The organism is Actinoallomurus liliacearum, from assembly GCF_039542035.1.
GTDB classification, from domain to species: Bacteria; Actinomycetota; Actinomycetes; order Streptosporangiales; family Streptosporangiaceae; genus Actinoallomurus; species Actinoallomurus liliacearum.
Genome location: NZ_BAABHJ010000002.1, coordinates 1 through 56,387, shown reverse-complemented (window position 1 = coordinate 56,387; position 56,387 = coordinate 1). Strand labels below are relative to the sequence as shown.

General features: G+C 70.2%; 55 protein-coding genes and 2 pseudogenes. 20 read left to right on the top strand and 37 right to left on the bottom strand.

The window, feature by feature from the left end; all coding sequences use genetic code 11:
- Positions 1 to 172: 172 nt before the first annotated feature.
- The 4 genes from ABD978_RS02700 to ABD978_RS02685 are packed head-to-tail and all read left to right on the top strand — an operon-like array spanning position 173 to position 2,312.
- Complete coding sequence (locus ABD978_RS02700) at positions 173 to 715, top strand: DUF2243 domain-containing protein (protein ID WP_345347665.1); 543 nt, start codon at positions 173 to 175, stop codon at positions 713 to 715.
- Positions 715 to 1,512, top strand: a complete 798-nt coding sequence (locus tag ABD978_RS02695; RefSeq protein ID WP_345347662.1) for a cytochrome c oxidase assembly protein — start codon at positions 715 to 717, stop codon at positions 1,510 to 1,512. Before ABD978_RS02700 ends, ABD978_RS02695 begins: the two co-directional genes overlap by 1 nt.
- 60 nt (positions 1,513 to 1,572) lie before the next feature.
- Entirely contained in the window at positions 1,573 to 1,941 is a 369-nt protein-coding gene (locus ABD978_RS02690; protein ID WP_345347659.1) for an antibiotic biosynthesis monooxygenase family protein, read from the top strand.
- Positions 1,929 to 2,312, top strand: a complete 384-nt coding sequence (locus ABD978_RS02685; protein WP_345347656.1) for an ACT domain-containing protein — start codon at positions 1,929 to 1,931, stop codon at positions 2,310 to 2,312. Before ABD978_RS02690 ends, ABD978_RS02685 begins: the two co-directional genes overlap by 13 nt.
- A gap of 86 nt (positions 2,313 to 2,398) precedes the next feature.
- On the opposite strand, the gene ABD978_RS02680 is transcribed toward ABD978_RS02685, so the two are convergent.
- Complete coding sequence (locus tag ABD978_RS02680) at positions 2,399 to 3,298, bottom strand: LysR family transcriptional regulator (protein ID WP_345347653.1); 900 nt, start codon at positions 3,296 to 3,298, stop codon at positions 2,399 to 2,401.
- A 91-nt stretch (positions 3,299 to 3,389) separates the two neighbouring features.
- Here ABD978_RS02680 and ABD978_RS02675 point away from each other — a divergent pair, with 91 nt between their 5' ends.
- On the top strand, positions 3,390 to 4,337 hold the full coding sequence (locus ABD978_RS02675; protein ID WP_345347650.1) for a DMT family transporter: 948 nt from the start codon (positions 3,390 to 3,392) through the stop codon (positions 4,335 to 4,337).
- On the opposite strand, the pseudogene ABD978_RS02670 reads toward ABD978_RS02675, so the two are convergent.
- From ABD978_RS02670 to ABD978_RS02660, 3 genes and pseudogenes are all read right to left on the bottom strand, one after another.
- A pseudogene (locus ABD978_RS02670) lies at positions 4,315 to 4,596 on the bottom strand (dihydroxy-acid dehydratase); the annotation flags it as partial. The gene ABD978_RS02675 and the pseudogene ABD978_RS02670 overlap by 23 nt on opposite strands.
- A gap of 100 nt (positions 4,597 to 4,696) precedes the next feature.
- Complete coding sequence (locus ABD978_RS02665; protein ID WP_345347645.1) at positions 4,697 to 5,386, bottom strand: GntR family transcriptional regulator; 690 nt, start codon at positions 5,384 to 5,386, stop codon at positions 4,697 to 4,699.
- Between the two features lie 139 nt (positions 5,387 to 5,525).
- A complete protein-coding gene (locus ABD978_RS02660; RefSeq protein ID WP_345347642.1) occupies positions 5,526 to 5,738 on the bottom strand; it encodes an EF-hand domain-containing protein in 213 nt (70 codons plus the stop codon).
- Positions 5,739 to 5,980: 242 nt separating this feature from the next.
- Here ABD978_RS02660 and ABD978_RS02655 point away from each other — a divergent pair, with 242 nt between their 5' ends.
- Positions 5,981 to 6,772, top strand: coding sequence for a glycerophosphodiester phosphodiesterase family protein (locus ABD978_RS02655; protein ID WP_345347639.1), 792 nt, complete (start codon positions 5,981 to 5,983; stop codon positions 6,770 to 6,772).
- A 34-nt stretch (positions 6,773 to 6,806) separates the two neighbouring features.
- Positions 6,807 to 8,168, top strand: a complete 1,362-nt coding sequence (locus tag ABD978_RS02650) for an MFS transporter (protein WP_345347636.1) — start codon at positions 6,807 to 6,809, stop codon at positions 8,166 to 8,168.
- A 21-nt stretch (positions 8,169 to 8,189) separates the two neighbouring features.
- Here ABD978_RS02650 and ABD978_RS02645 read toward each other — a convergent pair whose 3' ends face one another.
- From ABD978_RS02645 to ABD978_RS02635, 3 genes are all read right to left on the bottom strand, one after another.
- Positions 8,190 to 9,035 (bottom strand): alpha/beta fold hydrolase, encoded by an 846-nt coding sequence (locus tag ABD978_RS02645; protein WP_345347633.1) that lies wholly within the window; start codon positions 9,033 to 9,035, stop codon positions 8,190 to 8,192.
- Entirely contained in the window at positions 9,032 to 9,991 is a 960-nt protein-coding gene (locus ABD978_RS02640; RefSeq protein ID WP_345347630.1) for an alpha/beta hydrolase, read from the bottom strand. Before ABD978_RS02640 ends, ABD978_RS02645 begins: the two co-directional genes overlap by 4 nt.
- A gap of 104 nt (positions 9,992 to 10,095) precedes the next feature.
- Positions 10,096 to 10,728 carry a TetR/AcrR family transcriptional regulator gene (locus ABD978_RS02635; protein WP_345347627.1) on the bottom strand — a complete coding sequence of 211 codons (633 nt, stop codon included), beginning with the start codon at positions 10,726 to 10,728 and terminating at the stop codon, positions 10,096 to 10,098.
- Between the two features lie 195 nt (positions 10,729 to 10,923).
- Between ABD978_RS02635 and ABD978_RS02630 the strand changes: the two genes are divergently transcribed.
- The 5 genes from ABD978_RS02630 (at position 10,924) to ABD978_RS02610 (ending at position 14,743) form a co-directional block, all read left to right on the top strand.
- Positions 10,924 to 11,778, top strand: a complete 855-nt coding sequence (locus ABD978_RS02630) for an NAD(P)H-binding protein (protein WP_345347624.1) — start codon at positions 10,924 to 10,926, stop codon at positions 11,776 to 11,778.
- A gap of 31 nt (positions 11,779 to 11,809) precedes the next feature.
- On the top strand, positions 11,810 to 12,877 hold the full coding sequence (locus ABD978_RS02625; RefSeq protein WP_345347621.1) for a haloalkane dehalogenase: 1,068 nt from the start codon (positions 11,810 to 11,812) through the stop codon (positions 12,875 to 12,877).
- A gap of 213 nt (positions 12,878 to 13,090) precedes the next feature.
- Entirely contained in the window at positions 13,091 to 13,615 is a 525-nt protein-coding gene (locus ABD978_RS02620) for a dihydrofolate reductase family protein (RefSeq protein ID WP_345347618.1), read from the top strand.
- 31 nt (positions 13,616 to 13,646) lie between these two features.
- Positions 13,647 to 14,504: an alpha/beta hydrolase gene (locus ABD978_RS02615; RefSeq protein ID WP_345347615.1), complete on the top strand. Its 858-nt coding sequence runs from the start codon at positions 13,647 to 13,649 to the stop codon at positions 14,502 to 14,504.
- 29 nt (positions 14,505 to 14,533) lie between these two features.
- A complete protein-coding gene (locus tag ABD978_RS02610) occupies positions 14,534 to 14,743 on the top strand; it encodes a DUF4287 domain-containing protein (protein WP_345347612.1) in 210 nt (69 codons plus the stop codon).
- 140 nt (positions 14,744 to 14,883) lie between these two features.
- Here ABD978_RS02610 and ABD978_RS02605 read toward each other — a convergent pair whose 3' ends face one another.
- Both ABD978_RS02605 and ABD978_RS02600 read right to left on the bottom strand, forming a co-directional pair.
- Positions 14,884 to 15,765, bottom strand: coding sequence for an SMP-30/gluconolactonase/LRE family protein (locus ABD978_RS02605; RefSeq protein WP_345347609.1), 882 nt, complete (start codon positions 15,763 to 15,765; stop codon positions 14,884 to 14,886).
- A 22-nt stretch (positions 15,766 to 15,787) separates the two neighbouring features.
- Positions 15,788 to 16,285 (bottom strand): MarR family winged helix-turn-helix transcriptional regulator, encoded by a 498-nt coding sequence (locus ABD978_RS02600; protein ID WP_345347606.1) that lies wholly within the window; start codon positions 16,283 to 16,285, stop codon positions 15,788 to 15,790.
- Positions 16,286 to 16,547: 262 nt separating this feature from the next.
- On the opposite strand from ABD978_RS02600, the gene ABD978_RS02595 reads away from it, so the two are divergent.
- Positions 16,548 to 16,751, top strand: a complete 204-nt coding sequence (locus tag ABD978_RS02595; protein WP_345347603.1) for a hypothetical protein — start codon at positions 16,548 to 16,550, stop codon at positions 16,749 to 16,751.
- Positions 16,752 to 16,793: 42 nt separating this feature from the next.
- Here ABD978_RS02595 and ABD978_RS02590 read toward each other — a convergent pair whose 3' ends face one another.
- The 8 genes from ABD978_RS02590 to ABD978_RS02555 all read right to left on the bottom strand — a co-directional run bounded on the left by ABD978_RS02590 (position 16,794) and on the right by ABD978_RS02555 (position 24,660).
- Complete coding sequence (locus tag ABD978_RS02590; protein WP_345347600.1) at positions 16,794 to 17,870, bottom strand: winged helix DNA-binding domain-containing protein; 1,077 nt, start codon at positions 17,868 to 17,870, stop codon at positions 16,794 to 16,796.
- A gap of 28 nt (positions 17,871 to 17,898) precedes the next feature.
- On the bottom strand, positions 17,899 to 18,156 hold the full coding sequence (locus ABD978_RS02585) for an alpha/beta fold hydrolase (RefSeq protein ID WP_345347597.1): 258 nt from the start codon (positions 18,154 to 18,156) through the stop codon (positions 17,899 to 17,901).
- A gap of 127 nt (positions 18,157 to 18,283) precedes the next feature.
- On the bottom strand, positions 18,284 to 18,460 hold the full coding sequence (locus ABD978_RS02580; protein WP_345347594.1) for a hypothetical protein: 177 nt from the start codon (positions 18,458 to 18,460) through the stop codon (positions 18,284 to 18,286).
- 496 nt (positions 18,461 to 18,956) lie between these two features.
- Positions 18,957 to 20,708 (bottom strand): MFS transporter, encoded by a 1,752-nt coding sequence (locus ABD978_RS02575; RefSeq protein ID WP_345347591.1) that lies wholly within the window; start codon positions 20,706 to 20,708, stop codon positions 18,957 to 18,959.
- A 20-nt stretch (positions 20,709 to 20,728) separates the two neighbouring features.
- Positions 20,729 to 21,196 carry a MarR family winged helix-turn-helix transcriptional regulator gene (locus ABD978_RS02570; protein WP_345347588.1) on the bottom strand — a complete coding sequence of 156 codons (468 nt, stop codon included), beginning with the start codon at positions 21,194 to 21,196 and terminating at the stop codon, positions 20,729 to 20,731.
- Between the two features lie 1,186 nt (positions 21,197 to 22,382).
- Positions 22,383 to 23,303: a zinc-binding dehydrogenase gene (locus ABD978_RS02565; RefSeq protein ID WP_345347585.1), complete on the bottom strand. Its 921-nt coding sequence runs from the start codon at positions 23,301 to 23,303 to the stop codon at positions 22,383 to 22,385.
- On the bottom strand, positions 23,300 to 23,698 hold the full coding sequence (locus ABD978_RS02560) for a cupin domain-containing protein (RefSeq protein WP_345347582.1): 399 nt from the start codon (positions 23,696 to 23,698) through the stop codon (positions 23,300 to 23,302). Before ABD978_RS02560 ends, ABD978_RS02565 begins: the two co-directional genes overlap by 4 nt.
- On the bottom strand, positions 23,695 to 24,660 hold the full coding sequence (locus tag ABD978_RS02555; protein WP_345347579.1) for a branched-chain amino acid transaminase: 966 nt from the start codon (positions 24,658 to 24,660) through the stop codon (positions 23,695 to 23,697). Before ABD978_RS02555 ends, ABD978_RS02560 begins: the two co-directional genes overlap by 4 nt.
- Before the next feature lie 89 nt (positions 24,661 to 24,749).
- Between ABD978_RS02555 and ABD978_RS02550 the strand changes: the two genes are divergently transcribed.
- Together ABD978_RS02550 and ileS are read left to right on the top strand one after the other, a co-directional pair.
- Complete coding sequence (locus tag ABD978_RS02550) at positions 24,750 to 25,658, top strand: LysR family transcriptional regulator (protein WP_345347576.1); 909 nt, start codon at positions 24,750 to 24,752, stop codon at positions 25,656 to 25,658.
- A gap of 307 nt (positions 25,659 to 25,965) precedes the next feature.
- Positions 25,966 to 29,175, top strand: a complete 3,210-nt coding sequence (gene ileS / locus ABD978_RS02545; RefSeq protein ID WP_345347573.1) for an isoleucine--tRNA ligase — start codon at positions 25,966 to 25,968, stop codon at positions 29,173 to 29,175.
- A gap of 25 nt (positions 29,176 to 29,200) precedes the next feature.
- Here ileS and ABD978_RS02540 read toward each other — a convergent pair whose 3' ends face one another.
- The 18 genes from ABD978_RS02540 to ABD978_RS02455 form a co-directional block, all read right to left on the bottom strand.
- Entirely contained in the window at positions 29,201 to 31,084 is a 1,884-nt protein-coding gene (locus ABD978_RS02540; RefSeq protein WP_345347570.1) for a TolB family protein, read from the bottom strand.
- A gap of 192 nt (positions 31,085 to 31,276) precedes the next feature.
- A complete protein-coding gene (locus tag ABD978_RS02535; RefSeq protein ID WP_345347567.1) occupies positions 31,277 to 31,966 on the bottom strand; it encodes an MFS transporter in 690 nt (229 codons plus the stop codon).
- A 188-nt stretch (positions 31,967 to 32,154) separates the two neighbouring features.
- Positions 32,155 to 32,826, bottom strand: coding sequence for a GntR family transcriptional regulator (locus tag ABD978_RS02530; RefSeq protein WP_345347564.1), 672 nt, complete (start codon positions 32,824 to 32,826; stop codon positions 32,155 to 32,157).
- Positions 32,827 to 32,940: 114 nt separating this feature from the next.
- Positions 32,941 to 34,098: a lactonase family protein gene (locus ABD978_RS02525; RefSeq protein ID WP_345347561.1), complete on the bottom strand. Its 1,158-nt coding sequence runs from the start codon at positions 34,096 to 34,098 to the stop codon at positions 32,941 to 32,943.
- 98 nt (positions 34,099 to 34,196) lie between these two features.
- Positions 34,197 to 35,069 (bottom strand): ABC transporter permease, encoded by an 873-nt coding sequence (locus ABD978_RS02520; RefSeq protein WP_345347558.1) that lies wholly within the window; start codon positions 35,067 to 35,069, stop codon positions 34,197 to 34,199.
- A gap of 32 nt (positions 35,070 to 35,101) precedes the next feature.
- Positions 35,102 to 36,142, bottom strand: a complete 1,041-nt coding sequence (locus ABD978_RS02515; RefSeq protein ID WP_345347555.1) for an ABC transporter substrate-binding protein — start codon at positions 36,140 to 36,142, stop codon at positions 35,102 to 35,104.
- 16 nt (positions 36,143 to 36,158) lie between these two features.
- Entirely contained in the window at positions 36,159 to 37,745 is a 1,587-nt protein-coding gene (locus ABD978_RS02510) for a carboxylesterase/lipase family protein (protein ID WP_345347553.1), read from the bottom strand.
- Entirely contained in the window at positions 37,745 to 38,449 is a 705-nt protein-coding gene (locus ABD978_RS02505; RefSeq protein ID WP_345347550.1) for a GntR family transcriptional regulator, read from the bottom strand. The genes ABD978_RS02510 and ABD978_RS02505 overlap by 1 nt, the downstream gene beginning before the upstream one ends.
- 73 nt (positions 38,450 to 38,522) lie before the next feature.
- Positions 38,523 to 39,377, bottom strand: a complete 855-nt coding sequence (locus ABD978_RS02500) for an amidohydrolase family protein (RefSeq protein WP_345347547.1) — start codon at positions 39,375 to 39,377, stop codon at positions 38,523 to 38,525.
- Positions 39,378 to 39,394: 17 nt separating this feature from the next.
- A complete protein-coding gene (locus ABD978_RS02495) occupies positions 39,395 to 40,357 on the bottom strand; it encodes a substrate-binding domain-containing protein (protein WP_345347544.1) in 963 nt (320 codons plus the stop codon).
- A 20-nt stretch (positions 40,358 to 40,377) separates the two neighbouring features.
- Positions 40,378 to 41,244, bottom strand: a complete 867-nt coding sequence (locus ABD978_RS02490; RefSeq protein WP_345347541.1) for a hypothetical protein — start codon at positions 41,242 to 41,244, stop codon at positions 40,378 to 40,380.
- An 11-nt stretch (positions 41,245 to 41,255) separates the two neighbouring features.
- Positions 41,256 to 42,392, bottom strand: coding sequence for a DUF3500 domain-containing protein (locus tag ABD978_RS02485; protein ID WP_345347538.1), 1,137 nt, complete (start codon positions 42,390 to 42,392; stop codon positions 41,256 to 41,258).
- Positions 42,380 to 43,219, bottom strand: a complete 840-nt coding sequence (locus ABD978_RS02480; protein ID WP_345347535.1) for a substrate-binding domain-containing protein — start codon at positions 43,217 to 43,219, stop codon at positions 42,380 to 42,382. Before ABD978_RS02480 ends, ABD978_RS02485 begins: the two co-directional genes overlap by 13 nt.
- Entirely contained in the window at positions 43,219 to 44,859 is a 1,641-nt protein-coding gene (locus tag ABD978_RS02475; protein WP_345347532.1) for a thiamine pyrophosphate-binding protein, read from the bottom strand. Before ABD978_RS02475 ends, ABD978_RS02480 begins: the two co-directional genes overlap by 1 nt.
- On the bottom strand, positions 44,856 to 45,884 hold the full coding sequence (locus ABD978_RS02470) for an amidohydrolase family protein (protein WP_345347529.1): 1,029 nt from the start codon (positions 45,882 to 45,884) through the stop codon (positions 44,856 to 44,858). Before ABD978_RS02470 ends, ABD978_RS02475 begins: the two co-directional genes overlap by 4 nt.
- 13 nt (positions 45,885 to 45,897) lie before the next feature.
- Positions 45,898 to 46,752, bottom strand: a complete 855-nt coding sequence (locus tag ABD978_RS02465; RefSeq protein WP_345347526.1) for an HpcH/HpaI aldolase family protein — start codon at positions 46,750 to 46,752, stop codon at positions 45,898 to 45,900.
- Positions 46,749 to 47,342: an SRPBCC domain-containing protein gene (locus tag ABD978_RS02460; RefSeq protein WP_345347523.1), complete on the bottom strand. Its 594-nt coding sequence runs from the start codon at positions 47,340 to 47,342 to the stop codon at positions 46,749 to 46,751. Before ABD978_RS02460 ends, ABD978_RS02465 begins: the two co-directional genes overlap by 4 nt.
- A 16-nt stretch (positions 47,343 to 47,358) precedes the next feature.
- The gene (locus tag ABD978_RS02455) at positions 47,359 to 48,153 is read right to left on the bottom strand and encodes an ABC transporter ATP-binding protein (RefSeq protein ID WP_345347520.1); all 795 of its coding nucleotides are present in this window, start codon (positions 48,151 to 48,153) and stop codon (positions 47,359 to 47,361) included.
- Between the two features lie 368 nt (positions 48,154 to 48,521).
- On the opposite strand from ABD978_RS02455, the gene ABD978_RS02450 reads away from it, so the two are divergent.
- Complete coding sequence (locus ABD978_RS02450) at positions 48,522 to 48,917, top strand: hypothetical protein (RefSeq protein ID WP_345347517.1); 396 nt, start codon at positions 48,522 to 48,524, stop codon at positions 48,915 to 48,917.
- Between the two features lie 261 nt (positions 48,918 to 49,178).
- Here ABD978_RS02450 and ABD978_RS02445 read toward each other — a convergent pair whose 3' ends face one another.
- Entirely contained in the window at positions 49,179 to 49,499 is a 321-nt protein-coding gene (locus ABD978_RS02445; RefSeq protein WP_345347514.1) for a histone-like nucleoid-structuring protein Lsr2, read from the bottom strand.
- 427 nt (positions 49,500 to 49,926) lie between these two features.
- Positions 49,927 to 50,085: pseudogene (locus ABD978_RS02440) on the bottom strand (IS5/IS1182 family transposase); the annotation flags it as partial.
- Positions 50,086 to 50,336: 251 nt separating this feature from the next.
- Here ABD978_RS02440 and ABD978_RS02435 point away from each other — a divergent pair.
- From ABD978_RS02435 to ABD978_RS02420, 4 genes are all read left to right on the top strand, one after another.
- A complete protein-coding gene (locus ABD978_RS02435; protein ID WP_345347512.1) occupies positions 50,337 to 51,032 on the top strand; it encodes an HAD family hydrolase in 696 nt (231 codons plus the stop codon).
- A gap of 530 nt (positions 51,033 to 51,562) precedes the next feature.
- The gene (locus ABD978_RS02430; protein ID WP_345347510.1) at positions 51,563 to 52,615 is read left to right on the top strand and encodes a cellulose binding domain-containing protein; all 1,053 of its coding nucleotides are present in this window, start codon (positions 51,563 to 51,565) and stop codon (positions 52,613 to 52,615) included.
- A gap of 36 nt (positions 52,616 to 52,651) precedes the next feature.
- Positions 52,652 to 54,316 (top strand): glycoside hydrolase family 27 protein, encoded by a 1,665-nt coding sequence (locus tag ABD978_RS02425; RefSeq protein ID WP_345347507.1) that lies wholly within the window; start codon positions 52,652 to 52,654, stop codon positions 54,314 to 54,316.
- Between the two features lie 84 nt (positions 54,317 to 54,400).
- On the top strand, positions 54,401 to 56,110 hold the full coding sequence (locus tag ABD978_RS02420; protein ID WP_345347504.1) for an RICIN domain-containing protein: 1,710 nt from the start codon (positions 54,401 to 54,403) through the stop codon (positions 56,108 to 56,110).
- Positions 56,111 to 56,387 lie beyond the last annotated feature (277 nt).

Below are 56,387 nucleotides of genomic sequence, written 5' to 3'. Positions count from 1 at the left end.
CGCGGAGACTATGGAGCCTCAAGTCCCTTGAGACTCAACCCGGGCGGCCCGGCCCGGCGGCGGGGAGGAAGCGGGCGCCCGGGCCCGCCGGCGCGGGCCTGTGTGGCGGGTACGCGGCGGGGGAAGGACCTCGTCGCGTGGATCACGCGGGCGGGGGGGACGGAGGCCGACGATGGGTACGACCGGGCGCGAGGTCCACCCGCCGCCCCGGAGCATCCGGCTGCCCGGAATCCTGCTGGGAGTGGGCCTGGGCGGCTTCGTCGACGGCATCCTGCTCCACCAGCTCCTGCAGTGGCACCACATGCTCTCCAGCACGAACGGCGACCGCATCGGCGTGAGGTACTACGACCCGAACACCGTGTCCGGGCTGCGGATGAACACCGTGTGGGACGGGATCTTCCATGTCGTGTGCTGGCTGTCGGTGCTCACCGGGCTGGCCGTGCTGTACTCCCGCGTGACCCGCGACCGCCGCAGCGTGTGGACCTCCCGCTTCCTGTGGGGCTGGGTCCTCGTCGGCTGGGGCCTGTTCAACCTCGTCGAGGGGATCCTCGACCACCACATCCTCGCCATCCACCACGTCCGCGGCGGCCCGAACCGGCTGTGGTGGGACATCGGCTTCCTGGCGCTGGGCGCACTGCTGGTCGCCGCCGGCACACTGCTGCGGCGCGGCGCCCGGCCCGTCGGCCCGGCCCCGGCCGGGACGGTCTCCGCCTGATGGGCGGCCACCTCCACCATGCCGGGCACACGACGCCCGGCATGCTCATCGCCCTGGCCCCGGTCCTGGCGGCGGCCGCGTACCTGTGGCTCGTCGCGCGGGCCCGCGACCGGAGCCCCGGCGGGGGCCGGCACCACCTGCGGACGGCGAGTTTCCTCTGCGGATGCGCCCTGCTCACCGTCGCGCTGCTGCCACCCGTCGCCGCTCATGGCGACTTCCGCCACCACATGCTGCAGCACATGATCATCGGGATGTACGCGCCGCTCGCCCTCGTGCTCGGCGCTCCCCTGACGGCACTGCTGCGGGCGCTGCCCGGCGGCCACGCACGGCGGGTGACCCACCTGCTGCACGCCCGTCCGGCGCGCGTGCTCGCCCACCCGGTCACCGCCCTCATCCTCGGCACCGGCAGCCTGGGCGTGCTGTACTTCACGCCGCTGTACGACGCGATCGCCGCCCGACCCGCCGCGCACTGGCTGCTGCACGCCCACTTCCTGGCGTCGGGTTACCTGTTCGCCTGGGTGGTGGCCGGGCCCGATCCCGCGCCGGCCCGTCCGGGCGTACGCGCGCGGCTCGTGCTGCTCGGGGTGGCCGTGGCGGCGCACGCCACCGTCGCGCAGCTGCTGTACGGCGGGTTCCTCGTTCACGTCCACGCCCCGATCCCCCAGCTGCGGGACGCCGCGATGATCATGTACTACGGCGGGGACGTCGCCGAACTCCTCCTGGCCGCCGCGCTGGTGGCGACCTGGCGTCCCGAGCACTCCCGGCTGCGGGTCGTACGGCTCGGCGAGTCGCGGTAGGGCTCCGACGCTTCGACGGTGGCCCAACCGTCACCGGGATACGTTCACCCGGTGATAGCAATGATCTTCGAGTACCGGTTCGATCCCGGTGACGAGGCCGCCTACCGGGAGTACCTCGCGGAGTCGGCGCGGCTGCGTGAGCTGCTCCCGGACGTGGACGGCTTCCACGGGATCGAGCGGTTCACCAGCGACACCGATCCAGGGCGGTTCGTCGCGATCGGCTACTTCCGGGACGAGGAGGCGGTCGCCGCGTGGCGTAACACCCCGGCGCACCGGCGCGCGCAGGCGCTGGGCCGGCACCGGTTCTTCACCGACTACCGGCTGCGGATGGCCGAGGTGATCCGCGACTACGGGCCGCGCGACCGCGGAGAGGCCCCCGCCGACAGCCGCCGCGCCCACGACGAGGAGGAATCTCCATGCACGACCTGACCATCGACCTCGACGACGAGCCGGGCGCGCTGGCGGCCATGGGCGAGGCGCTCGGCGCCACGGGCGTCAGCGTGGAGGGCGGCGGCATGTTCGTCGTCGGCGGGCGGGCCGTCGCGCACTTCCTGTTCCACGACGGCGAGGCGGCGAGCGCGGCGCTGCGCGCGGCCGGTCTGCGGGTCACGGCCTGCCGGGAGGTCCTGGCCCGCCGCCTGGATCAGGACCGGCCGGGCCAACTGGGGGCGATCACCCGGGCCCTCGCCGATGCCGGCGTGAACATCGAGGTGCTCTACTCCGACCACGACCACCGGCTGATCCTCATCGTGGACGATCCGCGCGCCGGTGCGGCGGCGACGGCGGCCTGGGATCGTTGAGCAGGTCGAGGGTCGACCGCTGCCGGACCGGGTCGATGGCGTGACAACAAGCCCACCGCCTTTACGCAGTAAGGTCAGTGCATAGGTCAGTGCCCTCGCGGCTTCGCCGCCGCCTCGAGCGCCTCGAGCAACGTGCGCAGAGCGGCCTGGGCCAGCGCGGCCTCGCGTACCGCCGCGTGGATCGCCCTGATCGGCCGAGGACGCCGTACCCTGCGCATGACAACGCCGGGACGACGGCCGCCCAGCCCGAGCCCGGGGATCAGCGCGACCCCGAGGCCGGCCGCGACCAGGCCCTGTGCGGTGGCGTAGTCCTCGCTCATCGCGACGAAGTTCGGGCTGAAACCGGCCGCGGCGCAGGCGTCGAGCATGACGTCGAGACACGAGCCCGGCGGTTCGCTGCCGACCCACTGCTGGTCGGCCAGATCGGCCAGATCGAGCATCCGTCGTGCGGCGAGTGGATGGCCGGTGGGCAGCACGGCTTGGTACGCGTCGTCCAGGAGGTGGACGAGGCGGATCCCCCGGCGCTTCCCCTCCCCCGGCCGGACGACGAGCGCCAGGTCCGCGGCGCCCTTCTCCACCTCCGGCAGCGGATCTTCGGGGTCGGCCAGCTTGAGATCGATCTGCACGCCCGGATGCTCATGACGGAGCCGGGCCAGCGCAGGGGCTACCAGGGTCGGCCCCACCGACGTGAAATAGCGGACGGCCAGCCGGCCCGTTCGCCCGGATCGCAGGTCGGCCAGCGCGGTCTCCGCCTCCGCGACACTGCGGCCGATGACCGCGGCGTGTTCGGTGAGGAGCCGGCCCGCCGCCGTCGGCCGTACACCGCGCCCCACCCGCTCGAGCAGGGCGATCCCGGCCTCCTTCTCCAGCACCGCCACCTGCTGACTGACGGCGGACGGGGTGTATCCCAGATGCGCCGCGGCCGCCGTCACCGACCCGCTCGCGACCACCGCCCGCAGAATCTGCATCCGTCTCACATCGATCACGTAGCTCAGCTTAATGGTGATCCAGGAATCATCGATTGTCCTTAACGGTGGGTACGCGGCATCGTTCATGGGCGACGGAGGGAGAACGCGGATGGACGGTGCGGTGGGCAGGACTCTGGGGCTGGCCCGCATGGGCGTGCTCGCGCTGCTGTGGGGTTCGACGTTCCTGTGGATCAAACTGGCCCTGCACGCACTGTCGCCGGTCCAGGTCACCCTCGCTCGCTGCCTGCTGGGGACCGGCGCGCTGCTGGTCCTGTGCCTGACGGCACGGCAGCGTCTCCCCCGTGGCCGGGCCACCTGGGGTCACCTCTTCGTGGCGGCCTTCTTTTGCAACGCCCTGCCCTTCGCGATGTACAGCCTCGGCGAACAGACCGTCGACTCCGGGCTCGCCGGCGTGCTCAACGCGACGACTCCGCTGTGGTCCCTCCTGCTCGGCATCGCGATCGGCGCCGAACGCGGCATCCGCCCCGCACGCCTGGGCGGCCTGTTGCTCGGGTTCGGCGGAGTGACGTTGATCTTCGCTCCGTGGGAGGGACACGCGCAGGTCGGCTGGGGCGCGCTCGCCATCGTCGCCGCGGCGGCGAGCTACGCGGTCGGCTTCGCCTACATGGGACGTCACCTCGTCGGGCGGGGACACACGACCATCTCCCTCTCCACCGCCCAGCTCATGGCCGCCACCGCGCTGACCGCCCTCAGTTTCCCGGCCGGTGGACTGACACCGATCGGCCTCCATCCGACGGGCCTGATCGCGGTGGTGGTGCTGGGGATCTGCGCCACGGGGATCACCTTCCATCTCACCTACCGGATGATCGCCGATGAGGGCGCGACGAACGCCGCGACCGTCGGCTACCTGCTGCCGGTGGTCTCGGTGGGGCTGGGAGCCATCGTGCTCGACGAGCCCTTCAGCCTCCGGGTCGCCGCGGGCATGGCGGTCGTTCTCATCGGCGTCGGCATGACGCGCCGGGTGAAGGCGGCTTCGGCGACAGAGGCCGCCGCAGCCGGTGACGCGGTGACCGTCAGCTTTGTGCGTCGGCTGTGAGAACGCCGCGTACGGCCCCCTTGTCCGCGGACTGTGCCAGGGCGGCGTACGCGCGCAGCGCCGTGCTGAGCGGGCGCTCGCGGTGGCGAGGGCGGAAGTGCGAGGTCCGCGCGGCGAGGCCGGGGGCGTGCAGGTGGAGAGTACGGGCGGGGAGGTCGATGGTGACGAGGTCGCCGTCCTCGACCAGCGTGAGGGGGCCGCCGGCCGCCGTCTCCGGGGAGACGTGGCCGATCGCCAGGCCCGAGCTGCCGCCGGAGAAGGCGGCGCGCACAGCATCGACTTCTACACCGACGCGCGCATCGTGCACGTCGCGGTCGGTGGCTTCGACGCGCCGCGGTTCGGCGTGGGCTGAGCGGCGCTCAGTGCTCCGCCGGGGTCTCGCCCGAGGCTCCGGCGGACGCGCCGGAGCCGGAGTCGTTGCTCCAGGCGCGGAAGGCCTCGACCGTCTTCAGCTTGTGCTGCCGTGCGGCGGCCTCGATCTCGGCGGCCGGGGCCCCGCTCTCGATCAGGCGGACGAGCGCCCGGTGCTCCTCGATCGACTTCCAGCCTCGGTACGGGATCTGGGTGAAGACGGTCCGCCGGATCACGTCGAGCTTGCGCGTGGTGTCGCGCAGCGCCTCGACCAGCGCGGCGTTCGGGCAGCGGTTGTAGATGACCTGGTGGAACTCGTGGTTCAACCGGCCGAAGTTCAGCGAGTCGAGGGTGTCCATGCAGGCCACCATCCGGTCGTCGATCTCACCGAGGCGCTTGAGGTCGGCCGGGCGGATGTGCGGGGCGGCCAGGGCGGTGGCGTACCCCTCCAGCACCGCCAGGACGGTCAGCGCGTTCTCGTACTGGTCCGGGTCGGCCGGGGCCACGCGGGCGCCGGCGTTCGGCTGGTAGATGACCAGGCCTTCGGCCTCCAGACGCCGGATGGCCTCCCGGACCGGGAGGGGACTGACGCCCAGCTCCTCGGCGAGCGCGTCGATGACCAGGCGGTAGCCCGGACCGTACGTGCCGTTGAGGATCCGTTCGCCGATGATCTGGTAGGCCCGCTCCTGCTTGTTCACGATATACTATCGTATCAAATCTGCCGGGCTCGGCCGATGACCCTGTACAAACGAGCCGGCACCCCGCGTCTCCGACGCGCCGGCCTCCCGCAGGCTTCCGCGAACATCGCGGCCGGGCCCGCGGGGGCCCGGAGACCGGTCAGCCGTTGGACATGTAGGCGGCGAACTCCTCCAGCGAGATCTCGCCGTCGCCGTCGGAGTCCATCCGGCGGACGACCTCGGCCGCCGTCTCGTCGGTGACGTCCTCCCCGAGGGCCTTCATGAGCTGCTTGAGCTCGGGCGCGGAGACGCGCCCATCCTTGTTGATATCGACGATCTCGAACGTCGCCGCGTAGGCGCTGGTGTCCGGCACGATTTCCGGCCTTCCCGCTTGAGGGTCACGACGGCTCTCCCGAGCCACGACGCGAGACAACCTAGTGGAAGAGACGTCCGGCTTGGGATGGAATGCCGGTTGGTGGGCGTCGTGTCGGTGGGTTGGGGTTCCGTCACACCGGATAGACCGTTGGTTGATCGAGCCGCCGCCTTTACGTAGTAAGGTCACTACTGTGGAGAGCAGGAGCAGCTCCAGCCGCCCCTAGTACGACAGGTGCATCCGTGTACACATATCTCGACCATCCCGGCCCGATCCCCTTCGCGCACCGCGGCGGATCCCTCGACGGCCGCGAGAACTCCATGGCCGCCTTCGAACGCGCCATCGGGCTGGGCTACCGCTACCTGGAGACCGACGTGCGCGCCACCGCCGACGGCGTCCTGGTCGCCTTTCACGACGCGACCCTCGACCGGGTCACCGACCGCACCGGCCCGATCGCCCGGCTCGGTCACGCCGAGGTCGCCAAGGCACGCATCGCCGGCCGTGAGCCCATCCCCCGGCTGGAGGAGATCCTCGACGCCTGGCCCGGCGCGCGCCTCAACATCGACGTCAAGGCCGAGAACGCCATCGGCCCGCTCACCGAGGTCCTGCACCGGGCCCGCGCCTGGGACCGGGTGTGCGTCACCTCCTTCTCCGCCCGCCGCCTCCGGCACGTACGCGCCCGCATGCGCCTGCTGTCCGGCCGGGACGTGTGCACCGCGCTGAGCCCGCTGGGCGTCGCCACGCTGCGCGCCCGATCCGTCGGCGGCCCGCTCGGCCGGCTCGTGCGCCTGGCCGAACTCGGCGTGCCGTGCGCCCAGGTCCCCCGGCGCGTCGGCCGGACCCCGCTGGTCACCGAGGCGTTCCTGCGGACCGCGCACCGGCTCGGCCTGCAGGTGCACGTCTGGACGGTCAACGACCCGGTGGAGATGGAACGTCTCCTCGACCTCGGCGTCGATGGCATCATCACCGATGAGATCGAGGTGCTGCGCGACGTCATGACCGCCCGCGCGCAGTGGGCCGCCACGTCGGCCTGACGCCGGACATCCCCCGGGCGGCCGAGGAGGACGCGTGGGCCTGGCGCCCGTCGGCACCCCCGTCGAGACGACCTCCGGCGACCGCCGGCGCGAACAGCGCGGCTGGTACTTCTACGACTGGGCCAACTCCGCCTTCGACACCACCGTCGTGGCGGTGTTCCTGGGGCCCTACCTCAGCGACATCGCCAAGGCCGCGGCCGACGCCGACGGGTTCGTGCACCCGCTGGGCGCCGACCTCCGGGCCAAGGCGGTCTACCCTCTCGCCGTCACGCTGTCGGTGGTCCTGCAAGTGCTCGTCCTGCCCCTGGCGGGCGCGCTGGCCGACCACACCGGACGCAAGCGGGCGCTGCTCGGGGCGTTCGCCTACATCGGGGCGTTCGCCACCATGGGCCTGTACTTCGTCGGCGGCGGGCGGTACCTGCTCGGCGTCGTGCTGTTCGTGGTCGGCAACCTGGCGCTGGGCGCCTCCACCGTCGTCTACAACGCGTTCCTGCCCGACATCGCCGCTCCGGACGAACGCGACGCGGTGTCCTCGCGCGGCTGGGGCCTGGGCTATCTCGGCGGCGGGCTGCTGCTCGTGCTCAACCTCGCGCTGTTCCTGGCGCACGACGCCTTCGGGGTGACCAAGACCGAGGCGGTGCGGATCAGCCTGGCCTCGGCCGGCGTCTGGTGGGCGGCGTTCACCCTCATCCCCCTGCGCGCGCTGCGCGACCGGCGCCGCACGCCCGTCGCCGAACCGCTGCCCGCGGCCGTGCGCTCCGCGTTCGGCCGGCTGACCGACACCCTGCGGGACATGCGCGGCCGGCCGGTCGCGCTGCTTTTCCTTCTGGCGTTCCTGGTCTACAACGACGGCGTGCAGACGGTGATCACGATGTCGGCGACGTTCGCGACGGAGGAGCTGAAGCTCGGCCAGACGGACGTGATCGCGGCGGTGCTGCTGGTGCAGTTCGTCGCCTGCGGCGGGTCGCTGCTGCTGGGCCGGCTCGCCCGGCGGTACGGCGCCAAGCGGGTCGTGCTGACCTCCCTGGTCCTGTGGACGGCCGTCGTGCTGGCCGCGTACGGGTTGCGGCGCGGGTCGGCGGCGGAGTTCCTGGCGCTGGCCGCCGCCATCGGTGTGGTCCTGGGCGGCACGCAGGCGCTGTCGCGGTCGCTGTTCTCCCACCTGCTGCCGCGCGACCGCGAGGCGGAGTACTTCGGCTTCTACGTGATCAGCGACAAGGGGACCAGCTGGCTGGGGCCGCTGGTGTTCGCCGCGGCGTTGCAGTGGACCGACAGCTACCGCACCGCCCTGGTCTCGCTGGTGATCTTCTTCGTGGTCGGCTTCGCGCTGCTGGTCACCGTGGACGTTCCGCGCGGCGTACGGGAGTCGGGGAACCCGCTCCCCCGGCGACTCTGAGGGTCGCCGTCCGCGGATCGCTCATCCGGTGCGCGGCGCGTGCGTGAACTCCCGGATGAGCCGGGCCAGTCTCGTCGGCTGGTCGAGGGGGATGAGGGTGTAGGTGTCCGCCACCTCGGCCAGCCGTCCGCGGAGCAGGTCGGCGAGACGGCGGCCGTGCTCGGGCGGCATCACCCGGTCCGCGCTCGCCCAGACCACCAGGGCGGGGCGGTCGACGTCCGGCAGGCGTTCGGCCGCGGTGAGCAGGAACCCGGTGTCCGCCGCCGCCGCGCGCAGGACCCGTACGGTGTCGCGGCGGATGTCCGGCCGGGTCAGGAGGGGTCTCATCCAGCGGGCGGTGGCGGCGTCTCCTCGTTTGGTGAGCCACCCGAACGCGAGCGGGAGCCGCCGGATCGGGCGGAGCCGCATCTGCTGCATGAACAGCCCGAACAGTCGAGGCGGGAGCCGCCCGGCGAGCAGCAGCGTCCGGCCCGTCAGACCCGGCGGGAAGTTGTCGAACGCGTCGCATGAGGCGAGGACGACCCGTCCGACGCGCTCGGCTCCCTCCGCCATGAGGAGCTGGACGAGCGCACCGCCGGTGTCGTTGCCGACCAGGGTGACGTCGCGCAGGTCGAGACGGTCGAGGAACTCCCCGACCAGCCGGGCCAGCCCGTGCGGTGAGAGGTCGGCGTCGGGGCGCATCGCGCGACGGTGCGCCCCGAGTGGCAGTGTCGGCGCCACGCATCGGTGGTCCGGGGTCAGCTCCGCGACCGGTCCGTCCCACAGCGAGGCGTCCATCAGCAGCCCGTGCAGCAGCACGACGGTCGGACCGTCGCCGCCGGTGTCCTCGTACTCGATCGTTCCGGCGGACAGCTCGACGGTCCTCATGCCCGCCCCGTTCGGGGCGCCGCGGACTCCGCGGCGCGGTGTTCCGGCTCCGCGCGGTCGAGCAGATGCCGGCGGAGGAAGGAGAGCTCGGCGTCGAGGGCCTGCTCGTGCGCGTCCAGGAACGGGGCATAGTGCCCACCGGGCAGGCGGACGAGCTCGCCCCTGGGCGCTCGCCGCGCCGCGCGGATCGCGGGGCCGGGTGGAGCGGTCTGGTCCTGCTCGCACACCACGACCAGCAGCGGACAGCGCACGCGGGAGGCGTGCCGGCTGGGCCGGTACAGCGTGATGCGGAGCGCCGAGCGGGCGGCGATCACCTGCGGCCAGTCCGGATAGCGGTTACCCGGGTTGAGCGCCCGGTCTCCGTCCTGACCGTCCGGAGTGGTGAGCATCGAAATGGTCCCCGGCTCGCCGGCGAGCGATACCAGCAGCGGGGGGCGGCCGAAGAGACCGCCCACGGCGTCCAGGAGACCCCGGCCGGTGAACCGCAGCATCGCCGACGGCCTCTGGTGGCGCCCGGCCTTGGGCGTGGCGTTCAGGCCGTCGGCGAGCGGCATCTGCGCGATCGCCGCCGCCACCCGCGGCTCGCCGGCCGCGGCCCGGAAGATGTGACCGCCCGACAGCGAGAACCCCCATATGGCGATCCTTTCCGGGTCGACCTCGGGCAGTGTCGCGGCGAAGCGGATCGCGGCCCGCCAGTCGGCGAGCTGCTCCCCCATCCGCAGGACCTGGCGCGGCCGCCCTCCGCTCTCCCCGAGCCGGCGGTAGTCGAAGGCCAGCACACTGAACCCCGCCTCGTGGAAGGGGCCGGCGAACGGATCGGTGCCCGGCTCCTTGGTCACGGCACCGCCGGCCCCCATGACCACACAGGCGCCGTTGCGGCCCGGATAGTGCCATGCGACGCACTCGGTGCCGTCGCTGATGAAACGAACCTTCTCCCGCTGCGCGGAAACCCGCATCCCGACCCTCCGTCGAATGGACTGGATCAACGAGCCCAAGTGAACCACGCGGTTCACATGTCGTCCACGGCGGGTCCGCGGCCGGGACTCCGGCGGGGCGGGGGCTATCCGCCGGCGGCCTCTTCGCGCTCCAGCATGCGGATCAGCGCCTCGAACCCCGCGGCGACGCCGGGGGCGTCACCGGTGGTCAGACGCTCCAGCAGGAAGCCGCGCAGCGTGGCGAGGATCATCTCGGCGACCTCGCGCCGCCGCCGGTCGGACCAATGCGCCGGGCAGAGGGACTCCAGGACGGGCAGGTACTGCCGGGACGCCTCCCGGGCGAGGTCGGAATGGCGCTCGGGGTCGTACATGGCCAGGCCGATGGCCTGGTCGAGCACACGGCTCAGCCGGGATTCCTCGTTCAGGAGGGTGGGCCACACGGCACGGATCCGCGCCGCCAGTGTCTCGTGCCCCGACGCCTCGCGCGCGGCGGCCATCGCGTTGTCGATCCGCCTCGCGCGGAGCTTGAAGACCACTTGGCGGAGCAGGTCCTCGACGCCGTCGAAGTGATAGAGCAGCACCTTGTGCGTCGTACCGGCCGCCCGCGCCGCACGCCGCAACGAGAAGTCCACGAGCCCGTTCGCGGCGACGTCCTCGGTGACACACTCGAGCAGTTCCCGGCGCCTGGCCTCGCCACGTGGCGACCCCGCCGATCGCCGGTACCCCGCCTTCGGTGCCTCATCAGCCGCGAATCCCATGGCCACAGCTTCCACCGTCCGGGCGATCGCCGCACATCGGAGGCGCGACACGTCCACGGAAGTATGAGTTTCATATGATATGAAACTGATGTAAGTTCGCGAACGGAAGGTCGTCGAGCGGTATCCGGATCCCGGCGGACCGCGTGCGACGGCCTGACATCCGGGCCACGGCATCTCACACGGAAAGAACTGATCATGATTCTTGTGACCGGAGCGACCGGCACCATCGGACGCCCACTGATCGACCTGCTCGTTCGGGAGGGCGCCAAGGTCCGCGCCGTCACCCGCGACCCGGAGGCCGCCGGTCTGCCCTCGGGCGTCGAGGCCGTCGCGGGCGACCCCTCACGGCCCGGCACGGTCGTCCCGCACCTCGAGGGGGCCACCGCCGTGTTCCTGCACCCGCGGGCCGCCGGAGAGGCCGCCGCCGATCTGCTGGCGTTCGCCCGGGAGCGGGGCGTCGAGCGGGTCGTGGTGCTCTCGGCCATCAACGTGGACGACGATCCGGCGCAGCAGCCCTCCCGCTTCCAGGGCGACCGGAACAAGGAGGCCGAGGACGCCGCCATCGCGAGCGGCCTGGAGTGGGTGAGCCTGCGGGCCGCCTCCTTCGCCGTCAACACCCTCCGTACGTGGGCGCCCCAGGTCCGGGCCGGTGACGTGGTGCGAGGCCCGTACGCGGCCTTCGCCGAGCCTCTGATCGACGAGCGGGACGTCGCGGAGGTCGGCGCCCGCGCGCTGCTCGGCGCCGACCTGGCGGGCCGCCGGCTCCGGCTCACCGGCCCGCGGTCCCTCTCCCACACGGCGCTCGTCACCGTCATCGGCGAGGTGATCGGACGGCCGCTGCGCTATGCGGAGGTCCCTCCGGAGGCGTTCGCGCGAGGCCTGGTCGAGCGGGGTCTCCCGCGGCCCTTCGTCGAGGCCCTGATGGCCAGGTACGCCCGGGGTGCCGGACCGGCCGAGACCGTCACCGACGAGGTGGCGAGGATCCTCGGCCGCCCCGCCCGCACGTACGCCGAATGGGTCGCCGACCATGCCGCCGCGTTTCAAGGCTGACGGCGCCCCGACCAGGACCGAGGAGAACACCATGACCGGTACGGAAGCGTCCCCCGGCGCGGCCGCCCACACCTCGCACCCGGCCTCTGCCGGGGCCATGACCGAGCGGAGCGAGGGAATCGACGACACAGCCCCACGGGTCGACCCTCCGACGAAGGAGGACGCCATGACCGTGCTGCGCACCCCGGAGGAGCGGTTCGCGGATCTGCCCGGCCACCCCTTCGCGCCGCACTATGTCGAGATCGACGCCGGTGACGGCGCCGGCACCCGGCTACGGGTCCACTACGTCGACGAACGACCGAGCGATCCGGCCACGGCCTCCGGGGAGACGGTCCTGCTGCTGCACGGCGAACCGTCGTGGAGCTACCTGTACCGCCACGTCATTCCGCCGCTGGTCGCGGCCGGGCACCGCTGCGTGGCCCCCGACCTCGTCGGCTTCGGCAGGTCCGACAAGCCCGCCGACCGCTTCGCGTACACCTACCAGCGTCATGTCGACTGGCTCACGGAGACGGTGTTCGACCGCCTCGACCTGCGCGACCTGACGATGGTGTGCCACGACTGGGGCGGCCTGCTGGGACTGCGCCTGCTGGCCGCGAGCCCGGATCGATTCCGCCGCGTGGTCGCCACGAACACCCTCTTCCCGACGGGAGATGAGAGCCTCGGCGACGCGTACGCGACCTGGCTGCAACTCAGTCAGCGCGCGAACCCATTCGAGCCCGGCCAGGTCGTCGACCGGGGCACCGTGACCGAGCTCGACCCGGCGGTGCGCGCGGCGTACGACGCGCCGTTCCCCGATGAGTCGTACGTGCAGGGCGCCCGTCAGTTCCCGCTCCTCGTCCCCATCGCGCCCTTCGACGCCGCGGCACCGGCGAACCGCGCGGCATGGGCCGTCCTCGAAACGCTGCGGACGCCGTTCCTCTGCGCCTTCAGCGACAAGGACTACGGGGTCGGTGACAGCGAGCGGATGCTGCGGACGCGGATCCCCGGCGCGGCGGGACGAGCGCACCCCACCATCACGAACGCGGGCCATTTCGTCCAGGAGGACCGCGGGCCGGAGCTCGCCGCGGTCATCGACGGCTTCATCGGCTCGACGCGCTGACCGGCCCCGTCCAGCGGTCGCGGCGCTGAGGGAGACGGAGAGACGCCCACCGGTCCCCGAGTGTCGATGAGCGAAGGAGAGGACGCTCCGATCGCCTGTCACGAAGAGTCGCTTTGGGGGCGTCGCGTGTTCGCGAGGCCCGGACCGTCTACGAGCGGTTGCCGGTCCCGCCTGCCGAGGGGGTGGCCTGCAGGCCGGACGGCGCGGAAGATCGTGGCCGGGCTGTTCGTCTCGCTGGACGGGGTGGTGGAGGCGCCCGAGACGTGGCACTTCCCCTACCTGAGTGAGGAGATGGGGGCGGCGGTCGGCCAGATGTACACCGAGGCCGACACCCTGCTGTTGGGGCGGGTGACCTACGAGGCGTTCGCCGCCGTCTGGCCGCACCAGACCGGCGAGATGGCCGAGGCGATCAACGGCATCCGCAAACTGGTCGCCTCCACCACCCTCACCGAGGCCGGCTGGACCAACGCGGAACTCATCGGAGGCGACGCCGTCGCCGCGGTGAAGGAACTCAAACAGCGACCGGGCGGCACGACCGCAGTGGCGGGCAGCATCAGACTGGTCCGCGCCCTGCTCGAGGCCGGGCTCCTGGACGAGCTGCGCCTGCTGGTCCACCCCTTGGTGGTCGGCACCGGACAGCGCCTCTTCCCCGACGGCACCGCGCCCGTGCCCCTCGAACTCTCCCGCTCGAACGTCTTCACCACCGGCGTGCTCGACCTGACCTACCGGCCCGCCTGACCTGCCCACTGACCAAGAACGGAAGACATCGATGAACGACATCCGGACCGAGGCCGAGACCGGCGTTGAGACCGGGACGCTCCAGGTTCCCGGCGCACGCCTGCACTACGAGGTCCGGGGAACCGGGCCGCTGCTGCTGATGATCCCCGGCGCACCCGCCGACGCCGGAGCGCTGGCCGGGCCGGCGGCATGCCTGGCCGACCGCTACACCGTCGTCACCTACGACCAGCGCGGCCTGTCGCGCAGCGCCCTGACCGACCCGCCCGCCGACCAGCACGTCGCGGTCTTCGGCGACGACGCTCACCGCCTGCTGACCGCCCTGGGTGACGGGCCGGCCTACATACTGGGCAACAGCGGCGGCGCGCTCACCGCACTGGACCTGGCGGCACGCCACCCCGAACAGGTGCGCGCCCTGATCGTGCACGAGCCGCCCCTCCCCGAACTGCTGCCCGACCGCGACCACTGGCGGGCGGTGTTCCAGGACGTGTACGACACCTACCGCGACCAGGGCGCGGGCGCGGCGATGGGCAGGTTCATCGCCACCGTCGACGGCCCCGACGCCGCGCCCCCCGCGATGCCCGACCCCTCCCGGATGCCGCCCGAGGCGCTGGAGATGATGGGCCGCATCCAGGGCAACCTCGACCACTTCCTGGCCCACATCCTGCTGCCCGTGCTGCGCTTCACCCCCGACATCGCCGCACTGCGCTCCGGGCCCGCGCCAGTCACCGTCGGCATCGGAACGGCTTCGGGAGACGGTGTTCCCGCCCTGTCGGCGCGGGCGCTGGCCGAACGGCTCGGCGTCGAGCCGCTCGCCTTCCCCGGCGACCACCAGGGCCTGGCGATCGATGCCGCCGCCTGCGCCGAAATCATCCACGCGGCCCTCGCCTGACCCCCGCCGGCAGAACGGAGCTCCAGACCATGACGACGCCGCCCAAGGGCAACCCCGCCAGCTACTTTCCCGCGATCGAGGCCAAGTACGGGCGCCCCGTTCAGGACTGGATCGACCTCATCGACTCCTCGCCCCTGACCAGGCACATGGAACTCGTCGGCTGGCTCAAGACCGAGCATGGCCTCGGACATGGCCACGCCAACGCCCTGGTCGCCCACACCCTCGCCACCAGGAAGTAGGCCGGACGGACCCGTCCCGTGAGCACCGGCCCCCTTCCGGCTCTCACGGGACGAGGTCGAACGGACGGAGCCCGCCGGGCATCGCAGGAGGTCGAAGTATGTTCCTCGCACTCCGTCATCTCCTCACCGGCGGCAGGCCGTCAGGAAGGAAGCTTCGGCCTGGGCAGTACGGGCGCGCCTACTTTCACGGAGAGCCGGAGAAGGCTGGGTGCGTGCCGGGTCCCCAGGATGCCGAGGTTCGTCACGAGAATGCCCTCTTCGACAACGGCGACGGCCGTCGGCCCGTCGAGTCCGTCGTCGGCCGTCGCGAGAACGGTCACCACCCCGTCGGGTGCGATGCGCTGGACGGTGTTCTCTGGATGCACCGCGAGATATATGTTCCCGAAAGCGTCGAAGGCGAAGTCGTCCGCGGGTACACCTGAATGAATCTCAGTGGTCCTGGACGGCCGACCGGCCTGCGGTTCGATGCGGAGTATGGTGGCCTGCGCAGTATTCGTGACGTAGAGACTTCCGTCAACGAATTTAACGCCATTTACCCCTGTTCCCGAGACGGGGTCGTCGAACGACGTGGGCTTCAGGCGGTCATCGGCCAGCCAAAGCTGCAGATCGTCGTGGCCGCGAGGCAGGTAGAGGATCTCTCCGTTCACGGAATCCGCAGCGAAGAGAGTGCCCTCATCGTCGAACGTGATGCCGTTGAGCCCCGCACTCGCCTTGGCGGCGGCGAACCGAGCCCAGCACCCGGCGGTGTCACTCCTCCAGATCCCCGCTACGGCCTCGTCCTGACTGCGCACGGCCACATAGAGCCGATCGTCCGCGTCTGACGCGAGCCCGACCGCCATGGCGTCGTCGGACCGTCGGACGACCCGCTCCGCACCGGTCGTCGAACGCCAGACGGTTCCGGCCGCCAACAGCGTCGTGCAGATGGTGCCGTCCTTCAGCACGACGATGTTCTCCGGCGTTTCACGAGCACCGTAGTCGAACGACTTCACAGTGGTGACTTCTTCGACATCCGCGGATGACATGGCCCTCTATTCTCCCGGTGACTCAGTCGCCGGCCAGTTGCTCGGTCGCCTGTTGACCGGCGTCGGTGACGCGCCGCAGAAAGGCGGCGAGCGTCTGAAGTTCGTCGTCGGTGTAGTCCGCGCAGATGCGGTCCATCGAGGTATTCATCCCGGAGTAGAGCTCGAACAGCTCCGGGACGCGGTCGCGCAGGGGGTACACGGTCACGGCGCGGCGATCGGCGGCGTCCGGGTCGCGCCGGCGGACGGCCCAGCCGCCTCGTTGCAGCCGGTCGAGGATGCCGGTCATCGTGGCCGGGTGCAGACCGGCACGGCGGGCGAGGACGCTGGGGCTCATCGGCCCGTGCCGGTTGAGCAGGTCGAGACAGAAGAGGTCGGCGTCTTTGATATCGACGTGGTCGCAGATCTGATGGTTGAGCAGTGACAGCTGAATGCTCAACTCGCGCAGGGACTCTTTGATCGTGTTGGTCGTTCGCCGTCGATCTCGCGCCGAGCCGGCATCCTCGCCATTGGTGGACGCCATGGTCGACATCCTCCTAGCTCGATATGATATCCGCTACGTATTTGATGAGGATCTGACGATGTTAGCGCACCCGAAGGCCCTGCTCGCGGCGCGAGGGCCAGGGTGACGACGGCGACCGAAACGCAGTAGACCTTCTCGCCCTGCTGTAGGTGCTGTAGGTGCTGTCCCGCCAGGCGGGTTCGGCCGGCTCGGATCCGGGTTCCAGGGCGTCCTGCCGGGCGGCTGGTCGAGGTCGGCCGGATCCGGGAGTCCGGGCAGGCGCGTGCCGTACGGCGCCGGGGGCGTCTGCGGCACGAGCGCCGCCCGGTGGACTCCGCCGCCATGCGGCGGCGTCCAGGACATCGGGACGGTCTCGGAGCAGCATGGCCAGGGTGTCGCGCAGCGCGGCGGGCGAGCCGACGAAGGACTCGTGGTCGAGCAGGAGGCCCCGCCGACTCCGGTCAGTACGGCGCTGAAGAAGGAATGAGTCTGACCCAGGCCCGTTCCTTCGGATTGGGATGCGGTTCGGTTATGCGGTGGGCTGCAGGAAGCGAACAACGGACGCCTTCTCCAGGTCGATTCCCAGCTCGATCTGAGGCGGGACGGACCCGAACGCATTCACCTGGATACAGCGTGCGCCGGAGCCACGGGTCCAGGTGGCGATGGCCAGCCCGTCGGCAATGACGGTGGGCCGGATGATGCCGCCTCCCGGCCACACGCCGGCCTGGTGGAGAGCGGGGACTGATATGTCGCGGGTGCGGTAGCCGACCAGGTAGTTGTCGTAGGCGGGCAGCATGCGAACGTCTGGGGTGTCAGACGGGCCCGTGGGTTCCTCCACCCGCCCGGCGAGCATGGTCAACGCACCGTACTCGATGATCACGCCGGATTCCGCCAGCATCTTCCAGGCCCTGCGCGCCCACGTGACCGGCAGTCCGGACCAGGCGGCGAAGTCCTCCAAGGCGGCGGGGGCGTGCGCGGCCAGGTAGCGGCGGGCCAGCTCGGTGAGGGCGGCGTCTCCCTCCCGCCGGCCGCCCCCGGTGGTGGGCAGCCAGTCGTCGAGCAGCACATACGTGGCTTCACCAGCGCGTCGCGGGCCGTAACAAAGAGTGCCGGTGAGTGCGGCGTGGCGGATCAGGTGGAAAGGTGCCTGTCCGTCCGGCGGGATACCGAGGGCGGTGAGGTGCTCAGTCAGCTCGGGTCGAGTAAGCGGGCCGTGCGTGGTGAGGACGCGCCGAAGGAGATGGTCGGCGCGCTGTCGCAGATCGTCGTTCAGGCCCAGCTGCTGGTAGCGGTGGCCGGTCGCGGCGAGGATCCTGGGGGCGAGCAGTCGCAGGACCCAGCGGGCGTCGTCGCTGGGGATCGTGTGCAGGGTGCCGCGCATGTACCAGCCGCGGACGATGCTCCGCTCTTCCTCGTACGCTGCGCGGACGGCTCGGGGAGTGAGGTCCCGCCCGCGTACCCGGATGCCCAGGTCGGCGGCCGTGGCGTCCTGGGCCTGGATGGCGAAGACCCGTCGGACGGCGGCGTCGGCCGAGGCCTCCCGCGTACCGCCGGCCAGGGCCTGAGCATGGGCCCGCAGCCTGCGGACGCTTTCATGGTCGAGCATCGGCTGTCCATCTCATGGTCCGGCGCGGTCAGGAGACGGCTGTGCCGATCGGGGCAGCCGCATGGCTGTGGGCGACCAGCGCGACGTTCAGATCATTGCGCTCAACGAATCTGGTGATATCCGCGATGCGCGTATCCAGGTCCGCCTGCGGTTCGCCCTGGCCGGCGTGCTCGGCCAGGGCCGACAGCGACAGCGCAGTGTGGCCCTGCTCTCGCAGAGCGCGGACGGTGTCTTCCCAGGCCCACGTCCCGAGGCAGGCACCAGGAACGAGTACGAAGGTGGCCAAGTGATCTCCCAGAAGTGAGGTGCTGCGGGGAGCATAAAGTCAATACCGGACAGATCCCGCCCTCCTTTGCGCTGTGGGTCAGGGATAGGAGGCCGAGGCCCCGTCGGGCCGTAGCCTCGGCCGGCGGTCAGCTCTGGCCGGTCGGCGGGTGCGGGAACACCGACAACCGGTCGGCGCGGCCGTAGGTCTGCCCGGAACGGTTGATCGCGACGATGTACTGACCGATGACCTCGACGGTGTTGGCGATCTCCCAGAGCACCTTCTCCTGAACGGGGTTCATCTTGGCGGCGAACTGGTTGGCCACGTCGTGGATGGGGCTGGGGACCGTCTCCTCCTGCCGGACGCCGGCCCCGGCGCGTTGTAGCTGTTGCCGTCGACCCCGCTCTGTCCCCCGTGGACCTCCTTGACGGTCGCCTGCTGCCCGAAGACCGTCCTTGACGGACATCACCTTGCTACGGAGTGCCTCGTAGTCGCCGACCACGGTCCGCGCGGCCCCAGCATCCGTTGCTCCGCGCCGCGCATGGACCCCAGATCCACCCGGATCGGCCCGCAGGCGGGCACGTTCTGGTCGTCCTGCTGACCGCTTCCGCCGACGTTCCGGCGGGTCCTGGTTGAAAGAGGGCGGCGTGCAGGCGACCTGCGGGGTCGGCACCAGGTAGGCGACATCGGTGGTGGCGTTCGGATCCGTCTGCCCGTCATCGCCCGCGTTCGGATCGAACGCCGGACCGTACAGCGGTTGCTGTGGGTCGCTCACCGCGACTTCCATGTGGTGTGATCCTCGAACCGTGCCTGGACCTGGCTCAGGAGGAGCGCGCTTCGGACCTGGTCTGCTCCCCCTTCCGCGCGTCGGGCCCTGCGCTCGGGGCGGTGCGCCGGTGTCGGCCGCGCAGTGCGGAGGCGAGCGCGCCGACCAGGGCCAGGACCGTGGCCACGGTGAAGACGGTGACGAGACCGTGATGGAACGGACCGGTCACCAGGGTCGGGAAGAACCGGGTGCCGGTGAGGGTGTGGACGTCGCCGGCGGGCAGGGTGCGCAGGACTCCGCTCGGCGCGAGCAGATGGCCGATCGGGTTGTTGCCGAGGAAAGTGGCGAACAGGCTGCTGACCGGCGGCAGGTTCGCCGCCTGGGCCGCCGTGCCCGCAGGAACGCCGTGCGCCCGCAGGCCGCTGTCGAGCGCGCCGGGGAGCGAGCCCGCGAGACCGGTGATCATGAGTGAGAAGGACAGGCCGATCGACAGGGCGGTGCCGGAGTTCTGGAACGTCGAGCGCATCCCGGAGGCGACTCCGCGCTGGTCCGGCGGGACACTGCCCATGATCGCGGAGGTGTTGGGCGCCGCGAACATTCCCTGTCCGAGGCCGCTGAGCAACAGCATGGCCGCGAACACGGGATACGGGAAGTCGACCGGCAGGAGGAGAAGGCCGACGAAGGCCCCGGCCACCACGAGCAGCCCGGTCGTGGCGAACAGCCGCGCGCCGAAACGGTCGGACAGCCAGCCGGAGATCGGCCCGCCCAGGAGGAACCCGATCGTCAGCGGGAGCATGAAGATGCCGGCCCACAGCGGAGTGCGTTCGAAGTCGTAACCGCGCAGCGGCAACCACATGCCCTGCAGCCACATGATCAGCGTGAACTGCAGGCCGCCGCGGGCGATCGCGGTGAGCAGCGCCGCCAGATTGCCCGCGGCGAAGGCACGGATGCGGAACAGCCCGAGCTCGAACATCGGTTCCCTGATCCGAGTCTCCGTGACGCAGAAGGTGACGAGCAGCGCCAGGCCCCCGCCCAGCGCGCCGAGCACGTACGGGTTCGTCCACCCGGTCGAGTGGCCGCCGTACGGCTGAATGCCGTAGGTGATGCCGACGAGGAGGGCACCCGCGCCGGCGGTGAAGGTCAGGTTCCCGACCCAGTCGATGCGGCCGGGCCGGCGAGAGCCGATCTCCCGCAGACTGCGGTACGACCATGCCGTGCCGGCCACGCCGATCGGCACGCTCACCCAGAACACCGCCCGCCAGTCGATGGCCGCCAGCAGTCCTCCGGCGAGGAGGCCGATGAACTGGCCCGCGAGCGCGGTGATCTGGTTGATGCCGAGCGCCATGCCGCGCTGCCGGGCCGGGAAGGCGTCCGTGAGGATGGCGGCGGAGTTCGCGGTGAGCATCGAGCCGCCGACGGCCTGCACGATCCGGAAGCCGATGAGCCACAGGGCGCCGCCGCCGCCCTTGAACGGATCGAGGGAGAGGGCGATCGAGGCCGCGGCGAAGATCGCGAAGCCGGCGTTGTACATCCGGACACGGCCGAACATGTCGCCCAGCCGGCCCAGCGCGACCACCAGCACGGCGGAGACCAGCAGATAGCCGAGGATCATCCACAGCAGGTAGCCGATGTTGCCGGGTGCGAGCGGGTCCAGTCCGATGCCGCGGAAGATCGCGGGTAGGGAGATGATCACGATCGAGGAGTCGATGGTCGCGATGAGCACGCCCATCGTCGTGTTGGACAGTGCCACCCACTTGTAGCGCCCGTTCCCCTCGTGGGCGCGCTCGCGGTCGTCCACAGAACCCATCCGTCTGTTGTCTCCGTCCGTCACAGCCGTTCCGCCAGTCGGTCGAGCAGAGGAAGCACCGGAAGGAGCGCCCGCCGCTCGGTCGGCGTGAACTCCGCGTCGATGACGGCGGCCAGGCGCCGTATGGATTCCGAGCGCCGGTCGGCGACCAGTCCACGGCCCGCCTCGGTGATCGTCATCACCGCCCGGCGGCCGTCGCTCTCGTCCGGGCTCCGGTCGACGAGGCCGCGTTCTTCCAAGGCGGCCAGGGTGGCCGCCATGGCCTGGGGCCGTACGCCTTCGACGGCGGCGAGCGCGCTCGGTGAACTCGGACCTTCCCGGTCGAGCCTGGCCAGCGTCGATATCTCGGAGAGCGCCAGGCCGCCCACGGATCCCTTGGCCTGCCGCATCTTCCGGGCGATCCGCCCCACGCTCAGGCGCAGCGCCGCCGCGATCTCACTCGCGTCCACCTCGTCCGCGTCCGCAGCCGACGCGTCGATCTCCGGCATAGTTGCTTACGGTAACTTAATAAGTTGTTTTTAACTATGTGCCCGAGATGCCTGTCCTGTGCTGGCCAACGGGCCGGGGCCGGGCGACCCCGGCACCGGGTCGGTCGGGTCGCCTTCCGAAGCCCGCCGCGGATCCCGCGACGAATTGTCACCGCGGGCGGCCCGTCGGCCCGCTTGGCGGCCGACGGTTGAAAACGGCGTGAAAACTCACCGGCGAGTGCGCGCACGCGCCGCCCTGTCCGAGATCTCGAACAATTACCAGTGAGCGAATCGGCTGGTGAGGTCGGAGATCGGGTCCGCCGCCGACGCCGCACCGGAGTGATCGGCGACATATTCGCCTCTCGGCCGGCCCTCCGCCTTGACCGTTCCCGAATCCGGTTCTTACCGTCGCATCGATCCGATGGGGAGCGCAGAGAAATGCGCGACACAGCGGCACGACGTACCACGTGACCAACCTGAACGACTCGGGCAGCGGGTCGTTCCGCGACGCCGTCAGCGCGTCCCACCGCACGGTGGTCTTCGACGTCGCCGGCTACATCAAGCTGTCCTCCGCCGTCTCCGTCAAGAGCGACATCACGATCGACGGCACGACCGCCCCGGACAGGGCGTCGGCTTCATGGCCCGGGAGGTGTCGTTCGCGAACTCCTCCAACGACATCGTCCGCAATGTGCGCTTCCGTGAGGGCACCCTCGACCCGGACAGCGACAAAGCGAGCCCTGCCCGACGGTGAACCCCAGTCCGTCGACGACGAGCCGGTCTCCGTACCGCTTGGTGAGTCCCTCGATCGTGATCGCCCGCACCGGATAATAGATAACGGTTAGCTATAAAGCCGTCAAGGCGCGAGGAGGAGCTTTCGGTTCCCGCTGCCCTGCGCGCGCTTTCGCACGGATACTCGCTGGACCTGATCATCTGCGCCTGCGCCGCCTTGGCGGCCGCTTTCACCACCGCACTGTGGCTGCGTGAATCCACCGACCGCCAAGCGGCCCCGACCCCGTCGCCACCCCGGCCTGACAGTTCGGGTCTCGTTCTGTCCGGGCCCGAAAAGGTTGAACGCCGCTTTCCATTCACTCTTGACGGCGTATTCGGCCCGATCATCTGCTGCGCGACGCTGGGCGCGTTGGCGGTGCCGGCCTCGGCCGCGCCGCCGGCCGAGGGTGACCTCCGGTCTGTTCCGGCGGGTTGGACGTCATGCCGATACCCGTAGCACGGTCTTGCCCGGCAGCCGGCGTGCGCACAGGTCCCTCAACGCCGTCTCCGCCTCCCGCCAGTCGACGACGGTGGCGATCCCGGCCCGCAGCGTACCGAGGGCGTATCGGGCGACCAGGTCGCTGAGATCGTCTGAGGGAGGATCTTCGGCGAGGTCATCGAGCACGAAGTATCCGCGGAGAATCGCCTGTTTGGGGTAGAAGTCGCTGACCGAGAACCGCGTTGTCGCCCGTGCGGAGTTGCCGAAGGACACGATCATTCCGCCGGGGGCGACAAGCGTGAACGCCTGGGCGAGCGAGTCGCCTCCGGCCGACTCGAGGATCAGGTCGAATCCGGGAGTGACGCCGCTCATGCCGACGTAGACGTCGTCGGCGCCCAGCGCGTCGAGCCCGTACGCGCGGTCGGGCCGCCCGACGATGCCGGTGACCTTCGCACCGGCCGCCCGCGCCAGCTGAACGGCGAACCGCCCGACTCCACCGGCCGCGCCCGTCACCAGTACGGTGCGACCGTAAAGGTCGCCGGCGAGCCGGAGCATTCGCAGCGCCGTCAGCGCCGCGGTCGGCAGGGCCGCCGCCTGTTCCCAGGAGACGCCGTTCGGGATGACCGCGAGCTGCCGCACGGGAACCGCGAGGTGTTCGGCCCAGCTCTGCCCGTGTGCGATGCCGAACACGCGGGTGCCGGCGCGCGGTCCGGAACCCGGGGCCGCCTCTTCCCCGATCACGCCGGCGAAGTCCCAGCCCGGCCGCCATCCGGGAACGGCGCCCAGGATCCGGTGCAGTTCGCCGCGGTTGACCGAGACCGCCCGCACATCGACCAGCACCTCGTCCTGGCCCGCGGTGGGCATGGGGACATGGGCGAAGCCGACGAGGTCGGCGTCGCCGGTCGCGACGAGCGCTCTCATGCTTCGGCCGGCCATCGTGGCGATGCCTCCGGCGCGGGCTCAATGGCGTTCCAGTCGTCCCGGACCGGGGAGAATACCTCGATGACGACCGCGCCGTCGGGTCCGGTCTCGACCTCATGCGGGACGTCGGCGAGGATGCGCCAGGTCCCGCCCGGGCCGATGTCGCGTTTCTCGTCGCCCACCCGGAATGTCAGCGATCCGGTGACGCAGATTCCGATCTGCTCGTTCTCGTGCCGGTGCTCGGGCACGACGCCTCCGGGGGGCAGCTCGACCACGGACAGGGTGATGCGGGCGCCCTGGACCACGCGGGCGACCACGCCCGGCCAGATGGGCAACGGCGGGATCGAACCCAGGTCTTTCAGCGCGCTCGTGATTCGCTCGCTCCGCTCGCTCATGTCAACTCCTCGTAGACGGGTGTCGTCCATTCGTGGTGGCGGTGGTCCTCGCGGCGGGCGATCGCCTGAAGGCCGCGCTGCAGCGCCACGGTCGTCTCACCGGGACCGCCGGTGCCGACCGGACGGCCGTCCACCTCGACGACCGGGACGACCACGGCCGCGGTGCCGCAGAGCAGCGCCTCGTCGCAGGCGTACAGCTCCGAGCGTTGGATCCGGCGTTCGGTGACCACGATTCCGAACCGCTCGCCGAGCAGGTCCATGATCTGACGGCGGGTGATGCCCTCAAGGATGTCGTCGGTGACCGGCGGGGTGGCCCACTCGGTTCCGGTGCGGATGAGGATGTTCGAAGTCGTCGCCTCGGCGACGTACCCGTCGCCGGTCAGCAGGATCGCCTCGTCGAAGCCGTTCCTGAGCGCCTCGGACTTCGCGAGAGCCGGGCCGACGTAGCTCCCGATCACCTTGGCGCGGTTCGGCACGGCGACGTCCGAAGCGCGCCGCCAGCTGCTGACCATGCAGCGGACCCCGCGCGGATCGATGTAGTCCCCGGGTACGGGGGTCGCCGCGACGCAGAATCGCGTCCCGGAGTCGTGCATCCGGACCGCGAGTTGCTCACCGGCGAGGAACAGCAGCGGCCGCACGTACGCGTCGCCTCGCACGCCGTTGCGGCGCAGCAGTTCCACCGTGGCCGGCACCGGGTCGGCGACGGCCAGGTCCAGTCCCAGGATGCGGGCGGATCGCCGCATCCGCTCGTAGTGCGCCGCGGCCTCCAGCAGGTACAGCTCCTGGTGTGCCGCGTTCCAGTAGGCGCGGATCCCGTCGAAGGTTCCGGTGCCGTAGGAGACCACGTTCGCGAGCACACTGAGCCGGGCCTCCTCCGCCGGCACGAATGCGCCGTCGACGAAGACCCAGGGGTACGGCGTCCCGAACGCCATGCCTTCCGGTTCCACCAGCTGTTGACTCATGCGTTCCGACCTCCTGCCGCCGGAATCTAGGTCGGGTCGAGAGTTGAGCACAATCGAAGGTTGCTTAAGGAAGGCTTTAGCATTGCCGTATGCTCGACGTCGCGCGGCTCCGGGTGCTCCGTGAGGTGGCCCGGCACGGCTCGCTGACCGGTGCCGCGGCGGCCATGTCGTTCACCGTCTCCGCGGTCTCCCAGCAGATCACCGTGCTGGAGCGGGAGGCGGGCACCCGGCTCCTCGAAAGGCATGCCCGCGGCGTACGGCTCACCGAGGCCGGGTGGGCCCTGATTCGTCACACGGACGTGATCCTCGCCGAACTGCGCGCGGCCGAGACATCGCTGGCCGCGATCGCGCACGGTGTCGGAGGCCGGTTGCGGCTCGGGTCCTTCACGACGGCCAACGCGACGCTGATGCCGCGGGCCGTGCGCGCGTTCCAGCGGCAGTACCCGCAGGTGGAGCTCGAGCTGGTCGAGATCGATACCGACGAGGCGACGGCGGCGGTCGCCGCGCACGAACTGGATCTCGCCCTCGTGTACGAGTTCCCGGTGGTGTCCTCGCGGATCCCGCCGAGCGTCGAGCTCAGTCCGCTGCTCGTGGATCCGCTGCACGTCGCCCTTCCGGCCGACCATCGGCTGGCGTACCGCGAGCACCTCCGTCTCACGGATCTGGCGGAAGACCGGTGGATCCAGGGCGTGCACCACGGTTCGACGATCGACGTCCTGCCGCGTGCCTGCCGGAAGGCCGGGTTCGAACCGCGGATCGCGTTCCGCACCGACGACCAGATGACCGTACGGGGGCTGGTCGCCGCCGGCCTCGGGGTCGCCCTGGCACCGTCTCTCACCCTGCCGGCGATCCCGTCCGACCTCGTCATACGTCCACTGAGCGACCCCGCGCTGACTCGTACGGTCTCGGCGGCCACGCCTGCGGGCCCGTATCGGCTGCCGTCGGCGATGGCCATGATCGACCACCTGCGCCGGGTCGCCGAAGACCTCGGGCTCTGATCGGTTCCCGTGGGGTGGACAGCCGTGCCGCGTATCGGCTATCACTGACTCAGTCAGATATTTAGTTGATTTAGTCAAATATGCATCGATTCGGCGACGAGCTCACGGCCGGCGTCCGCGCGCTCGGCTGGATCTACCGGTCGTTAATGACCGACCTGCGGCTGGCCCTGGACGGCGGCGCGTACTCGGTGACGGAGACCCGGGTGGTCTCCGAACTGGCGCGTCAGGACGCGATCGGCGCGGCGGATCATCGACGCGATGAAGGCGATCCGCGAAGCGATGGAGCACGCACAGAACGGAGGCAGGCATGCCCTTTGAGGCGGTGGAACAGCGACCCGACCTACCTCGTGTCGAGGAACGAGTCCTCGCCCGATGGCAGGAACGCCAGGTGTTCCGCCGCACCCTCGAGCGCACTGTCGGCGGTCCGGTCTTCGTCTGCTACGACGGCCCACCCACGGGCGGCGGGCGACCCGGCATCCACCATGTCGAGGCGCGCGTGTTCAAAGACGTCTTCCCGCGCCATCGCACGATGAAGGGCGCGTTCGTGCCTCGCATGGCGGGCTGGGACTGTCACGGGATCCCGGTCGAGCTGGAGGTCGAAAAGCAGCTCGGGATCGACCAGAAGAGCCAGATCGAGGAGTACGGGGTCGCGGAGTTCAACGCCCGCTGCCGTCAGACCGTCACTCGATACGTCGGTGAGTTCGACCGCCTGACCCGGCGGATCGGCTACTGGGTCGATACCGATGATCCGTACCAGACGATGTCCACCGAGTACATCGAGAGCATCTGGTGGTCGCTCAAGACCCTGTACGACCAGGGACTGATCTACCAGGCGGACCGGGTCGCGCCCTACTGCCCACGCTGCGGCACCGCGCTGTCCGATCACGAGGTCGCCCAGGGATACGCCGAGACCGACGACCCGAGCATTCTCGTGCGCTTCCCCGTGCTCACCGGGCCGCTCGTCGGCGAGGACGCCGACCTTCTGGTCTGGACGACGATGCCGTGGACGCTCGTCCCCGCCACCCTCGCCGTCATCGGCGCGGACTTCCGCTATGTCCTGGCCGCCGGGGGCAGGGCCGGCGACCGGCCGGTGGTCGTGGCCGCCGACCGTGCCGCGACGGTACTCGGCGAGGACGCGCGGGTGATCCGCGACGTGAGCCTCGACGAGCTGGTCGGAGCCCGCTACCGGGCGCCGTTCGACTTCGTCGGCCCCGGCTCGGCCGACGACCCGGACGGCGACCCCGCCTCCTGGCGGTACGTCGTCACCGCCGACTTCGTCAAGGGGGACGAGGGCACCGGCATCGTGCACACCGGGGCCGCTTTCGGCGAGGACGACATGCGCGTCGCCCGCGAGCACGGCGTGCCGGTCGTCAGGCCGGTCGGCCGCGACGGCCGCTTCGACGGTCGGGTGGGCCCGTACGCCGGGATGTTCGTCCGCGATGCCGACGCGCGGATCATCGAGGATCTGCGCGAGGCCGGCCTGCTCCTGCACGCCGGCACGCATCGGCACACCTACCCGTTCTGCCGGCGGTGCGGCACGCCACTGCTGTACTACGCCAAGCCGTCGTGGTACCTCGCCACCAGCCGGATCCGGGATCGGCTGCTGGCCGACAACGCCACGATCGACTGGCGGCCCGCGCACATCCGCGACGGCCGGTACGGCGAATGGCCGGCGGGCAATGTCGACTGGGCGCTCTCCCGCGAGCGTTTCTGGGGTACGCCGCTGCCGCTGTGGCGGTGTGACGAGTGCGCCCACACGATCGCACTGGGCTCGCTCGCAGAACTCGGCGAGCGCGCGGGCAAGGATCTGGCCTGGCTCGATCCGCACCGGCCGTACGTCGATGCGATCACCTTCCCCTGCGAGGCGTGCGTCGACGGCACCATGTGCCGGGTCCCCGAAGTCATCGACGCCTGGTACGACTCCGGGGCGATGCCGTTCGCCCGGTTCGGCTACCCGCACGTGCCCGGCAGCGAAGACCGGTTCGTCCAGTCGTTCCCGGCCGACTTCGTGTGCGAGGCGATCGACCGGCCACGCGGCTGGTTCTCCTCGCTGCAGACGGTCACCACGCTGCTCTTCGACCGCGGCGGCTACCGTCGCGCGCTGAGCCTGGGGCACATCGTGGGCTCCGACGGCCGCGAAATGTCCAAGTCTCTGGGGAACGTCGTCGACCCGTGGGAGCTCATCGACACCTACGGCGCGGATGCCCTCCGCTGGCTGCTGCTCATGGACGGCAACCCGTGGCAGCCGCGGCGAGTCGGCCCGGAGCGGCTGCGCGAGGTCGCCAATCGCGTGCTCCGCACGCTCTGGAACACCTACTACTTCTTCGTCACGTACGCGAACCTCGCGGAATGGACTCCGCAGGAGAGCGGTCCGCCGGTGGCCCGGCGTCCGGTCATGGACCGGTGGATCCTTGCCCGGCTCGCCGAAGTGACCGCGCATGCCGACGCGGCGCTCGCCGACTTCGACGCGACCCGTGCCGGCCGCGGGCTCGCCGTCTTCATCGACGACCTGTCGAACTGGTACGTCCGCTGCGGCCGGACCCGGTTCTCGCGCACCGGCGACCGAACGGACACCGCCGCCGCGTTCGCGACCCTGTACACCTGCCTGACCACCCTCGCGCGGCTGCTCGCGCCGATCACACCCTTCCTGGCCGACGAGCTGCACGAAAACCTGGTCCGCGCCGTTCGCCTCGACGCGCCCGACTCGGTGCACCTGACCGACTACCCGGCACCCGACGAGGGCGCGCGCGACGACGTTCTCTGCGCGGCCATGGCCCTCGCTCGACGTCTCGTCGGCCTGGGCCGCGACGCCCGTGCCAAAGCCGGCGTCCAGGTCCGCCGGCCGCTCCGCCGCGTCCTCGTCACCCTGCCCGACGAGGCACGGGCGCTGCTCCCGCCCGTAGGCGAGGTGATCGCCGCCGAACTCAACGTCAAGGCCGTGGAACTCGGCGACGCTACGGCGGTGGTCCGTTCGCTCAAGCCCGACTTCCGCGCTCTCGGTCCCGCCTTCGGTGGACGCACCGCCGCCGTCGCCACCGCCATCACCGGTGCCGACGCGGGCGAAGCCATCGCCGGCCTGCGCGAACGGGGCCGCTTCACCATCGAGGTGGACGGGGAGGTCCTCACCGTGCAGAGCGAGCACGTCCGGATCGTCGAGGAGGCCCCGAAGGGCTGGCAGATCTCCGCCGACGGGTCGTACGGCATCGCGCTGGACCTGGAAGCCGACCGCGACCTGCACCTCGAAGGTCTCGCCAGGGAGTTCGTCCGGCTGGTCAACGACCTGCGCAAACGCCGGGGGCTTCGGCTCGATGACCGGATCGTGCTGAACGTCTCACCCACCGACGATCCGGCCGCCGATCTCATCGCCATGCTCGACGCGCACCGGGTCACGATCGCTCGTGACGTGCTCGCCGACGCCATCACCACCCACACCGCGGCGCCATCCGCGGACCAGGTCCTCACCATCGGCAATGTGTCGGCCCTGATCACCCTGCGGCGCAGCCGCAGGGTGATCTGAAGGAGAACCGGGCGGCCGTCCGGCGTCACTGAGAGAGCACACTCTGCGGGAGGTAGAGCGGCATCGAGTCCTCCCACTGGCTGTCGGTCAGCAGCTTCTTGTCGGAGCCGTCCGCCCTCATGCTGAAGATCTGGCCGTACGGCTGGAAGGTGTCGTCGTACAGCGCCGCCTCCGCGCGGAAGCCGTACATACCACTGTTGTAGAGGATGCGTCCGTCGTGGTTCCAGACAGCGTGGCCGTCGTTCGCTCCGCTGCTGGTCAGGACCCGCAGGTCACTTCCGTCGGGACGGATGGTGCACACGTCGAAATTGGTCGCGCTCGTCTTGCGGGTGAAGAGGATGAGCCTGCCGTCCGGGGACCAGTCGGGCAGATTGTCGAACTCGTCGGTGAGTACGCGCGTCGCTCCGGTCGTGAGGTTGAGGATGCGCAGGCCCTTGTTCTCCTGGCCCCACACGCGATAGACGATCTCGTTGCCGTCGGCCGAATAACTCGGGAAGCCGGCGTTGGCCGTGCCGTCCGTCAGCGTCTCCCAGGCCGAGCCGTCACTGCGTACCCGCGCCACCACGGCCGTGCTCACCGCTCGTTCCTGGAACCAGCCGCCGAGGCCGAAGGCGATCCATTCACCGTCCGGCGACCAGGCGGGCCGGAAGGCGCCGGCCAGTCCCTTCGCGACGAGTGTCGGGTCGAGGCCCTTGCCGTCGGTGTCGAAGACGACGCGCCGATCCGTACCGTCCGGGCGCAGGGTGACGATCGAGGAATTGCCGAGCTGCTTGTCGGTGATCGCGAGACGACCCTGCCGCGACAGGACGGGGAACACGTCGCAGAAGCGATATTCCCAGTCCGGATCCCAGGTGTAGAGCGAGGTGTCGAGTGGACGCGTCGCGAAGCCGACCTTCTGGTAGATCACCGACTTCCCATCTGGCGTCCAGACCGGCGAGCGCAGCGACCGCTTGACGGATGGCAGAGTGCCCGAGGTGTAGGCCAGGCCCTCGTCGGCGCCGCCCTTGATGAGGTAGCCGATCTCGGTGGCGCTCAGGAACTGCGGCGCGACCTTGAGGTTGGGGCCGGAGGTATGCTCGATGCGCTCGCCGGTCGCCACATCGACCGAGACGATCTGGGATTCGACCTTTCCGATGCCCTCCGGACGATGGGCGAGCCAGGTGCCCTCGGTCGTGATCTCGTAGCAGACGATCCGGCGGCCGTCCGGTGACCACTTCGGCGAGCCGAGGCAGTATCCCTCCCTGGAGGCGACCTGGCGGAACCCGGTGCCGTCGGGCCGGATGATGTAGACGCTGAGCTCCTGTGTGTGCTCCCAGCCGCGGCCGTCGTCATGCCCTCGCCAGACCGTGTTGCGGTCACTGGAGAAGGCGATCCACTGGCCGTCGGGAGACCAGGAGGGCCGGAAGTGACCGTCGGGACCGCTGGGGTCGCCGGCGACGGCGGCGCCGTTGGTCAGGCAGCGCAGCGCGCTGGTGCGCAGGTCGAGCACCCAGATCTGGGCCTTGTGGTCCCCGCGCGTGGAGACGAAGGCCAGTTTGGAACCGTCCGGCGACAGCGCGCCGCAGTCGTCCATCGCCGGACCGGCCACCAGGGGCGTGATGCCCGTTCCGTCGATGCGAGCCCGGTAGAGGCTTGAATTCCCGTCGCCCGTCCGTTCCGACGTGAAGACCAGTGACCTGCCGTCGGCGGCGATTCCGGCGTGATAGTCGAGCCCCGCGCTCGCCAGCAGCTTGCGCTCGTTCGAACCGTCGACGTCGGAGATGTAGAGATCCGATGATGAGGGTCCGATCCGGTTCATCAGCATCACGCCCTTCCGGCCGGTGGCGGCGGCCGCCACGGCGAAGGGCTTGGGCAGCAGGGTGGCGCCGACGGCGGCCGCGCCGGCCGCCAGAAACGTCCGGCGCCTCATACCGGTCTCCATCGCCCCACCGTCTCCTTCCGCTTGAACCACTGAGCTTCCGTTGGCGTACATGACAGGAGGATTGTCCAACAAACAGTGTGGTGAACGTAACAGCGACTCCCATCGATCACAAGAGTTACCACCGAAAAGTTCCCATTCGCCCCAATCGAGCCCGCTGAATTGTTAAACAAAGTAACTGGATCACTGGGCCCGGGTCAGGGCCTTCGGGTCGACCCACACCGGCCCCCATCGCCGCTCGATACGCCCGGCCGTCAGCCGGGAGACGGCGAGCGTCAGGCCGCTGGCCACGAAGAACAGACCGGAGTCGCCGATGCCGCGCCCGAGGGCGTAGGCGGCCATGAAGGTGTTGATCCCGGCGGTACCGAGCATCAGCAGGAACATCACCGACGCCGGCCGCCAGGCGTCCTGGTCGACGATACGGGTCCACAGCGGCCGGGCACTTCGCTCCGCCCGAGCGGCATCCCGGGCACCGCCCCACGGGGCGGCCGTCACCTTCCGGGCATCCACCCTGACGGCAGCGGAGCGCAGCGGGATGCGGAGGAGCACGTTGACGAGGCCGCAGGCGAACGCGACGGCGAACGCCCACCGGTACCCGCAGACGCCGCGCAGTTCCAGCGCCGGCCACGGCCCGAGGAGCTGGGCCGCCGTCTGCTCCACACCCAGGTAGCCGATGCCCTCCGACATCCGGCTTTCCGGGATGAGATCGGTGGTCAGCGTCATCACGGCGGTACCGTTGAGCGCGAACCCGACCCCCTGCAACGCCCGGGCGCCCAGCAGCGCCCAGAGTGGCGGCGTGAGGACGTACAGGCGCGGGAACGTGAAGATGCGTTCCCGCCTCCCGCCCGCCAGAGCCGCCACCCCTGTGTCCACCGCCGTCTCCGCTCCCCTCGCTCACCGGCCCGGCAGGTCCCGTGGCAGGCTGACGCCCTCCGGATAAGTCCGTGTCCGCTCTTCCGCTTGGTGGTGCCGGTCTGATCTCACGGCTCCATCACCGCGCTCGTGCTGCGGGCAGCCCGAAGGAGGACACCGCCGGTGGTGTCGCGGCGGCGGCCGCCCGCCTAGTCCAGCAGCAGTTGCTGCCGCGCCGAACTCACGTGATGGCGCATCGCCGCGACCGCGGCATCCGGATTACGCGTGACGATCGTGAGGAAGATGGCCTGGTGTTCTTCCAGCGAACCGGCGCGCGGGTGCGGGGCGGACATGTTGCGGTACTGACGCATCACCAGGGGGTACAACAGGCCGTCGTACGCGGCGGCCAGCGTCTTCTGGTGAGCCGCCTCCTTCACCTGCTGGTGGAACTCGCGGTTGCCCCGTGAATACGCGACCTGGTCGCCGCGTTCCTGGGCCTCCCGCATCGCCTCCAGCGTGCGGCGCAATCCGGCGATGTCCTCCTCGGTCGCCCGCTCCGCGGCCTTGCCCGCGAGGGCGGCTTCCAGGGTCTCGCGTGCTTCGAGGATGTCCGCCGCCTCCTCGGGCGAGAAGCTCCTCGTCCGCACTCCGCGATTGACCTCGCTGGTGACGTAGCCCTCCTGGACGAGGCGGACCAGCACCGACCGCATCGTGCCGCGAGAGACGTTGAACATGCTGGTCAGATCCGCCTCGGTCAGCCGCGTGTTCGGTTCGATGCTTCCCGACAGCAGCAGCGAGCGCAGCCCCTCATAGGCCTGGCTGTAGCGGGTGGCCGGCGCGCCGGCCTGCTCCTTGACGCCGTTGTCGCTGCCTTGATCCACCTTGCTCGCCTCAGTGCCTCGGTAAATGGACGACCGCGCCGGGCGGTTCGGCCACCTGCATTTTCCTATGGCGGAGAAGCACCCGGATCGCAGGGAATCGCTCCGGCACCGACACTAGCCGTTCCGTCGCCCGAAGGTGAGACAGGCGGGCGCGGGAAAGGAGACCGGGGCGCCGGTGGCGGTGAGGGTGCCCGACCTGCGGTCCACGGCGAAGACCGTGACGGTGTCGCTGGCCTGGTTGGCGGCGAGGAGCCAGTCGCCGCTGCGGTGCAGGGTGAAGGTCCAGGGTTTCAGGCCGCCGCTGGGAACGCGCTGGACGACCGTCAGGAGGCCGGTCCTCGCGTCGACGGCGGACACCACCAAGGTGTTCTCACCCCGGCTGGAGGCGTACACGAAGCGGGCGTCGTGGCTCAGGGCGAGCTCGGCGCCGCTCTTGGTGCCGGTGTAGGCGTCGGTGTCGAGCGCGATGCGCTGGCGCGGGGTCAGAGTGCCGTCGTGCCAGTCGAGGGTCTCCAGGTCGCCCGACAGCTCGTTCAGGAGGTACACCGTCCGGGCGCCGGGGTGGAACAGGACGCGGCGCGGGCCGGAGCCGGGGGCGGTCGCGTACGACCTGGTGCCCGGGGTGATGACGCCCGTCGAGCGGTCGAAGCCGTGGATGAGGACGCGGTCGGCGCCGAAGTCGGCGACCAGGGCGTGGCGACCGCTCGGGTCGATCGTCACGTCGTGGACGTGGGGGCCGTTCTGGCGGGGGTTCGGGCCGCTGCCGGTGTCCCTCACCACCGAGACCGGCCGTCCCGGAACGCCCTTCGACAGCGGCAGCGAGGCGGCCAGGCCCGCCTCGAAGTTGGCGACCAGCAGCGTGTGCGACCGCTCGTCCACGGCGAGGTAGGAGATGCCGCCGCCGGCCGTGCCGCCCTCGTCGGTGTGGATGGGGGCGCCGGTCCGGGTCAGGGCGCCGGTCGCCCGGTCGATGGCGTAGGTGTAGACGATGCCGCCGTCCTCGCTGCTGCCGACGTACAGCACGGGCTTCACCGGGTGCGGCGCGGTCCAGTTGGACGGGGCGTCGCCGACCGGGCCGAGCGAGGTCAGAGTGCCGGTGCCCGCGTCGAAGCGGGCGCCGTGGATCTGGGTGCCCTTCCACGGGCTGACGAAGAGGAGGTCGCCCCGGGGAGTGGCGGCCCGGGCGGCCGGGACACCGGCCAGCAGCGGCGCCGCGGTGGTCGCCGCCATCGCGCCCAGGACGTTCCGGCGGGACAGGTATGAGTCGGACATGACGAGACTCCCAGCTGCGGCCTGCCGGCCGCGAGATACGACAGTGGTGGTCCTTGTGAGCGGGCCGATCGGGGCGGCCCGCTCACAGGCCCGCGTGCTCAAGGCGTGTCCGTCCCCCTGGCCCTTCCGTTCGCGCGACGGGCGAGGCCGAGCTTCTTCAGGGCGAATCTGTCCAGCCAGGTCAGGATGCCGTTGAGGATGAGCGTCATCACGACGAGGACGATCAGGCCGGCGAACTCGGCCGGCGCGTCGAGGTTGTTGGCGGACATGAACAGCTCGTGGCCGACCCCGTTCGCCGACGCGATGAACTCGGCGCCGATGACGCCGAGGATGGCGAGCGGCCCGCTGGTCTTCAGCGCCGCGAAGAACGGCGCCGCCAGCGTGGGAATCGTCACGTAGCTGAGCACATGATGCCTGCGGCCGCCCATCACCTGGACGATCTCGACGAGCTCGCGCTCCCGCAATCGCAGGCCGAGGTAGACGTTGTAGAACACCACGAACGCCACCCCGGCCACCGCGATGGCGATCTTGGACCAGATACCGATGCCGAAGAACAGCAGGAAGAGCGGGGCGAGAGCGATCTTGGGAATGCCGTTGATCGCGGCGATCAGCGGCTCCAGGACCTGCCCGGCGATACGGAAGGAGCCGAGCACCAGGCCCGTCACCGTCCCCAGTGCCACCCCGATGCCGAAGCCGCCCAGGACCTCGATGGACGTCGTCTTGATGTCGGTCCAGCCCTGCGCGGATCCCAGCAGCTTCACCAGGGCGTGGACCACGTCCGTCGGCTTGCTGATCGCGTACTCCGGAAGGACCGGCCCGCTCAGCAGCTGCCAGAGGATGACGGCAACGATGATCACCGCGACCCGCAGCAGCACGACCGTGGCCCTGCCTCGCCACCGTTCGCCCTGCCGCCGGGGCTGCGTCGCCGCCTCGGTCGTGCGCTCCGCCGCGCTGCTGGTCGCAGTCACCATGGTCTACTCCTCCTCTTCCGTGTCGGGCAGCGTCACTTCAGGTACTTGTCGGTCCAGTTGTCCGGCGAGATCTCAACGCCGCCCGGGATGGTGCCGAGCGAGTTGAGGAACGCCACCGTGTGGTTCCAGTCGGAGTCGTTCATCGCGCCGGTGGCGGGCCAGTCGACCAGTTCGAGACTGCTCTTGATGACGTCCGCGGGCACGCCCGACAGCGTCTGCTGCGCGACGCGCACGGTCGTCGCGTCACCGGGATGGGTGTTCATGTAGTTGGTCGCGTCCTGGACGGCGGCGACGAACTTCTTGACGGTGTCGGCGTTCCGCCCGGCGTAGTCCTTCTTCACCGTGGTGAACAGGCCGTATCCGGCCGCCTTCGCCGACCACTGCGGGACCTTCACGGGGTCGGCCACGACGATGCCGTCACCGGCCGCCTGGATCTGGAGGGGCAGCGGTTCGGACGTGATGAACCAGTCGATCTGGCCGTTGTTGAGCGCGGCCTTGTCGGCGGCCGGGCTCGGCAGCGAGACCCAGGGCAGCTTGCCGGGGTCGACGCCGTACGCCTTGAGGAAGATGCCCGCCTCCGCCTTGGTGTTGGGCGAGCTGAAGCCCGGTTTGGACCCGGCGAGCGCCTTGGCGACCTGGTCGGCCGGCGTCTGCGCGGTGAGCCCCTTCGCCTTGGCGAACTTCGTGCTGACGACCAGGCCCAGCGGGTTGCCGAGGCCGACCGCGGAGACCGCCTCCACCGGCAGCTTCTTGTTCAGTGCGGAGAACAGGTCGTTCGGACTGGTGATGAGGAACTGCACCGATCCGGACTGGAGTGCCGAGATGCCGGTCGCCGAGGTCAGCTGCACGTATTTGACCTTGATGCCGCGCTTGGTGAAGTAGCCCTGCGCGTCGGCCAGCTTCACCGGGGTGTCGAAGATGTTGCCGCCGACCCCGACGGTGACGGTGTTCCCGGAGCCCGACGCCGAGCCGCCGCACGCGGTGAGCGGCGAGGCCCCGAGCGCGACCGCGGCGGTCAGTGCGAGGAATCCGCGCCGGCGCGCGGTGGGCGGGACGGAGGTGGTGTTCTTCATCGGGGGTCGTCTCCTGTCACCATGCTTGCTGGGTCTGGAAGAAGCGCTTCCAGAACGCGAGTCGGGGCTGTTCGGCGACCGGGATGAGGCCGAATCCGGCGCCGACCTCCATCACCGCCGCCGAGTCCGGCGCGTAGGCCGGCCAGTGCGGCACTTCGGGGCCGTTCGGGTCGCCGGAGGCGACGAAGTTGGCCCAGTAGGTGGACATGGTCTCCGCGATCTCACGGTCCTCGGCGGTCCACGCGGCCGCCTCCGGATCGAGGTTGCCGAAGACGAAGTCGATCTCGGAGCCGTGCGAGGCGCGCCGGAGGTTCTGGCCGTGCGCGGGCGACCGGTGCGTCCAGAAGTAGGTGTGGACGGGACGGGTCGTACGCCGAGTCCAGTCCGCCGCCCACAGGGAAGTGGAGATACGCGCGTTGTCGCGGACCGCCGCGTTGCTCGCCCGCGCGGCCTCGTCGTCGGTCGTGGCCGGGTACAGGGCGAGGAACTCCTCCGCCAGCGGGCCGAACTTCTCGCGCGCCGCCGCGACGAAGTCGTCCAGGGTCACGTGCACCGGCGGCATGCCCGGCCGCCGGCCCTTCCGGCCCGCCGAGCGGTACGCCGCGAACGCCTCTTCGGGGACGGCGCCGCTCTCGTCGAGGTTGTTGCCGGCGAGGTAGTGGACGTCGTTCTGCAGCCCCTCGGCGTACGTCTCGTCGTAGCCGGCGGGGATCACCCAGCCGTCCACGACCGGGCGGAACAACGGCGGCTTGCCGGAACTGCCGGTGTGCACGGCGGTGTCCACGACGTCGCCGCCCATGAGCTTCTGCCACGGCAGCTCGCGCAGCCTGGCGAGGTCCCTGGTGCCGCGCTCCGCCACGTAGGCGGCACCCGCCCGCTCGGCGTCCCGCAGCGTCCGGTAGGAGGTCGCGAGGTAGCGCAACTCGGGGTCGCGGGAGGAGCGGGCGTGGCTCTGCGCGATCGCACGGTGGAACAGGCCATTGGCCAGCGGCGACATCGCCAGGAAGTTGACCGATCCGGCGCCCGCCGACTGCCCGGCGATCGTCACGCGGTCCGGGTCGCCGCCGAACGCCGCGATGTTGCGCTGAACCCACTCGAGTACGGCGATGCCGTCGAGCAGCCCGTAGTTGCCGGATGCACCGTGCCCGGACTCCTCGCTGAGTTCGGGGGTGGCGAGGAAACCGAACGCGCCGAGCCGGTAGTTGAAGGTGACGACGACCAGGCCCTTGCGCGCCAGGTTCTCGCCGTCGTAGCGGGGGCTCGCGCCGGTGCCGAGCCGGAAGCCGCCGCCATAGATCCACACCAGCACCGGCCGTTTCTCGGGGGGGGACGTGGCCCCGGTCCACACGTTGAGGCTGAGGCAGTCCTCGCTCATCGGCAGGTCGAGGCCGACCAGTTCGCCGCTGGGAGGCTGCGGGCAGACCGGGCCGAAGGCGTGCGCCTCGCGGACGCCCTCCCACGGCTCGGCCGGCCGCGGCGGCCGCCAGCGCAGGTCCCCGACGGGGGGAGCCGCGTAGGGGATACCGCGGAAGACTGTCACCGACCGGTCCCGGCCCTGGATTCCCGCCACCAGGCCCGAGTCGGTCGCCACCGGATTTCGCATCACGTCACTTTCGGGTCGTCGGTCGATTCACGGGTCTGGAGCAGCAGCGCGCGCCGGGCCGAGGCGACGTGGTGGCGCATCGCGGCGACGGCCGCGTCCGGGTTACGGGTGACGATCGCCATGAGGATCGCCTGGTGCTCCTCGAGCGACCCGCCGCGCGGGTGCCGCGCGGACAGGTTGCGGTACTGCCGCATCACGAGCGGGTAGAGCAGGGTGTCGTACGCCCTGGCCAGCGTCTGCGCGTGGGCGGCCTCCTTCACCTGCTGGTGGAATCGGCGGTTGCACTGCGAGTAGGCCGCCTGGTCACCGCGGGCCTTGCAGTCCGCCATCTCCTCGAGGGTGCGGCGCAGCGCGCCGACCTCCTCGTCGGTGGCCCGCTCGGCGGCCTTGCCGGCCAGGGCGGACTCCAGCGTCTCGCGCGCTTCGAGGATGTCGAGGGCCTCCTCGGCGGAGAAGCTGCGCGTGCGCACGCCCCGGTTGACCTCGCTGGTGACGAAGCCCTCCTGCGCCAGCCGGACCAGGACCGCCCGCATCGTGCTGCGCGAGACGTTGAACATCCGGGTCAGGTCGGCCTCGGTCAGCCGCGTGCCCGGCGCGACGCTGCCGGAGAGCAGGAGCGAACGCAGGCCCTCGTAGGCGTGGTCCTGCCGGGTCTGCGAGTTCCGGCCCGGATCGGCCCCGTCGTCGTATGCGCTGGAATCCATCGTGATCATCCATCTGTCTCGGCGAGCCGGCCACCGCCGGCTCAGTACCGCCGGAGAGGCCCCTACGGCGGAGTCAGGCCTTCGCGAGTCCCGGGTACAGGCGGCGCGCCGTGCCGGCGAAGATCTCCGCGCGATCGTGCTCGGGCAGGGCCGCGAGGACGTCCTCGGCGAGTTTCAGCAGCTCCGGCAGCGACTGCTCGGCGGCCGGGCAGTTCGACCCCCACGCGATCCGGCCCGCGCCGAAGGCGCCGATGACCGGCTGGAGGAAGTCGGCGGCCCGCTCCCCCACGTCCCGCAGGCGCTCCAGGTTGCGGTGCGTCAGCTTCAGGTGGAGGCGCTCGTGCCGGGCCAGCGCCGCGACCTCCTCCCCCGCCTTGGCGGGCGAGGCGGCGATGTCGGGGTAGCCGATGTGGTCGAGCAGGACCCGGACGCCGGGGAACCGGTCCAGGACCTCCTCCGCCTGCGCGGTCGCCGGACCGAGCCGCATCTGGAGGCAGACGGGGACGTCCAGCTCCTGTGCCCGCTCCCAGAAGGCGTACGACTCGGGGGCGGCGAACCACTCCCCCTGGGTCTGCATCGTGCTGCCGGTCGTGAACAGCCGCACGCCGGAGAGCCCACCGGCGCCGACGGCCTCGGCCAGCGCCGCGGCGGCGCCGGGCCGCAGCGGGTCGAACGTGCCGACCGCGACGAACCGCCCCGGTTCCTTTCGCGTGCTGTCCAGGACGTAGGAGTTGTCGTAGCCGTAGGCCGTGGTGGCCTGTACGAGGACGGACTGGGCGATGCCGGTCTCGTCCATGCGGGCCGCCATGCCCTCGGCGTCCACCGGCCGGGTCGCGGCCCAGGTGGACTGCTTCCCGCCGAGCGGCGCCCGGGGGTAGGCGTCCAGGTCGGCGGAGATGATGTGGCAGTGCGCGTCGACGACGTCCACGTTCGTGTCCTTTCGGGTCAGGCGTCCGGGTAGTCGCCGGCGGCGAAGAGCGCCTTCGGGTCGGCGGGGAAGTCGGCGTCGAGCAGGCCCTGCTCGCGGGAGTAGCGGACGAGCGCGGCAAGGGTCGGCTCGTTGCGGGCGATGCCGTACGGAACCGGGTCGCCGCCGACCTGGGCCGCCTGCTTCGCGAAGCGCTTCTGCGCCGACCAGTCCGGGTCGGCGGCGACCTGCCGCCGCTTGGCGTCGGCCAGCGCCGCGTACAGCTTCGTGGGCAGCTCCGGGTCGCGCTCGACGAGTTCGGTGCGCAGCGCCACGACCGAGTGCAGGGGGTAGATCCCGGTGCGGAGGTAGTGGTCGACGCCCAGGACCTCGGCGTCGGGGAACAGCGGGTAGGGGCCGTCGTCGCCGGCGGCGGGCTCGGCGGCGGTCCAGCCCGCACGGGGAGTGCCCGCCCGGCCCGTCCCGGCGTTGCCGGTGAACGCGGCGTCGAGTTCGCCGGTCCGCAGCAGTTCGCCGAGCGAGCGGCCGTCGGTGACCCGCTGCACGTTGGCGGGGGCGCGGCCCTCGATGTGGTCCTCGTCGTCGACCACCCAGGTGATCGCTCCGACGTTGACGCCGTACTCCTCGGCGAGGATGCCGCGCACCCACACGCCCGTGCTCACCGTGTACGCCCGGACGCCGACGCGGCGGCCCTCCAGGTCGCGCGGCACGCGGATGCCGCTGCGCACGGCGCACTGCACGTCGCCGTGGTGGAACCGCCGGTTGAGGAACACCGGGACGGCGGTGAGCGGCACGCCGGCCTGCACCGCCATGAGGTACGACACCGGGGCCAGCTCGCACACGTCGAACTCCAGGTCACGGATCATCCGCCGGTAGGCGCCGATGATCGGGCGGACCTCGACCGGCTCGACCTGGTAGCCCGCCACGTCGAGACCGTTCGCGTGCGGGTAGTCGCCGAAGGCGACCGTCAGCTTGTCCATCGGAATCCTCTCTGAGAAGGTCAGCCGCCGAGCCGGGCCGCAGGCACGCCGAGGGCCGCGCAGGACGCCGCCACCAGCTCGTCGAACTCCACCGGCCGGGGCAGCACGCCCTGATCCAGCGCGTACGCCGCCGCCCGAGAGATCGGGCCGCGCAGTGCCGCGAAACCGACCGGGTTCAGGTCCACCGGCCCGGTGTCCCGCGGGCCGGACTCGACGACCTCGCGCATCGCGTCGTACGCCGCGCAGACGGCGGCGGAGTGCTCCCGCGCCGCCTGCTCGGTCACACCCAGCACGTGGTTGACCGGGGCGAAGCCGTTGGCCCGCGACCACTCGGCGGCGACCTCGTGCGCGTCGGCGATCGCGGTGCGGATCCGGTCGTCGGCGGGGAGCTCGTTGCCCATGATCCCGAAGTCGAGACGTCGCTCCAGGAAGTCGGCCTGCAGCTTCGCCCCCTCCGGGGCCCGCGTCACGAAGTCGGGGTCCCGCGCGCCTTCGACGTGGGCGCCCTCGTAGGTCACCCAGCGGACCTCGCGCAGGTCCACGCCGTACTGCTCGGTCAGGAAGCCGCGCATCCACACGCCGGTGGTCTGGCTCCACGACCGGACGCCGACGCTGTGGCCTTCGACGTCGCCCGCCGTCAGCCCACCGATCGTCACCAGCGTCTGGTGCTGGAACCGGCCCAGCGTGGTGACCGGCAACAGCACGACCGGCCTGCCGTACGCGACCGCCTGGAGCAACGTCACGATCGCCAGCTCGGCCAGGTCCACCGCCTGGTCGTTGACGAAGTCCTTCGACGCCTTATGGACCGGCTTCACGTTGAGCCGCTCGGCGCCGGTGGCCTCGACAGCGGCTCGTGCCAGGTCGTCACGTCCGATGACGAGTTTCAATGCGATGCCTCTCAATGCCGGTGGAACCGCTCGTGGTGCTGCCGCAGCAGGTCGGCGCCGTAGTCGTTGCCGTTCGGGGTGCGCACGACGGTGTGGATGTGGCGCCGTGTCGGCTCGTCGTTGTCGAACATCACGCCCCACTGATGCTCGAACTCGACGAGGAGCACGGGGCTGTGCAGCCGGTAGTAGAAGACGTCCTCGGGGTCACCGGCCCACGCGAAGAAGGTCTGGTGCTCCAGGACCTCGGCCAGGCGCAGGTCCGCGTGGCCCTCGCCCGCCCGGCCGACGTAGAGGCCCAGCAGGTCGGCGGCGGTCTCCCGCTGCCCGCTCGTCAGCTCGCCGAGCGGCAGGCCCGCGTAGTCCAGCTCCCAGTTGTCGCGGAACGCCCCGGCGTACAGGCCGCGCGGCAGCTCGTCGGCGATGACCGCGCGGTCCTGCTGGGCGCCGGTGAGGTGCGTGAACAGCGCGCGGCCCAGGGCCTCCTCACGGCGGAGCGCGGCCGTGCCGGCGTACTTCCCGGCGTCGGCGATCACCGGCTCGGCACCGAGGAAGGTCGGGGTGAGGACCATCTGGTCACCGACGAAGACGCAGTTGACGTTCACGTGGTGGCCGTCGAGCTGCCAGCCCCAAGGACCGCCGTGCTCCGGCTCGCCATAGACGCTGAACCAGTACATCCACTCGTTGAGCAGGTGCTCCTCGCCGCGCAGCTCGCCGACCGTGAGGTTGAGGTGCATGATGTCGACGACCTGCTGGTAGCCGTACGGGCTGAGGCTGCGGCGCAGGATCGCCAGGATCGCGCGACGCCTGGCCTCGTCCAGGTCGGCCATGCACAGGCCGTGGCGCAGGAAGTAGCGGGCGCCGTTCGCCCAGTGCCGCCACGTCACGTCGTCCATCGGGAGCCGGCCCTCGGCCAGTTCCGCGGTCGTGAGCAGCGCCAGGTAGTCCTCGGCGGCCTTACGCTGTGGCTCCACGTCGAGGCCGGTGGCGCACAGCGGGAACAGACCCCGCTGAATCCCGTCCGACGTCGCCACGCCGCGGAACGGCTCGGCGGCGGCCTCGCGGCGCCACGCCACCTTCTCCAGCAGTTCGGGTGTCCACTCCTCCGGCTCGCGCGTGTAGGCGCCGGTGCGATGCCTCAGTCCGACCATCGGGCCGCTCCTCTCTCGATCTCGGCGACGTCGACCGCCGTGCGGATCAGGTCCTGCTCGAGGGCGTACCGGCCGCCGATCTCCAGGGCCTTCGCGAGCTGCTCGCTCCAGCCGGCGGCCACGGGAGGCTCGGCGCCCGCGGTCGCCGCCTTCAGCGCGGCGTAGAGCGCGTCCACCGCCCCCGGGTCCTCCTCGAGCACGGCGTTCCGCACGACGACCACGTGGTTGACGGGGACGGTGCCGTGGCGTTCCACCCAGGCGCGGCCGGCCGCCTCGGCGTCCTCGATCAGCGGAACGAGGCCCTCGCCCTGGCCGCCGACGGCGCGCGGGCCGAGCACGGCGGCCGCGACGTCGCCCGCCTGCAGCAGGTCCACGACGGTCCCCGCGGCCGACCGCTCGACGTACGGCGGTTCGGTATACCGCGCGACGTGCGGTTCCTCGGTGGTGACCCAGGTGACGTCGGCGGCGTTCACGCCGTACTCCTCGCGCAGGAGGCCGCGCACCCACAGGCCGGTGGTCTGGCTGTAGGAGCGGACGCCGACGCGGCGGCTCCGGAGGTCGTCCGGCGTGAGCGGCGGCGCGTCCGGGAGGCGGGTCAGCGAGCGATGGTGGGTGCCGCCGATCATGACAACCGGCAGCAGCGTCACCGGCACACCGTTGTCCCTGGCCTGGAGGTACGTCGCCAGGGCCAGCTCGCACACGTCGAACTCCAGCGTGCGGACCATCCTGGCGAAGGCGCCGTACAGCGGCTTGACCTCGACGAACTCGTGGTCGGGGAGGTCCTTCACGGCGCGGCTGTGGGAGTAGTCGCCCAGAACGACCTTCATCACACGTCCTCGCCGTACCAGAGGCGCCGGTAGGGGACGCTCAGCACGTCGCGGGTGATGCGGACGTCGATGACGAACGGGCGCGGGTTCGCGACGTACGCCGCGACGGCGGCCTCCAGCTCGGCGGCGTTTCGTACGGTGGCGCCGCCACCGCCGAGGGCCTCCGCGACCCGGCCCAGTTCGGGGTTCGGGATGACGGCCAGATCCTTGGTGAGGCCCTTGGCGCCCAGTTTGTGGTACTCGGCCCCGAGGCCCTCGTCGTTCATGACCACGACCAGCAGCGGCAGGTCGTAGCGGCAGGCCGTCTCGAACTCCGACAGGTGCATCAGGAAGCTCGCGTCACCCTCGACCACGAAGGCGGCCCTTCCGGTGGCGACGATCTGGCCGATGGTCAGCAGCGGGGCCTGCCCGATCGCACCGAACATGCCGTAGTTGGACGTCACCTGACGGGACCGTTGGAAGAGCATCGTGCCGAAGTCGGTCTGGTGGCCGCTGCCGAGCACCAGGTCGAACTCGCCGGGCATGGCCGCGTCGAGGACCTTGATGGCCTCGCGGGGGTCGATCCTTCCGGGCTCGCACACGTAGTCGATCGGGGCCGTGAGCCAGTCGGTCAGCCGGCTCCGGGTCTCGGCGGTGTGGAAGCCCTCCACGCGGGTCGCGCCGAGGACCCGGTTGAGCTCGGTGACCGCGGTGACCGCGTCGGCCTGGATGTAGCAGTCGGCGACCCGGCCGTTGCCCATGACCACGTTCGGCGCGGAGTCGATCTGCACGTAGCGGGCCTCGGGGTAGAGGTAGCCGTGCTCGGTCGTGTAGTGGTTCAGGCTCGCGCCGACCGCGATCACGCAGTCGGCCTCTTGGAGCAGCTCTTGCGCGGGCCTGCTACCGAACAGCCCGGACAGCCCGACGTGGAACTCGGTGCGGTCGCACAGCCAGTTCTTCGCCTGGAGCGTGGTGGCGAGCAGCGCGCCGGTCCTGGCCTGGAGCGCGAGGATCTCCTCGCCGGCTCCGGCGCGGCGAGCGCCCCGGCCGGCGATGATGACGACGCGCTTGCTACTCTCGATCAGTGCGCGGGCGGCCTCGACGCGGGCCGGGTCGGGCAGTGGCCGGGACTGCGGGATCAGCGCGTGCGACGGAATGTAGTCGCCCGGCTCGTACTCCCGGACCTGCACGTCCATCGGGGCGCTCAGCATGACCGGCCGGTTCTCGGTGCGGGCCAGGTAGAAGGCGCGCTGCACGGCCTCCTCGGCCTGGTCGGCCGTTGACAGGTGGACGAAGCCGCACTCGATCGCGGCGGCGAACCGGCGCTGGTCGAGGTACTGCACGGCGCCCTCGTCGCCCCACGCGGTCTCGCCGCAGAACGCGACCAGCGGGGTCCCGGCCCGGCTCGCGCACAGCATCGAGGTGGCGAGCTGGGAGACACCGGGACCGCTGGTGGTCGTGACGACGCCGGGCCGTCCCGACGCCCGCGCCCAGCCGTCGGCCATGCCGAGACCGGAGCCCTCGTGCCGCACCTCGTAGAGGCGTACGCCGCGATGGGCGAGCGCGTCCATCCAGTGCATGTTGGCGTCGCCCATCATGCCGAAGACGTCGGTCGTGCCCTCCTTGACGAACGCCTCGGCGAGCGCCTCATAGGCCTTCACTCGGTAACCCCCCTGGACTTCAGCCGGCTGAACACCCGCCGCGCGTTGCCGCCGTACACCGCTCGGCGGTCCTCATCGGTCATGTCGATGCCGTCGAGCAGGAACTTGACGTCGTCGAAGTTGCGGCCGGTCTCGGGGTCCACGCCGCGGACGGCGCCGATCATCTCCGAGGCGAACAGCACGTTCTTCGCCGGAACGACGTCGAGCAGCAGCTCCAGGCCGCGGCGGTGGTAAACGCAGGTGTCGAAGAAGACGTTGTCGAGCACCGCCTCCTCCAGCGGCGGCCGCCCGCGGTCCTGCAGGAACCCCCGGTAGCGCCCCCAGTGGTAGGGCACCGCGCCGCCGCCGTGCGGGATCACGAAGCGCAGCTCGGGGAAGTCCTTGAAGAGGTCCGACGTGCACAGCTGCATGAAGGCTGCGGTGTCACCGGCGAGGTAGTGCGCGCAGGTGCCCTGCAGCGCGTCGTTGCGCGACATCGCCACGTGGATCATGGCGGGAACGTCGAGCTCGACCATCTTCTCGTAGAGCGGGTAGTAGACCTTGTCGGTCAGCGGCGGCGCCTGGTAGAAGCCGTCCGACGGGTCCGGGTTGAGCAGGCAGCCGACGAAGCCGAGCTCTTCGACGCAGCGCTCCAGTTCCTCGGCCGCGTTGCGGATCGAGGTGGCGAGCGCGTCGCCCGGGGACTGCGGAAGCTGGCAGACGCCCGCGAACCGGTCGGGGAAGAGCCCGCAGACCCGGCCGATCAGGTCGTTGGCGACCCGGGACCAGTCCAGGCTGGTGCGCTCGTCGCCGTAGTGGTGGGCCATCTTGCCGGCACCCGGGGAGAAGATCGTGACGTCGGTGCCGCGCTCGAGCTGCAGCTTGAGCTGGCCGTCCTCGATCGCCGCGCGAATCTCCTCGTCGGTGATCTCCAGCTCGTCCGGGCCGACCCGGACGCCCTCGTCGTACGCCTTGATCTGCCTCTCGCGCCACTCGCCGAGGGCCTTCGGCGCGGTGGTGAAGTGGCCGTGACAGTCGATGATCATCGAATTTCCTTCTTCAGGCGCGGCCGGTGAGTTCGCGGCCACGGTCGAGCCCCGGGTACGAGCGCACGGGAAGGGTCATCAGGAAGCGATATCCCTCCTTGAGGACCCGCTCGACGTTCCCGGCGGTCACGTGCGGGTGGCCGACGGCGACGCCCCGCTCGCCGCAGATGTCGAGGATGCGCCGCTTGCAGTCCAGGACCTTCGGGTGCTCGTACCGGCGGGGTACGCCGAGCTCCTGGCTCAGGTCGCCCTCGCCGATGATCACCAGCCCGATGCCCGGCACCTGGTCGAGGATGTCGGGAAGGTTCTGGATGCCGAGCTGGTCCTCGATCATGAGCGCGACGAGGATCTCGCCGTCCGGGTCCAGCGGCCAGACCCCGCTTTTGGCGTAGTACTCGTCGTTCGTCAGACCCCAGTAGCGGGCCGCCGCCGCCGGGCTGTCCCCGCGTACGCCCGCCGGTTCGTAGCGCGGCGCGTCCGGCAGCCGCGGGTAGCGGCAGGCGGCGACCGCGTTGTAGGCCTCGTCCACCGTCGTGACGTGCGGCCAGACGATGCCGTAGGCGCCCAGGTCGAGGGCCTGTTTGGCGTGCCACTGCCCCTTCTCCGCACCGTTGGTGGGGATGCGTACGAGAGGGGTCACCGCCGGGGCCAGGTCACCGGCGGTAGCGATCTGCCTGCGGTTCAGCAGGTACTGGAGGCTGTGCTTGAGACCGACGACGTCCCAGGGTTTGTGCTCCATCTCGAAGATCAGGCCGTCGTACTTCGCGGTGCCGAACTCCAGGGCGGCCGCCGGGTCCGGCGGCACGAAGGACGCGAAGGCGTGCTGCCCGTCCTCCAGCGCGCGGATCACCCCGTTGAGCCTGGTCACGCCGCACCTCCTTGGTTGGAACGTTCCGTACGCCTGCTCCACAGCGCCGACCACCAAGCGCGGATCCGGGCGGTCAGCGTCGTCGGTGCCGGCGCGACCGGCGTGCCCGGCGCCGTCTCCGCCATCGCGGTCTGCGGTTCGGCCGGCCCGGCGCACAGCTCGACCAGCCGCGCCGAGAAGTCCTTGGTCATGCGGGAGACGACGACCCCGGCACCCGCCTCGATCAGCGAGGTGAGCTTGCCGGTGAGCTGGATCTCGCCGTTCATGGCGACCTGCGAGCCGTTCCCGTCCTCGATGACGCGGAAGGTCGCCTCCCCGGTGAAGCGGGTGGCGGCCTGGCCGTCCTTGCCGCGGGCCGTGAGCCGTCCCTCGAACCCGGCCTCGTCCAGCTCCAGGTGCACGCGGGCGCCGAACCTGACCCGGACCGCCCCGAACTTGACGACGAGGGTCCCGTCGAACGAGCCGTCGTCGTGGGCCTCGCCGAGCTCGGCGCCGGCGATGCAGGACACGACGTCCGCAGGACTGGAGATGACCTCCCACACCCGCTTCCGCGAGCTCGGGACGGCGATCGTCTCGGTGATCGATATCAACGTTGAACCTCGGTCTCTACGCGGTGGCGTCAGACATCTGCAGCTCGGACTTGAAGAGGCTCCACAGGTCGTTGTAGAGCTCCGCGAACTCGGGTGACTCCACGAGGGAGCCGATGCTGCGGGGCCGCTCGAACGGCACCTCCAGGACGCGGCGGACCGTGCCGGGGCCGCTGGACATGACGATGACCTCGTCGGCGAGGTAGATGGCCTCGTTCAGGTCGTGGGTGACGAAGATGAGCGTGCCGTTCTGCTCTTCCCAGATGTTGAGCAGTTCCTGCTGGAGCTTCAGGCGGGTGATGGCGTCCAGTGGGCCGAACGGCTCGTCCATCAGCACGATGGACGGGTTGTAGATGAGTGCCCGGGCGATGGCGCAGCGCTTCTGCATGCCGCCGGACAACTCGCGCGGATAGTGGTCCTCAAAACCCGTGAGCCCGACCAGCCTCACCCAGCGCTCCACGCGCTCGTCACGCTCTTCTTTCGGCACCTTGCGGAACTTCAGGGCGAGCCCGATGTTCGCTCTCACGCTCAGCCAGGGGAGCAGGTTGGACTGCTGGGTGACGTACGCCGCCGCGGAGTTCACGGCGGTGACGCGCTCGCCACCGAAGTAGACCTCGCCCTTGGTCGGGGAGAGCAACCCGGCGGCCAGGTTGAGGATCGTGCTCTTGCCACACCCGGACGGCCCGATCACGGCGACGAACCTGCCGCGCCCGACCTGAAGCGAGACGTCCTCGATCGCCGGCCGGTGCGTCTCGGGGAACTGCAGCGTGACGTTCTCGAAGCGGAGCGCCTCCGCATGCGGGTTGGTCGACATCGTTCCCCTCCTTGACCCGCAGCCAGATTGTCCGACAAGCGGTGCGCAGGAACGTAACACGCACGACATCTCACGACAAGAAGCCAGCATCAAAAGGGTCAAACGAGGACAGCGGTGACGGATCGTCATCACTCGCCCAGAGATATTGTTAGACAATGACTCCTGTGCTTCACTGGGGAGGCGCAGCGACCGGCCACCCACACGGGCGCGGCGGAGGTCATGGGCAGAGCCGTGCTCGTCGGCGGAGCGACCAGAGGCGTCGGCAGGGTCGTCTCCGCGCCTCCCGGCGGCCAGGTACGGCCGATCGCTGGGCCCGCTGCGGCGACATGGGCAGAATTGGGGCCCTTGCCCGCCCCTAGGGAGATCCCATGCTGTTATCAGCCCGTATCGCCATCGCATCGGCCGTCGGCGCGGCCACACTGACCGGTCCCGGCACGGCCCACGCCGCGTCCTCGTTCACCTGCTCCTCGGTGCTCGGCAATGGCGGCATCGTGGCCACGGTCTGCACCGATATCCTTTCCGGCCAGGTCAGGGGCCGGCTCACCCCTCTCGCCGGCGGGGTGACGGTCGACAGCCTGACCCTGTACGAGTGCAACGCGGCCGAGACGTCCTGCACGACTCTGGCGGAGACGACGACGCTGACGACACCGAGCTTCGCCGCCACGACGGGCAAGCACTATGAGACATGCGCGTTCTTCCACGTACGCGAAACGCCGACGCAGGTCGTCCACTACACGGGTTGCAGCCCGTTCGCGGTCGCCTAGGCGGTCCGCCCGCCGTGGGGTCGAACGATGCAACGGCGAGGGACCACACGCTGCGGAACGCTCGGCGAAGCAGCCATCACAGACCATCGACAGCAGGACCGAGCCGGCGATCTCCACCAGCGCGGCCCGCAAAACGTCGTAGTTGACCAGTTCATCGGCGAGGTAGGCCCATCCCGCGACCGCCGCCGTCACACGCTCGCGACCGGGAAGCGGCTTGCCTGGGCCTCCGCGAGAGCAGGCGGCCGTGAGAGAGCCGCGCTGTCAGTGCGCCTGCTCGTACTGTTCGATGACCGTCGCCGGGATACGACCGCGTTCACTGACCTCGATCCCACGCGCCTTCGCCCACGCGCGGATGTCCGCACTGCGCTGGCGGCTGGACACGGCACGTCCTCGAGGGCGCCGGACACCGCCGACCCGCCGCCCGCGCTCCACGAACGGCGACAGACGATCACGCAGTATTCCCGCATTCTCGGCACTGAGGTCGATTTCATAAGTGACCCCGTCAATGGCGAACGAAACCGTCTCTTCCGCTTCGCTGCCATCCAGATCGTCGATAAGTCGTTTGATGACCTGCTCGGCCATATTCATTCCTTCCTCGATGGATGCGCGTTAACAGTTGTAGCCAATGTAGCACCGCGGGCTACTTCCGGATCACGGCTAACGATCACCGATCGCGCTCTAAAGCGCGGCTCTACGCGCACACGGTGCACGATCAGAGTAACGCGCCAGGCAGCGCTGGGATGACGGTTCCGTTTTTCGGGCGGCCGCCCTCACCAGCGACGTCACCGGCACCTGCGAACACAGGTCAATCTGACCGGCGATTTCCCAGCTTCAGAGCGACGACCTCTTCGTGCGCCTTTCCAGATCGCCGATGACACCCCCTGCAACCTTCGTTAGCGAAGGAACGGATCAACGATGACCGTCACTCACACACGACCCTCAAGCCAGATCCGGAGCTCACCTCGACCGCCGACGACGGCGCCATGCAGCACACACTGAGCCTTTTCCACTATGCGCCGGCTTCGCGGTTGTCCAGGACGTGGATGGCCTTGGCGAGGTGACCGGCCCGGTGGGGGCAGCAGCGGAGCTTGGTCAAGATCTTCCATGTCTTGAGCTGCGCGTTCGCTCGTTCACCGGGGCCACGGAGCTTGGCGTGGGAACGGTCGGCCACCGACGCCGGCAGGGCTTCCTCCCGCTGTCCGACTGCCGCCAGCAGCGCCATCGCAGCAAGGCCCCCGCCAAGATCCCACGCAGTCCAACAGCGTCTCGGCGGACGGGCGTCCTACCAGTTTGATCACTATGGCCGGTCCCCGCTCACACGGTGTGGGAATGTGAGGCGGCAGGCTCGGAGCAGCGCTGCGGCACCCTTCGGCACCGTATCTCCGGCAGAGCTGTCCGCACGACGAGAAGGAGCGGGTTGTGAGGGAGAGCCGTGACGGGTGGAAGGTTGTTTCCGACCCGTCGGCATGGGTCGGCATAGTCTTCGTCGACATTGACGGCACCCTCGTACCCGCCCCCGGCTCCGCTGTCCACGTAGCCCGATATCTGGGCACGGAGGAGGAGATGGCTAAGGCCGAGGCAGCCTACGCGGCCGGTCAATTGACCAACCCCGAGATCGCGGCGGTGGACGCCCTCGCATGGGCGGACCGCACCGAACGGGAGATCGACGACTGGCTCACTCAACTGCCGCTCGTCGACGGAATCGCGGAGATGGTCCAGTGGTGCCGTGCTCATCGTCTGCTGCCGGTACTGGCCACCCTGGCCTGGCAGCCGATCGGGAAGCATCTCGGGAAGAGGTTCGGGTTCGCCGCCTACTGCGGACCTGAGCTGGAAATCCTCAACGGGTCCTTCACCGGCCGAGTGCGGGCCACCTTCGATGAGTTCGGTAAACGCGACTTCGCGCTGCGCTACGCGGCGAACCTCGGCTTCGGCCCGTCCCAGTGCGCCGCCATCGGCGACAGCCGGTCGGACCTGCCGCTGTTCGACGAAGTCGGCCTCAGTATCGCCTTCAACGCAGACCAGCAGGCGCGTGACAGGGCCTCGACGACGGTGGACGGCGGGGACCTACGGGCCGTGACACCGCTTCTGGCGGATTGGCATCAGCGCATTCGTTGAAGCGCCCAGCCGGGTCAGGGCCTCGGCCAGCGCGCGGGTCAGACCCCAGATCCTGGCGGCCTTCAGATCATGCACCGCGCCGGGGCCGGACGGAGGGTTGTGGATCACCCGTCCTATCAGGGGCCTCTTCACGTCCGAAGGCCGCCGTGCCGCCCGCAACCATGCTGTGATCAGCAGGCCCTCGCAGGATGCTAGAAAAGGCCCACTCAGGCACTTCGCACCGCATCACCGTGCCTTCAGACGGCGGAGGCGGCGAAGGATCGTCCCCGGTCGATGAAAGCGGAGTGAAAGCCCAGCGGACGTCACGCCGGCCGTCCATCGCCCCGACTTGCGCCAGAACGATCCCCTGTCACCCGTGACCGCCGGCTCGCTTGACATATGACTGCATCGGCGCACACTCCTGCCTGAGTCGGCGTTCAGCATTCCGCACCTAGTTCGATATTTCGACATCTTCGGCGGGATCGGACGCGATCGCCTCGGCGAGGCACCGGGGCCGCGCGCCGGTGCCCCGCTCCTTCGCTGAGAGGTGGATGAGGCGCAGAGTCTTCCTGTGGTGGACCGGCGCGGTTGCCATGCTGGTCCTGGTGGCCGGTGCTTTATCCGGTGTCGGTGTCGGTTCCGCTTACGCCGAGTCGAACGGCGGTGTGCGGGTCATGCCGCTCGGCGACTCGATCACCGATGGGTTCACGGTGCCGGGCGGATACCGGACCGGGCTGTGGCAACGCTTCGCGAACGACGGATACAGGGTCGACTTCGTCGGGTCGCTGTCCAACGGGCCGGCCGCTCTCGGAGACCACGACCACGAGGGGCACTCCGGCTGGCGCATCGACCAGATCGACGCGAATGTCGTCACCTGGCTGCGCACCTACACGCCGCACACCGTCCTCCTGCACATCGGAACCAACGACGTCCTCCAGAACCACGACCTGGCAGGCGCGCCCGCCAGGCTGTCGGCGCTGCTCGACCACATCACCGCGACCGTGCCCACCGCCGAGGTCTTCGTCGCCACCATCATCCCGCTCGCCGACTCCGGCCAGGAGGCGAACGCCCGTACGTTCAACGCCGCGATCCCCGGCGTCGTGCAGAGCAAGGTCAACGCCGGCGAGCACCTGCATCTGGTGGACATGCACGCCGCGCTGACCACCGCGGACCTGGCCGACGGCATCCACCCGAACGCCACCGGGTACGACAAGATGGCCGCCGACTGGTACAGCGCGCTCAAGTCGGTACCCGGCAGCATCGGCGACGCGGATGGAGGAAACGGCGGAGGCGCCACTCCCCCGCCCGGCGGCTGCGCCGCCAAGTACACCGTGGCCGGCCAGTGGTCCGGCGGGTTCCAGGCCTCGGTCACGGTGACCGCGGGGAGCAGCGCGATCGCCGGATGGACCGTCACCTGGCACTACGCCGGCGGACAGAGCGTCACCCAGGCCTGGAACGCGACCGTCAACAGCTCCGGATCGACGATCACCGCCCACAACGTGGGCTACAACGGCGCCCTCGGCGCCGGCGCGAGCACCGACTTCGGGTTCACCGGATCCGGATCCGGCGGCGAGGTGCCCGCGCTCACCTGTACCGCCGGCTGACAGCCCCGTACTCCCGCACGCCTTATGAGGTGACACGTGACACGTCCCACTGATCGTGAATCCGGCGCCGGGTGGCGCTCGACGGCCCACCGGGCGACCCGCCTGGCCAGGCTCGGCCTGGCCGCCGCGCTCACCTTGCTCGTCACGCCGGTGATCGCGCTCACGTCCGCGCCGCCGGCATCGGCGCTCGGCAACGGCCTGGCGCTGACGCCACCGATGGGCTGGAACGACTGGAACGCCTACGGCTGCAACGTCAGCGAACAGCTCGTCGAGCAGACGGCGCAGGCGATGCACGACAACGGTATGCAGGCCGCCGGCTACCAGTACGTCAACATCGACGACTGCTGGATGGCCTCCGGTCGTGACGGATCCGGGAACCTGGTCGCGAACTCGGGGAAGTTCCCCGACGGGATCGCCGCGGTCGCGAACTACGTCCACTCGCTCGGCCTGAAGCTCGGGATCTACGAGGACGCCGGCACGGCGACCTGCGCCGGATACCCCGGCAGCTACGGACACGAGCAGCAGGACGCCAGGCTTTTCGCCTCCTGGGGGGTCGACTACCTCAAGGAGGACTGGTGCAACATCCCGTTCGGCGACTTCTCCGGCCAGTCGCACCAGCAGGTCGCCCAGACCCTCTACACGCGAATGCGCGACGCGCTCTCCTCGACCGGCCGCCCCATCGCCTTCAGCATGTGCAACGGCTGGGACTCCAGCGTGCAACCGTGGAACTGGGCAGGCCCGGTGGCGAACCTGTGGCGCACCACGGTCGACATCCAACCGAACTTCACCAGCATGCTGAACAACTTCCACGTCAACGTCGGGCTCGCCGATCACGCGGGCCCCGGTGCGTGGAACGACCCGGACATGCTCGAGATCGGCAACGGCATGACCGCGACCGAGAACCAGGCGGAGTTCAGCCTGTGGGCCGAGATGGCGGCACCCCTGATCGAGGGAGGCAACCTCGTCAACCCCGGCTCCTCCACCCTGTCCGCCCTGACCAACAAGGCAGTGATCGCGGTCGACCAGGACTCGCTCGGCAAGCAGGGCACCCAGGTGTCCTCCTCCAACGGCCACGACGTGCTGGCCAAGCCCCTCGCCAACGGTGACGTTTCCGTCGTCCTGTTCAACGAGACCGGATCGACCGCCACCATCTCCACCACCGCATCCGCCATCGGCAAGACCGGATCCTCCGGCTACACGCTGACCGACCTGTGGACCGGTGCCACGTCCACGACCAGCGGCACCATCAGCACCTCCGTCCCCGCACACGGCGCCGTCATGTACCGGGTCACCGGCGGGACCACCGGCGGCGGGCCGGCCGGCGAGATCCACGCCGTCGGCGCGGGCAAGTGCCTTGACGTGCCCAACGCGACCCAGACCAACGGCACCCAGCTGCAGATCTTTGACTGCACCGGTGGCACGGGCCAGATCTGGGCCTCCTCAGGCGGCCGCCTCACCATCTACAACGGCGCCAAGTGCCTCGACGCCTATGACAACCAGACGACGGCCGGCACCAAGGTCGAGATCTGGGACTGCAACGGCGGAGCCAACCAGCAATGGCGGATCAACTCCAACGGCACCATCACCGGCGTCCAGTCCGGGCTGTGCCTCGACGTGACCGGCGCCGGCACCGCCAACGGAACGCCGGTCGAGCTATGGCCCTGCAACGGGGGCTCCAACCAGCGATGGACCATGGGCTAGCGACTCACGCGCCGTCCGAATCCGCATCATCGGCCACAGCCCTTTGCTCCCCACGAGTTCCCTCACTCATCAAGAGAGCGCGCAGTGAACACAACCAGAACCAGAGGCGGAAAAGCCGCCGTCCTCCTCACCTCGCTGGCACTCACCGCAGCCGTTGCCGCCTTCGCCGCCACACCCGCGCACGCCGCCACCACCCTGGTGGTCAACGCCAATCAGGTCCTGCGTCCGGTGACGCATGTGGCGACCGGCTCGCTGTACGGCCTGGCGAACGCGACGACGCCGGCTGACAACCTGGTCCAGCCCATCAAGCCGAACACCTTCGTGCAGAAGCCCCAGGGCGGCAAGCAGCAGCCCACGGGTGACATCCTGACCGTGGCGCCGGAGGCGGCCCGGGCGGGCGCGAAGGTCGTGGACCGCCTCTCCGACATCTACGCCGGCTGGCCGTACCAGTTCAGCTGGAACAACTGGTTCAGCCTCGTCGACCAGCAGATCGCGCAGGTCAAGGCGTCGGGGATCACGAACCTGGCCGCGTACGCGCTGTGGAACGAGGCCGACGGCACCTGGTCGTCCTCCAACGGCACCTTCGAGGACTTCTGGACCCGTACCTACCGCGAAGTGCGGTCCAAGGACGCGACGACCCCGATCCAGGGCCCGAGCTTCTCGGACAACATCAGCGACATGCAGAACTTCCTGCAGAACGCGGTCGCGACGAACACCGTCCCCGACATCCTGGCCTGGCATGAGCTGTCGAACTCCGCCAAGATCGCCGGTGACGTCGCCAACGTCACCGCCATCGAGAAAAACCTCGGAATCAGCCCCCGCCCGATCGCCATCGAGGAGTACGCCGCCCCGTCCGAGGTCGGCATCCCCGGTCCGCTCGTCAGCTACGTCGCCAAGTTCGAGCGGCTGGGCGTCCACGACGCCGAACTCGCGTTCTGGAACCAGTCCGGCGCACTCGGCGACCTGCTCACCGGCCAGGGTGGCTCGCCCAACGGCGCCTACTGGCTCTACAAGTGGTACGCCGACATGAACGGCCAGATGGTCGTCACCACCCCGCCCGCACAGACCGGAATCGACGGCGCGGCGGCACTCAACAGCGCCGGCAACCAGCTCAGTGTCATCGTCGGTCACGGCTCCGGGGACTGCGCCGTGACCATCAACGGACTCGGCGCCTTCGGCGGCACCGTCCACGTGAAGGTGGAGTACACCCCCTCACCGGGGCGCACGGTGGCGGTTTCGGGGCCCGGCACGCTGGCCGAGTCGAGCTACGCCGTGACCAACGGCTCCATCACCGTGCCCATCTCGGGGATGAACGCCAACGACGGGTACCACCTGGTGGTCACTCCGGGCAGCGGAGGATCATCCTCGCTGGCCGGCACCTATCAGATCAAGAATGTGAACAGCGGGCTGGCCGTGGACACCCAGAACTCCGGCACCGCCCGGGGGACTCTGGTCGACCAGGCCGCTCCCTCGTCCAGCAGCACCCAGACCTGGACCCTCGTCGATGCCGGCTCCGGCCTCTACAAGATCGTCAACAAGGCCGGCGGGCTGTTCCTCGGCATCACGAACATGAGCACGAGCGACGGCGGGACCGCCCTGATCTGGAGCGACAACGGCACCGCCGACCACCTGTGGCAGTTCGCCGCCGATGGGAACGGCCACTACAAGATCACCAACCACAACAGCGGCCTCCTTCTCGGTGTGACGAACATGAGCACCGCCCCCGGCGCCCAGGTCATCCAGTGGGAGGACAACGGCACCGCAGATCACCTCTGGACCCTCAGGGCCCGCTGAATCCGAGAAGCCACAGGTCACCGATTGATCGGGGCGACATTGACACGGTAGAGGTCACTGGTTCAATCCTAGTATCGCCCACCACATCAATGCAGGTCAGGCCATGTGCCTGGCCTGCATTTTGGTTTCCGGTGCTAACGATGCGCCGGAATCGGGAGCAGATCGGGAGCAGGGTGCTCCACAGCTGATCGGGACTAACCCATTCCGTAGGTCGGGGGGACTGATGCCCCTATGGATGTCAAGCCGGCGTTGGGGCTTTGGCGGATCGGGGGTCGGT

Bases quoted from the DNA above. Each gene is read 5' to 3' on its own strand.
- ABD978_RS02600 (WP_345347606.1), bottom strand. From the start codon at position 16,285: ATGGCGTCCACCAATGGCGAGGATGCCGGCTCGGCGCGAGATCGACGG.
- ABD978_RS02610 (WP_345347612.1), top strand. From the start codon at position 14,534: ATGACGACGCCGCCCAAGGGCAACCCCGCCAGCTACTTTCCCGCGATC.
- ABD978_RS02515 (WP_345347555.1), bottom strand. From the start codon at position 36,142: ATGAAGAACACCACCTCCGTCCCGCCCACCGCGCGCCGGCGCGGATTC.
- ABD978_RS02570 (WP_345347588.1), bottom strand. From the start codon at position 21,196: ATGCCGGAGATCGACGCGTCGGCTGCGGACGCGGACGAGGTGGACGCG.
- ABD978_RS02480 (WP_345347535.1), bottom strand. From the start codon at position 43,219: ATGAAGGTCGTTCTGGGCGACTACTCCCACAGCCGCGCCGTGAAGGAC.
- ABD978_RS02430 (WP_345347510.1), top strand. From the start codon at position 51,563: ATGAGGCGCAGAGTCTTCCTGTGGTGGACCGGCGCGGTTGCCATGCTG.
- ABD978_RS02540 (WP_345347570.1), bottom strand. From the start codon at position 31,084: ATGAGGCGCCGGACGTTTCTGGCGGCCGGCGCGGCCGCCGTCGGCGCC.
- ABD978_RS02645 (WP_345347633.1), bottom strand. From the start codon at position 9,035: ATGAGGACCGTCGAGCTGTCCGCCGGAACGATCGAGTACGAGGACACC.
- ABD978_RS02470 (WP_345347529.1), bottom strand. From the start codon at position 45,884: ATGATCATCGACTGTCACGGCCACTTCACCACCGCGCCGAAGGCCCTC.
- ABD978_RS02630 (WP_345347624.1), top strand. From the start codon at position 10,924: ATGATTCTTGTGACCGGAGCGACCGGCACCATCGGACGCCCACTGATC.
- ABD978_RS02615 (WP_345347615.1), top strand. From the start codon at position 13,647: ATGAACGACATCCGGACCGAGGCCGAGACCGGCGTTGAGACCGGGACG.
- ABD978_RS02700 (WP_345347665.1), top strand. From the start codon at position 173: ATGGGTACGACCGGGCGCGAGGTCCACCCGCCGCCCCGGAGCATCCGG.
- ABD978_RS02625 (WP_345347621.1), top strand. From the start codon at position 11,810: ATGACCGGTACGGAAGCGTCCCCCGGCGCGGCCGCCCACACCTCGCAC.
- ABD978_RS02575 (WP_345347591.1), bottom strand. From the start codon at position 20,708: ATGGGTTCTGTGGACGACCGCGAGCGCGCCCACGAGGGGAACGGGCGC.
- ABD978_RS02455 (WP_345347520.1), bottom strand. From the start codon at position 48,153: ATGTCGACCAACCCGCATGCGGAGGCGCTCCGCTTCGAGAACGTCACG.
- ABD978_RS02520 (WP_345347558.1), bottom strand. From the start codon at position 35,069: ATGGTGACTGCGACCAGCAGCGCGGCGGAGCGCACGACCGAGGCGGCG.
- ABD978_RS02560 (WP_345347582.1), bottom strand. From the start codon at position 23,698: ATGAGCGAGCGGAGCGAGCGAATCACGAGCGCGCTGAAAGACCTGGGT.
- ABD978_RS02505 (WP_345347550.1), bottom strand. From the start codon at position 38,449: ATGGATTCCAGCGCATACGACGACGGGGCCGATCCGGGCCGGAACTCG.
- ABD978_RS02445 (WP_345347514.1), bottom strand. From the start codon at position 49,499: ATGGCCGAGCAGGTCATCAAACGACTTATCGACGATCTGGATGGCAGC.
- ABD978_RS02640 (WP_345347630.1), bottom strand. From the start codon at position 9,991: ATGCGGGTTTCCGCGCAGCGGGAGAAGGTTCGTTTCATCAGCGACGGC.
- ABD978_RS02450 (WP_345347517.1), top strand. From the start codon at position 48,522: ATGCTGTTATCAGCCCGTATCGCCATCGCATCGGCCGTCGGCGCGGCC.
- ABD978_RS02635 (WP_345347627.1), bottom strand. From the start codon at position 10,728: ATGGGATTCGCGGCTGATGAGGCACCGAAGGCGGGGTACCGGCGATCG.
- ABD978_RS02510 (WP_345347553.1), bottom strand. From the start codon at position 37,745: ATGCGAAATCCGGTGGCGACCGACTCGGGCCTGGTGGCGGGAATCCAG.
- ABD978_RS02495 (WP_345347544.1), bottom strand. From the start codon at position 40,357: ATGGACAAGCTGACGGTCGCCTTCGGCGACTACCCGCACGCGAACGGT.
- ABD978_RS02555 (WP_345347579.1), bottom strand. From the start codon at position 24,660: ATGAGTCAACAGCTGGTGGAACCGGAAGGCATGGCGTTCGGGACGCCG.
- ABD978_RS02485 (WP_345347538.1), bottom strand. From the start codon at position 42,392: ATGGTCGGACTGAGGCATCGCACCGGCGCCTACACGCGCGAGCCGGAG.
- ABD978_RS02565 (WP_345347585.1), bottom strand. From the start codon at position 23,303: ATGAGAGCGCTCGTCGCGACCGGCGACGCCGACCTCGTCGGCTTCGCC.
- ABD978_RS02675 (WP_345347650.1), top strand. From the start codon at position 3,390: ATGGACGGTGCGGTGGGCAGGACTCTGGGGCTGGCCCGCATGGGCGTG.
- ABD978_RS02685 (WP_345347656.1), top strand. From the start codon at position 1,929: ATGCACGACCTGACCATCGACCTCGACGACGAGCCGGGCGCGCTGGCG.
- ABD978_RS02690 (WP_345347659.1), top strand. From the start codon at position 1,573: ATGATCTTCGAGTACCGGTTCGATCCCGGTGACGAGGCCGCCTACCGG.
- ileS (WP_345347573.1), top strand. From the start codon at position 25,966: ATGCCCTTTGAGGCGGTGGAACAGCGACCCGACCTACCTCGTGTCGAG.
- ABD978_RS02525 (WP_345347561.1), bottom strand. From the start codon at position 34,098: ATGTCCGACTCATACCTGTCCCGCCGGAACGTCCTGGGCGCGATGGCG.
- ABD978_RS02605 (WP_345347609.1), bottom strand. From the start codon at position 15,765: ATGTCATCCGCGGATGTCGAAGAAGTCACCACTGTGAAGTCGTTCGAC.
- ABD978_RS02550 (WP_345347576.1), top strand. From the start codon at position 24,750: ATGCTCGACGTCGCGCGGCTCCGGGTGCTCCGTGAGGTGGCCCGGCAC.
- ABD978_RS02695 (WP_345347662.1), top strand. From the start codon at position 715: ATGGGCGGCCACCTCCACCATGCCGGGCACACGACGCCCGGCATGCTC.
- ABD978_RS02590 (WP_345347600.1), bottom strand. From the start codon at position 17,870: ATGCTCGACCATGAAAGCGTCCGCAGGCTGCGGGCCCATGCTCAGGCC.